The organism is Acidovorax sp. Root219 (assembly GCF_001428665.1).
Classification (GTDB): Bacteria; Pseudomonadota; Gammaproteobacteria; order Burkholderiales; family Burkholderiaceae_C; genus Acidovorax.
This window is the reverse complement of sequence record NZ_LMIJ01000044.1, coordinates 36,590-91,538: the sequence shown is the minus strand read 5'-3', so window position 1 is coordinate 91,538 and position 54,949 is coordinate 36,590. Positions and strand designations below refer to the sequence as shown.

54 protein-coding genes and 1 pseudogene are annotated in these 54,949 nt (G+C 67.4%); 23 read left to right on the top strand and 32 right to left on the bottom strand.

Annotated elements, in window-relative coordinates:
• Positions 1 to 113: 113 nt before the first annotated feature.
• The 3 genes from ASE28_RS28235 to ASE28_RS28225 all read left to right on the top strand — a co-directional run bounded on the left by ASE28_RS28235 (position 114) and on the right by ASE28_RS28225 (position 1,422).
• Positions 114 to 611: a hemerythrin domain-containing protein gene (locus ASE28_RS28235; protein WP_057269421.1), complete on the top strand. Its 498-nt coding sequence runs from the start codon at positions 114 to 116 to the stop codon at positions 609 to 611.
• Positions 612 to 714: 103 nt separating this feature from the next.
• Complete coding sequence (locus tag ASE28_RS28230) at positions 715 to 1,095, top strand: hypothetical protein (protein WP_057269420.1); 381 nt, start codon at positions 715 to 717, stop codon at positions 1,093 to 1,095.
• Positions 1,096 to 1,161: 66 nt separating this feature from the next.
• Positions 1,162 to 1,422 carry a hypothetical protein gene (locus ASE28_RS28225; protein ID WP_057269419.1) on the top strand — a complete coding sequence of 87 codons (261 nt, stop codon included), beginning with the start codon at positions 1,162 to 1,164 and terminating at the stop codon, positions 1,420 to 1,422.
• 31 nt (positions 1,423 to 1,453) lie between these two features.
• Here the strand turns inward: ASE28_RS28225 and ASE28_RS28220 are convergent, their stop codons facing one another.
• On the bottom strand, positions 1,454 to 2,548 hold the full coding sequence (locus ASE28_RS28220; protein WP_057269418.1) for a YihY/virulence factor BrkB family protein: 1,095 nt from the start codon (positions 2,546 to 2,548) through the stop codon (positions 1,454 to 1,456).
• 197 nt (positions 2,549 to 2,745) lie between these two features.
• On the opposite strand from ASE28_RS28220, the gene ASE28_RS28215 reads away from it, so the two are divergent.
• Complete coding sequence (locus ASE28_RS28215) at positions 2,746 to 3,216, top strand: CBS domain-containing protein (protein WP_057269417.1); 471 nt, start codon at positions 2,746 to 2,748, stop codon at positions 3,214 to 3,216.
• A gap of 50 nt (positions 3,217 to 3,266) precedes the next feature.
• Here ASE28_RS28215 and ASE28_RS28210 read toward each other — a convergent pair whose 3' ends face one another.
• On the bottom strand, positions 3,267 to 4,196 hold the full coding sequence (locus tag ASE28_RS28210) for a restriction endonuclease (RefSeq protein WP_057269416.1): 930 nt from the start codon (positions 4,194 to 4,196) through the stop codon (positions 3,267 to 3,269).
• A 208-nt stretch (positions 4,197 to 4,404) separates the two neighbouring features.
• On the opposite strand from ASE28_RS28210, the gene ASE28_RS28205 reads away from it, so the two are divergent.
• The 5 genes from ASE28_RS28205 to ASE28_RS28185 all read left to right on the top strand — a co-directional run bounded on the left by ASE28_RS28205 (position 4,405) and on the right by ASE28_RS28185 (position 10,354).
• Positions 4,405 to 6,036 carry a triacylglycerol lipase gene (locus tag ASE28_RS28205; protein ID WP_057269415.1) on the top strand — a complete coding sequence of 544 codons (1,632 nt, stop codon included), beginning with the start codon at positions 4,405 to 4,407 and terminating at the stop codon, positions 6,034 to 6,036.
• Positions 6,037 to 6,238: 202 nt separating this feature from the next.
• Entirely contained in the window at positions 6,239 to 8,461 is a 2,223-nt protein-coding gene (locus ASE28_RS28200; RefSeq protein WP_057269414.1) for a bifunctional diguanylate cyclase/phosphodiesterase, read from the top strand.
• Positions 8,462 to 8,629: 168 nt separating this feature from the next.
• Positions 8,630 to 8,872 carry a hemin uptake protein HemP gene (gene hemP, locus ASE28_RS28195; protein WP_082608296.1) on the top strand — a complete coding sequence of 81 codons (243 nt, stop codon included), beginning with the start codon at positions 8,630 to 8,632 and terminating at the stop codon, positions 8,870 to 8,872.
• Positions 8,873 to 9,509: 637 nt separating this feature from the next.
• A complete protein-coding gene (locus ASE28_RS28190; protein ID WP_057269412.1) occupies positions 9,510 to 9,692 on the top strand; it encodes a hypothetical protein in 183 nt (60 codons plus the stop codon).
• A gap of 290 nt (positions 9,693 to 9,982) precedes the next feature.
• Positions 9,983 to 10,354: a hypothetical protein gene (locus tag ASE28_RS28185; protein WP_082608295.1), complete on the top strand. Its 372-nt coding sequence runs from the start codon at positions 9,983 to 9,985 to the stop codon at positions 10,352 to 10,354.
• 121 nt (positions 10,355 to 10,475) lie between these two features.
• Here the strand turns inward: ASE28_RS28185 and ASE28_RS28180 are convergent, their stop codons facing one another.
• From ASE28_RS28180 to arsC, 6 genes are all read right to left on the bottom strand, one after another.
• Positions 10,476 to 11,690 (bottom strand): MFS transporter, encoded by a 1,215-nt coding sequence (locus tag ASE28_RS28180; protein ID WP_057269435.1) that lies wholly within the window; start codon positions 11,688 to 11,690, stop codon positions 10,476 to 10,478.
• Positions 11,687 to 12,484, bottom strand: coding sequence for an arsenical resistance protein ArsH (gene arsH, locus ASE28_RS28175; protein WP_157422167.1), 798 nt, complete (start codon positions 12,482 to 12,484; stop codon positions 11,687 to 11,689). Before arsH ends, ASE28_RS28180 begins: the two co-directional genes overlap by 4 nt.
• Positions 12,485 to 12,516: 32 nt before the next feature.
• On the bottom strand, positions 12,517 to 13,011 hold the full coding sequence (locus ASE28_RS28170; protein ID WP_057202935.1) for an arsenate reductase ArsC: 495 nt from the start codon (positions 13,009 to 13,011) through the stop codon (positions 12,517 to 12,519).
• A gap of 43 nt (positions 13,012 to 13,054) precedes the next feature.
• Positions 13,055 to 13,549 carry an arsenate reductase ArsC gene (locus ASE28_RS28165; protein WP_057269411.1) on the bottom strand — a complete coding sequence of 165 codons (495 nt, stop codon included), beginning with the start codon at positions 13,547 to 13,549 and terminating at the stop codon, positions 13,055 to 13,057.
• A 109-nt stretch (positions 13,550 to 13,658) separates the two neighbouring features.
• On the bottom strand, positions 13,659 to 14,036 hold the full coding sequence (locus ASE28_RS28160; RefSeq protein ID WP_057269434.1) for a helix-turn-helix transcriptional regulator: 378 nt from the start codon (positions 14,034 to 14,036) through the stop codon (positions 13,659 to 13,661).
• Between the two features lie 47 nt (positions 14,037 to 14,083).
• The gene (arsC, locus tag ASE28_RS28155; protein ID WP_057269410.1) at positions 14,084 to 14,515 is read right to left on the bottom strand and encodes an arsenate reductase (glutaredoxin); all 432 of its coding nucleotides are present in this window, start codon (positions 14,513 to 14,515) and stop codon (positions 14,084 to 14,086) included.
• 110 nt (positions 14,516 to 14,625) lie between these two features.
• Between arsC and ASE28_RS28150 the strand changes: the two genes are divergently transcribed.
• Positions 14,626 to 15,912 (top strand): arsenic transporter, encoded by a 1,287-nt coding sequence (locus tag ASE28_RS28150; protein ID WP_057269409.1) that lies wholly within the window; start codon positions 14,626 to 14,628, stop codon positions 15,910 to 15,912.
• Positions 15,913 to 15,978: 66 nt separating this feature from the next.
• Here ASE28_RS28150 and ASE28_RS33395 read toward each other — a convergent pair whose 3' ends face one another.
• The 5 genes from ASE28_RS33395 to ASE28_RS28130 form a co-directional block, all read right to left on the bottom strand.
• Entirely contained in the window at positions 15,979 to 16,110 is a 132-nt protein-coding gene (locus tag ASE28_RS33395; RefSeq protein ID WP_255361109.1) for a hypothetical protein, read from the bottom strand.
• A 416-nt stretch (positions 16,111 to 16,526) separates the two neighbouring features.
• Entirely contained in the window at positions 16,527 to 17,213 is a 687-nt protein-coding gene (locus ASE28_RS28145) for a hypothetical protein (RefSeq protein ID WP_235516239.1), read from the bottom strand.
• Positions 17,210 to 18,223, bottom strand: a complete 1,014-nt coding sequence (locus ASE28_RS28140) for an MlaD family protein (protein WP_057269408.1) — start codon at positions 18,221 to 18,223, stop codon at positions 17,210 to 17,212. Before ASE28_RS28140 ends, ASE28_RS28145 begins: the two co-directional genes overlap by 4 nt.
• 20 nt (positions 18,224 to 18,243) lie before the next feature.
• A complete protein-coding gene (locus tag ASE28_RS28135; protein WP_057269407.1) occupies positions 18,244 to 19,044 on the bottom strand; it encodes an ABC transporter permease in 801 nt (266 codons plus the stop codon).
• A 143-nt stretch (positions 19,045 to 19,187) separates the two neighbouring features.
• Entirely contained in the window at positions 19,188 to 20,351 is a 1,164-nt protein-coding gene (locus tag ASE28_RS28130) for a citrate synthase family protein (protein WP_057269406.1), read from the bottom strand.
• Between the two features lie 110 nt (positions 20,352 to 20,461).
• On the opposite strand from ASE28_RS28130, the gene ASE28_RS28125 reads away from it, so the two are divergent.
• The 5 genes from ASE28_RS28125 to ASE28_RS28105 all read left to right on the top strand — a co-directional run bounded on the left by ASE28_RS28125 (position 20,462) and on the right by ASE28_RS28105 (position 25,010).
• A complete protein-coding gene (locus ASE28_RS28125; RefSeq protein WP_057269432.1) occupies positions 20,462 to 21,418 on the top strand; it encodes a 2-hydroxyacid dehydrogenase in 957 nt (318 codons plus the stop codon).
• Positions 21,419 to 21,482: 64 nt separating this feature from the next.
• Positions 21,483 to 22,469, top strand: coding sequence for a tripartite tricarboxylate transporter substrate binding protein (locus tag ASE28_RS28120; protein ID WP_057269405.1), 987 nt, complete (start codon positions 21,483 to 21,485; stop codon positions 22,467 to 22,469).
• Positions 22,470 to 22,475: 6 nt separating this feature from the next.
• Complete coding sequence (locus tag ASE28_RS28115) at positions 22,476 to 23,186, top strand: fumarylacetoacetate hydrolase family protein (protein ID WP_057269404.1); 711 nt, start codon at positions 22,476 to 22,478, stop codon at positions 23,184 to 23,186.
• Positions 23,187 to 23,204: 18 nt separating this feature from the next.
• Positions 23,205 to 23,969 carry an SDR family oxidoreductase gene (locus ASE28_RS28110; RefSeq protein ID WP_057269403.1) on the top strand — a complete coding sequence of 255 codons (765 nt, stop codon included), beginning with the start codon at positions 23,205 to 23,207 and terminating at the stop codon, positions 23,967 to 23,969.
• 48 nt (positions 23,970 to 24,017) lie between these two features.
• Complete coding sequence (locus ASE28_RS28105) at positions 24,018 to 25,010, top strand: tripartite tricarboxylate transporter substrate binding protein (protein WP_057269402.1); 993 nt, start codon at positions 24,018 to 24,020, stop codon at positions 25,008 to 25,010.
• Between the two features lie 160 nt (positions 25,011 to 25,170).
• Here ASE28_RS28105 and ASE28_RS28100 read toward each other — a convergent pair whose 3' ends face one another.
• The 10 genes from ASE28_RS28100 to ASE28_RS28055 all read right to left on the bottom strand — a co-directional run bounded on the left by ASE28_RS28100 (position 25,171) and on the right by ASE28_RS28055 (position 36,369).
• Positions 25,171 to 26,175, bottom strand: coding sequence for a Gfo/Idh/MocA family protein (locus tag ASE28_RS28100; RefSeq protein ID WP_057269401.1), 1,005 nt, complete (start codon positions 26,173 to 26,175; stop codon positions 25,171 to 25,173).
• Between the two features lie 26 nt (positions 26,176 to 26,201).
• A complete protein-coding gene (gene xylA / locus ASE28_RS28095) occupies positions 26,202 to 27,518 on the bottom strand; it encodes a xylose isomerase (protein ID WP_057202949.1) in 1,317 nt (438 codons plus the stop codon).
• Positions 27,519 to 27,538: 20 nt separating this feature from the next.
• Complete coding sequence (gene xylB, locus ASE28_RS28090; RefSeq protein ID WP_057269400.1) at positions 27,539 to 28,987, bottom strand: xylulokinase; 1,449 nt, start codon at positions 28,985 to 28,987, stop codon at positions 27,539 to 27,541.
• Between the two features lie 16 nt (positions 28,988 to 29,003).
• Entirely contained in the window at positions 29,004 to 30,179 is a 1,176-nt protein-coding gene (locus ASE28_RS28085; protein ID WP_057269399.1) for an ROK family transcriptional regulator, read from the bottom strand.
• Positions 30,180 to 30,204: 25 nt separating this feature from the next.
• Positions 30,205 to 30,969 carry an ATP-binding cassette domain-containing protein gene (locus tag ASE28_RS28080; protein WP_057269398.1) on the bottom strand — a complete coding sequence of 255 codons (765 nt, stop codon included), beginning with the start codon at positions 30,967 to 30,969 and terminating at the stop codon, positions 30,205 to 30,207.
• Positions 30,966 to 32,099 carry a sugar ABC transporter permease gene (locus ASE28_RS28075; protein ID WP_057269431.1) on the bottom strand — a complete coding sequence of 378 codons (1,134 nt, stop codon included), beginning with the start codon at positions 32,097 to 32,099 and terminating at the stop codon, positions 30,966 to 30,968. Before ASE28_RS28075 ends, ASE28_RS28080 begins: the two co-directional genes overlap by 4 nt.
• Positions 32,100 to 32,381: 282 nt before the next feature.
• Positions 32,382 to 33,401, bottom strand: a complete 1,020-nt coding sequence (gene xylF, locus ASE28_RS28070; RefSeq protein WP_057269397.1) for a D-xylose ABC transporter substrate-binding protein — start codon at positions 33,399 to 33,401, stop codon at positions 32,382 to 32,384.
• 539 nt (positions 33,402 to 33,940) lie between these two features.
• On the bottom strand, positions 33,941 to 34,648 hold the full coding sequence (locus tag ASE28_RS28065; RefSeq protein WP_057269396.1) for an SDR family oxidoreductase: 708 nt from the start codon (positions 34,646 to 34,648) through the stop codon (positions 33,941 to 33,943).
• 29 nt (positions 34,649 to 34,677) lie between these two features.
• Complete coding sequence (locus ASE28_RS28060) at positions 34,678 to 35,679, bottom strand: NADP-dependent oxidoreductase (protein ID WP_057269395.1); 1,002 nt, start codon at positions 35,677 to 35,679, stop codon at positions 34,678 to 34,680.
• 84 nt (positions 35,680 to 35,763) lie between these two features.
• On the bottom strand, positions 35,764 to 36,369 hold the full coding sequence (locus tag ASE28_RS28055; protein WP_057269394.1) for a TetR/AcrR family transcriptional regulator: 606 nt from the start codon (positions 36,367 to 36,369) through the stop codon (positions 35,764 to 35,766).
• 175 nt (positions 36,370 to 36,544) lie between these two features.
• Here ASE28_RS28055 and ASE28_RS28050 point away from each other — a divergent pair, with 175 nt between their 5' ends.
• From ASE28_RS28050 to ASE28_RS28040, 3 genes are all read left to right on the top strand, one after another.
• Positions 36,545 to 38,104 carry a hypothetical protein gene (locus ASE28_RS28050; RefSeq protein ID WP_057269393.1) on the top strand — a complete coding sequence of 520 codons (1,560 nt, stop codon included), beginning with the start codon at positions 36,545 to 36,547 and terminating at the stop codon, positions 38,102 to 38,104.
• 385 nt (positions 38,105 to 38,489) lie between these two features.
• Positions 38,490 to 38,729: a hypothetical protein gene (locus tag ASE28_RS28045; protein ID WP_057269392.1), complete on the top strand. Its 240-nt coding sequence runs from the start codon at positions 38,490 to 38,492 to the stop codon at positions 38,727 to 38,729.
• Positions 38,730 to 38,818: 89 nt separating this feature from the next.
• Positions 38,819 to 39,964, top strand: coding sequence for a hypothetical protein (locus tag ASE28_RS28040; RefSeq protein WP_157422166.1), 1,146 nt, complete (start codon positions 38,819 to 38,821; stop codon positions 39,962 to 39,964).
• Positions 39,965 to 39,984: 20 nt separating this feature from the next.
• Here ASE28_RS28040 and ASE28_RS28035 read toward each other — a convergent pair whose 3' ends face one another.
• Positions 39,985 to 40,446, bottom strand: a complete 462-nt coding sequence (locus tag ASE28_RS28035; RefSeq protein ID WP_057269430.1) for a MerR family transcriptional regulator — start codon at positions 40,444 to 40,446, stop codon at positions 39,985 to 39,987.
• An 80-nt stretch (positions 40,447 to 40,526) separates the two neighbouring features.
• On the opposite strand from ASE28_RS28035, the gene ASE28_RS28030 reads away from it, so the two are divergent.
• The 3 genes from ASE28_RS28030 to ASE28_RS28020 are packed head-to-tail and all read left to right on the top strand — an operon-like array spanning position 40,527 to position 43,689.
• The gene (locus tag ASE28_RS28030; protein WP_057269390.1) at positions 40,527 to 42,695 is read left to right on the top strand and encodes a heavy metal translocating P-type ATPase; all 2,169 of its coding nucleotides are present in this window, start codon (positions 40,527 to 40,529) and stop codon (positions 42,693 to 42,695) included.
• Positions 42,692 to 43,303, top strand: coding sequence for a hypothetical protein (locus ASE28_RS28025; protein WP_057269389.1), 612 nt, complete (start codon positions 42,692 to 42,694; stop codon positions 43,301 to 43,303). Before ASE28_RS28030 ends, ASE28_RS28025 begins: the two co-directional genes overlap by 4 nt.
• Positions 43,300 to 43,689, top strand: coding sequence for a DUF3703 domain-containing protein (locus ASE28_RS28020; RefSeq protein WP_082608300.1), 390 nt, complete (start codon positions 43,300 to 43,302; stop codon positions 43,687 to 43,689). Before ASE28_RS28025 ends, ASE28_RS28020 begins: the two co-directional genes overlap by 4 nt.
• Positions 43,690 to 43,759: 70 nt before the next feature.
• Here ASE28_RS28020 and ASE28_RS28015 read toward each other — a convergent pair whose 3' ends face one another.
• Positions 43,760 to 46,231, bottom strand: coding sequence for a hypothetical protein (locus ASE28_RS28015; RefSeq protein ID WP_057269387.1), 2,472 nt, complete (start codon positions 46,229 to 46,231; stop codon positions 43,760 to 43,762).
• A 402-nt stretch (positions 46,232 to 46,633) separates the two neighbouring features.
• Between ASE28_RS28015 and ASE28_RS28010 the strand changes: the two genes are divergently transcribed.
• Complete coding sequence (locus tag ASE28_RS28010) at positions 46,634 to 46,819, top strand: CsbD family protein (RefSeq protein ID WP_057202964.1); 186 nt, start codon at positions 46,634 to 46,636, stop codon at positions 46,817 to 46,819.
• Positions 46,820 to 46,888: 69 nt separating this feature from the next.
• Here ASE28_RS28010 and ASE28_RS28005 read toward each other — a convergent pair whose 3' ends face one another.
• On the bottom strand, positions 46,889 to 47,797 hold the full coding sequence (locus ASE28_RS28005) for a YihY/virulence factor BrkB family protein (RefSeq protein ID WP_057269386.1): 909 nt from the start codon (positions 47,795 to 47,797) through the stop codon (positions 46,889 to 46,891).
• 31 nt (positions 47,798 to 47,828) lie between these two features.
• The gene (locus ASE28_RS28000) at positions 47,829 to 48,365 is read right to left on the bottom strand and encodes a pyridoxamine 5'-phosphate oxidase family protein (RefSeq protein ID WP_057269385.1); all 537 of its coding nucleotides are present in this window, start codon (positions 48,363 to 48,365) and stop codon (positions 47,829 to 47,831) included.
• Between the two features lie 357 nt (positions 48,366 to 48,722).
• Between ASE28_RS28000 and ASE28_RS27995 the strand changes: the two genes are divergently transcribed.
• On the top strand, positions 48,723 to 49,187 hold the full coding sequence (locus ASE28_RS27995; protein ID WP_057269384.1) for a hypothetical protein: 465 nt from the start codon (positions 48,723 to 48,725) through the stop codon (positions 49,185 to 49,187).
• Positions 49,188 to 49,227: 40 nt separating this feature from the next.
• On the opposite strand, the gene ASE28_RS27990 is transcribed toward ASE28_RS27995, so the two are convergent.
• The 5 genes and pseudogenes from ASE28_RS27990 to ASE28_RS27970 all read right to left on the bottom strand — a co-directional run bounded on the left by ASE28_RS27990 (position 49,228) and on the right by ASE28_RS27970 (position 54,878).
• Positions 49,228 to 50,223 carry a Bug family tripartite tricarboxylate transporter substrate binding protein gene (locus ASE28_RS27990; protein WP_057269383.1) on the bottom strand — a complete coding sequence of 332 codons (996 nt, stop codon included), beginning with the start codon at positions 50,221 to 50,223 and terminating at the stop codon, positions 49,228 to 49,230.
• Between the two features lie 114 nt (positions 50,224 to 50,337).
• Positions 50,338 to 51,138 carry a class II aldolase/adducin family protein gene (locus ASE28_RS27985; RefSeq protein ID WP_057269382.1) on the bottom strand — a complete coding sequence of 267 codons (801 nt, stop codon included), beginning with the start codon at positions 51,136 to 51,138 and terminating at the stop codon, positions 50,338 to 50,340.
• Positions 51,139 to 51,163: 25 nt separating this feature from the next.
• Positions 51,164 to 51,488, bottom strand: a pseudogene (locus ASE28_RS27980) (fumarate hydratase C-terminal domain-containing protein); the annotation flags it as partial.
• 134 nt (positions 51,489 to 51,622) lie between these two features.
• A complete protein-coding gene (locus ASE28_RS27975; RefSeq protein WP_057269380.1) occupies positions 51,623 to 52,258 on the bottom strand; it encodes an exopolysaccharide biosynthesis protein in 636 nt (211 codons plus the stop codon).
• Positions 52,259 to 52,355: 97 nt separating this feature from the next.
• Positions 52,356 to 54,878 carry a cbb3-type cytochrome c oxidase subunit I gene (locus ASE28_RS27970; protein WP_057269379.1) on the bottom strand — a complete coding sequence of 841 codons (2,523 nt, stop codon included), beginning with the start codon at positions 54,876 to 54,878 and terminating at the stop codon, positions 52,356 to 52,358.
• Positions 54,879 to 54,949: the final 71 nt, after the last annotated feature.

The following is a 54,949-nucleotide window of genomic DNA, read 5'->3' as shown; positions in this document are numbered from 1 at the left end:
CAGCCTACGCGCGCCCGATTGCTGCTGCTCCTACGCCCGCTGCGAGGCTGCGCCTACAGTGCCCGCACGCGCGCCGCCCAATGATCAAGGCCCCACTACCTACGGAGCCCACGATGCCCACCACCACCCCAGCCCGCCGCGAAAAAGATGCCTGCGACCTGCTCGATGCAGACCACAAGGCCGTCAAGAAGATGTTCAAGGAGTTCGAGGAGCTCATGGAATCGAAGGCCCGCGCTGCCAAACAAAAGCGCCTGGACCTGGCCATGCAGATCTGCAAGGAATTGACCGTGCACGCCCAGATCGAGGAAGAGATTTTCTACCCCGCAGTGCGCGCCGCCATCAAGGAAACCGACCTGCTGGCCGAAGCCGAGGTGGAACACCAGACCGCCAAGGACCTGATCGCGCAGATCGAGGCAGCCACCGAGGTCGACGAACAGTTCGATGCCAAGGTCATCGTACTGGGCGAGTACATCGACCACCACGTGAAGGAAGAGCGCAACGAGATGTTCCCCAAGGCCCGTGCCGCCAAGAAGCTCGACCTGGTGGCCATGCGCGATGCGCTGGAAGCGCGCAAGGCCGAGCTGATGGAGGCCGAGCTCGCGCCCGCGTGAGCGCTGCCTGAGGGGCCTTCGGGCCCCTTGATCGGGGCAGGCGGCGCCCCGCCTCGCGCCGCCTGCCTCGGCTGCTCAGCCACCCCTTCACCGGAGTCCGTGGATGCGCCTGATACTGACCTATCCGGAAGATGCCAAAAACCAGGAAATGGCCGATGCCTCCCTCGCAGCGGCGCGCAGGGTGTGCGACGAGGCGCAAGAGCATCCCTACATGGCGTGGCGCGACCACTCCATGGTGAACTCCGGGCTGCTTATCCCAGGATGGGCATTCTCGGACACGGAGATCCGCGCGGCGCAGGTCTGGGCCGATGCGCTGGATGCCGCGCAGGAGTACCTGACCGTACCCGAGTACTGCAGCGTGGAAATCGAAGTCGAATTCGAGCCCGGGGATGCGGTGCCCGGTGACCTGCCCGGTCCCGACCGCCGGTTGCTGCGCGAGTGCTGGTACTGGCGCATGCGCACTACTGCAACAAAACGGGCGTAAGCGCTGTTGTCTGCAGCCGGGCCACTGAGGGCCGAAGCCCCCTTACCCCATCCATTTGCGCACACCATGATCACCGCTTTGTACGTTGGAGGCCCTCTCGACGGGCAGACCCGGCAGTTGCCCGACGGCTCGGCAGCCACACCCCACGGCATTGCGCCAGCCGGCGCTGGCGCCTACCAGTTGATGGGCCGGTATGTCGAGGGGCGGATCGTGAGCGTCTTCGTGCATGCGCAGTGGCCGCTCTCGCGGGAAGACACCTTGCGGGAATTGCCACGGCGCTTTCGGCAGCATTTCGTTCCGTTGGAATTCCCGAAACTCACCGAGTGATCGCCGGGCTCAGGCGCCCGCGGCTGCAGCGTCAGCGTTGGCGCACGCGCCGCTTTCTGCCACCGATCCATCGCACAACCGCAGCGCGCACCGCAAACAGCCCTCCAACCACGGCCACCAGGGCGATGCGTGTGGCCAGCGGCAGGTCTTCACCATCGCTGCCCCGCCGCGCAGCGCCCCCGGCCGGGTCGCCAGGCCATCCAACAGGCTGGGGTGGCACTTCAGGCACGGGGTCCTCGCTCTTCACCGGGGTTTCGGGTGCCTGGGTCTTGGGCGCACCGCGGTGCGAACCGTATTCGGTGGCATACACCTTGGTGAACTCGGCGCCCAGCAGAAAGATCTGCGCCGCGTAGTACACCCAGATCAGGATGATGGCGATGGAGCCGGCCGCAGCATAGGTGGAGCTGATGCCGGCCTTGCCCACATACAGCCCGATCAGCACCTTGCCCAGCTCGAACAGTGCCGCCGTCACGCCGGCACCCACCCACACATCGCTCCAGGCAATGCGGGTGGAGGGCATGAGCTTGAAGATCATGGCAAACAGCAGGGTCTCCACCACCACCGAGAGCGCCATGTTGAGCACCTGGAGCACGATCTCCCAGCCCGGCAGCAGCGCCGAGAACCAGGTGCCCAGCGCCGCCACCGCCGCGCTCACGGCCAGCGATGCCATGAGCAGGAAGGCCAGCCCCAGGATCAGCCCAAACGACAGGAAGCGCGCCCGCAGCAAGCCCCACAGGCCGCTGGGCTTGGCCTTCTCGGGCACATGCCAGATGCGGTCGAGCGCACTCTGGATCTCGGCGAACACGGTGGTCGCGCCAATGACCAGAAAGACGATGCTGATGCCGCTGGCGACCAGGCCCTCGGCCGGCTCCCGGGCGCTGCTGACCAGGCCCTGGATGGCGGCCGCGCCATCGCTGCCCACCAGCCCCGATATCTGGCCCTGCAGCGCGCCGCGCACGGCCTCTTCGCCGAACACATAGCCCGCAATCGCGATCACGATGACCAGCAGCGGCGCGATGGAGAAGGCCGTGTAGTACGAGATGGCGGCCCCCATGCTGGGGGCGTAGTCGTCCACCCAGGCCATGGCGGTCTTTTTGCTGATGTCGAACAGGGTGGAGATTTTCATGGCGTGGCCAGGGCAGTGTGTGTGCCATTTGTACCTGCGGACAAAGCAGCGACGTGTAGGCAATGAGCGCGCCCGTCGCCCATCTCGCAGGAGGTCGGGCAGCAGCCTTGTGCGGCGCGGGCGAAAAGCTTGTGCTCCTACAGACGCCGCCGGAGCGCCGGCATAGATTGGACCCTTTGCCCTCAAGGAAAACCTCCATGACAACCGTATCCGAAGTGATGACCCGTGGCGTGCGCAGCCTGGCGCCGACCGACAACGTGCTGCTGGCAGCCCAGGCCATGCAAGAGCTCAACGTGGGGGCCATCCCCGTGTGCGACGGTGATCGGCTGGTGGGCATGGTGACCGACCGCGACATCGTGCTGCGCTCGGTGGCGCAGGAGCGCAATGCCGGGACCACGCAGCTCAAGGACGTGATGAGCACCGACGTGCAATCGACCCGCGAGGGCGAATCGATCGATGACGTGTTGCAGCAGATGTCGCGCGCACAGATCCGCCGCCTGCCGGTGCTGGACGGCGACCAGCGCCTGGTGGGCATTCTGTCGCTGGGCGACGTGGCGGTGAAAGAAGGCGGTGAGGCGCTGGACGTGGCCGCGTCCCTGTCCGGTATCTCCGCACCGGCCCAGCCGGACCGCTCGGGCCAGTCCCAGGCCAGTGGACCTGCGGGCTGAGGCGCGACCGTTCGCTGAACGCGCTGCCCAAGCCGCATCGAAGGCGCCGTTCAATCCACCTGCCGCACCCCACGGCAGGCCGGGAAGGTAGAGCAGCCCCAGAACGAGCCCCCGGCGTTGTTGCCCGTGCGCGCGATGCGGCGAACCATGCCGCAGCCGCACTTGGGGCAGCCTGGCTGGGCACTCGCAGGGGCACCGGTCGGGGCGACTGCGGCGGCCTGCGCCGATGGCACGGCCGGGTGTGCCGGCGGTTCGTGGTGCACCCCGCCATGGGCGGCGATGACCGCCGCCACCGCCGACCGGGAGTGCTGCGCCTGCTGGAGCATGGCCAGCAGGCGCGGCCCGTCCACCAGTTGCAGGTTGCGCCCCTGAGTGAAGAGCCTCGCGTCGTTGGTGAAGCGCCCCGAGGTCACCACGAAGCCGCCCGTGGCCCCCCGCGCGGCCATCACGCCGTAGAGCTCGCGCACCGTCTCCACGCCCACCTTGAAGGCCTTCCAGTGCTTGCACTGCACGAAGAACTTCTCGCCGCCCCGGGTCAGCACCAGGTCCACCCCGCCGTCGGGCCCACCACCGCCCGTCTCGGTCACCTGAAAACCCTGCAGCCGGTAGGCCTCGCCCACCAGCATCTCGAACTCGGGCCAGGACATGTCGTCGATGGTGCTGGCTGCGGGGGCCTGCGCCACCTCGTCCACTAGCGCCCGGCGCTGACGGCGCCGCCAGCCAGACAGGGCCGCGCCGGCCAGGCAGACCATGGGCGCCACGTACTGGCCCACCATGGCCAGGCCGCCTAGCAGCGCGCCCTGCACCATCGCTCCGATCTGGCCGGGCTTGACCGGCGCCGGCTGGCTGAACGACGCGGCCAGTGGGCTGAGCACCAGGTAGAACACCACCGCCAGCCCCACGCCAGCCCACCAGGGCAACAGGGCGACGAGGTCCATCATGTCCTCCAGGGGGCTGGTTTTCTTGCGCCGTGCTGCCATGGTGGTTCCCTCCCGGTTGTTGGGTGTTGCTCGCATTATTCGAAACAGGGGGTGCTTGGCTAGTTTTGAATTGCACGGCGCTGGCGGCAGGGTTCTGCGCCACTATTTCTCTTGACGCCCCGAGCGCGCCCCCAGACCATCGCGCACTTGCAGCCCCCCGCCCCGAGGCACCGCCCGCAGCGGCTGCACCACCGGGAGCGCAACCAACATGCCTGCAGCCACCTTCAAAGCCCCCTACTTTCCCATCATCTATGTGCGTGGCTACGCCATGACGCAGGGCGAGATCGACCAGACCACCGCCGACCCGTTCTGCGGGTTCAACGTGGGGTCGACCGTGCACCGGGCGGTGCCCGAGCGGCGCAGCAAGCCGCGCAAGCATGTGTTCGAGTCACCGCTGGTGCGGCTGGCGTCGGACCACGGCTACACCGACGTGTACGAGGACGGCTACGACATCGTGGACCCCGAGTGGGAAACCACGGCCGACGGCAAGCCCACGGGCAATGTGCTGACGGGGCAGAGCATCATCATCTTTCGCTACTACGACAGCGCATCGACCCTGCTGGGCGATGGCAACACGCCAGGCATCGAGGACTTTGCGAAGGAGCTGAGCCGGCTGCTGGCCCGCGTGCGCGACCTGGTCTGCGCCAATGTCGCGAATGCGGTGACGCCTGCGGACTTTCGCTGCTACCTGGTGGCGCATTCGATGGGCGGGCTGGTGTGCCGCGCCATGCTGCAGAACTCTGCGCTGGACCCTGAAGGCATGCGGCCCCGGGTGGACAAGTTCTTCACCTACGCCACGCCGCACAACGGCATCGACGTGGCGGGCATCAACGCACCGGCCTGGCTCTCCGCCATGGACATCAGCAACTTCAACCGCGGCAAGCGCATGGTGCAGTACCTGGACCTGGCGCCCGCGTATGCCACGCACCAGCGCGTGGACCTGCTGCCCGAAGCGCTGTTTCCGTCGCGCCGCGTCTTCTGCATGGTGGGCACCAACCGGCTGGACTACGAGACGGCGGCGGGCCTGTCGCGCACCTTCGTGGGCAACGGCAGCGACGGGCTGGTGCGCATCGAGAACGCCACGCTGCACGGCCTGAACGCCGACGGCAGCGTCGGCGAGCCCTGCGCCAAGGCGTTTGCCTACCGCGCGCACTCGGGCTTCTACGGCATCGTGAACAGCGAGGAAGCGTTCCAGAACCTGGCGCGCTTTCTGTTTGGCGACGTGCGGGTGGACCTGTGGGCGGACATCGACGAGATCCGCCTGCCCACGCCCGTGCAGGCCCAGGTGGACGCAGGCCACAAGGTCAACGCGCTCTACCAGATGGAGCTGCGCGCCTCGCCGCGCGGCAAGCTGTGGTATCTGACCCGGCGCACGGCCGAGGAGGACTCGGTGGCCTGCATGGCCCACGCAAATTGGCAGAGCGACAACCAACACTACCTGTCCAGCGTGTTCCTGGCCAACAGCGCACGCGTGAACCCGCGCCGGCGCTCGCTGGCCTACGGGCTGGAGTTCGGCGTGCGCGCGCCCGACTACGAGATCGAGCGGCGCCTGTGGATCAACGAGCACTACGAGGGCGGCTACCTGTTTCGCAACGCGTTGATCCTGGAAATGGAGCCCCCACCCAACGACGCCACGCCCTGGAAGGTGAAATATTCCTGGCAGGGCACGGGCATGGTGCAGGCGCAGACGGTGCTCGACGTGCAGCCGCTCGGCGACGGCCGGGTGGAGGTGGTGATCCCGTTCGACAGCTACACGGAGGACGCCCGGGGCACGCAAAAGCCGGCCTACCCCGGCGTGCGCGGGCAACTGCGCTTCGTGATATCGGCATGGAACTCGTAAGCCACCGCAACCCTGCGTGGCAATAAACATGGCGGCGTTTTGAACGGCCCGTGGTAGAAGTTCAGGCAGATCACTACCTTTCCCGGAACCGGCCGGTTCTGTCAGCGCCGTCTTACAGCGCGGCCCACGACAAGCGGTTATTTTGGGGACGTGGCATGCGTCTTCGGGGGCGGAGACTTGGCCACCCTACCTGGAGGCTCACATGAAGTGCCCCCCTACCCTGCAGAGCGAGGAGGCGCGGCTGCAGGCCTTGGCAGACCATGGCCTGGAAGGCGAGCAAGCGCTGCCCAGCCTGGACCCGGTGGTGCGCATTGCAGCGCGCATGTTCGGCATGCCCGTGTCGGCCGTGAACATGGTCGGCAGCGACCACGTGTTTTTTGCTGCCAGTGTTGGCGTCGGCGAACTCGACATGGGCCGCGACGTCTCCTTCTGCGCCCATGCCATTGCGCAAGGCGGGGTGATGGTGGTGCCCGACACGCTGCAGGACGAGCGCTTTCACGACAACCCCCTGGTCACCGGGCCATCCAACGTGCGCTTTTACGCCGGCGTGCCGCTGCTCTCGCCCGAGGGCCATGCCATGGGCGCGCTGTGCGTGCTCGATGACCGCCCGCACGACGACTTCAGCGCAGAAGACCAGGAGCGCCTGCGCGAGCTGGCGCGCATGGCCTCTGACCGGCTGGAGCTGCACCGCATCGAGACCTCGTCCGAGCGCACGCGGCCCTCGTTCGACGAGTACGCGGGCAACTCCACCACGCCGGTGGTCTGGTTCGACGAGCAGCGGCGCGTGGTGGCGATCAACACCGCCGCCGCCGCGCTGCACGGCTACCACCCGGCCGAATGCGTGGGCCAGCCGCTGGATCTGCTGCTGGCCGAGCAGGAGTATGCCACCCTGCGCGAAGGGATTGCGCGCGCGGTAGCGGCGGCCTCGATGCAGGACCTGCAGATCCCCACCGAAGTGTGCGGGCGGCGCAAGGACGGTACGCATTTCATGCTGGGGATTGCGCTGTTCATCTGGCGCCACAACGGGCGCCTGCGCTTCGAGGCGGTGCTCAAGGACCTCACGGCCCAGCGGCGCGAAGAGGACGACCTGCGCCGTCAGGCCAGCAGCGACCCGCTGACCGGGCTGGCCAACCGCGCCTGCTTCTACCGCCGCGTGCAGGATGCCCTGCTCAGCCCTTCGCCGGATGCCACTGCCGCCGTGCTTATGCTGGACCTTGACGGTTTCAGGGACGTGAACGACACGCTGGGTCACGCCGTGGGCGACGGCATCCTGCGGGAGGTGGCGCAGCGGCTGGCCCGGCTGGCAGGCCACGCGCTGTTCGAGGCCCACCAGAGCCGGGGGCCCATCGCTGCGCGGCTGGGGGGCGACGAATTCGCCCTGCTGTTGCCCGGCATCGGTGACCCCGATGCCGCCAACCAGTTGGCCCAGCGCGCCATCAGCGGCATCCACCAGCCCATCACCATCGCCGGGCATGAGGTGCGCGTGGGTGCCAGTTGCGGGGTTTCCGTCGCGCCCCTGCAGGCCCACGAGGCGCTGGAGCTGGTGGGCAATGCCGACCTGGCCCTGTCGCAGGCCAAGACCGAGGGGCGCGGGCGCAGCTCCGTCTTTGTGCCCGCCCTGCGCATGGCGGCGGTGGCCCGGCGCCTGTATGGCATGGAGCTCGACCGCGCGGTGGACAAGGGCGAGCTGGTGCTGTTCTACCAGCCCCAGGTGCACCTGGAGGATGGCTCGCTCTCGGGCGCCGAAGCGCTGATACGCTGGCAGCACCCACAGCGCGGCCTGTTGGCGCCCGCCGCCTTTCTGCCCGCGCTGGAGGGCGGCCCCCTGGCTGCCAGCGTGGGCTCATGGATTCTGGACGAGGCCTGCGCGCAGGCGGCCTACTGGCGGCGCAACGGCGCGCCCAGCCTGCGCATGGGCGTAAACCTGTTTGGCGTGCAGTTCCGCGTGGGCGACCTGGCCACCGAGGTCTTGGCCACCCTGGCGCGCCATGGCCTGCCGCCCGATGCGCTGGAGCTGGAGATCACCGAGAACATCGTGCTCGACCACGACGACGTGGTGCCCGACGTGCTGCGCCGCCTGCGCGACCAGGGCGTGGGCATCGCGTTCGACGACTTCGGCACCGGGTACGCCTCGCTGAGCCTGCTCACCACCTACCCGCTCACGCGCATCAAGATCGACCGCAGCTTCGTGCAAGGCATGCTGGGCTCGCGGCGCGAAGCCTCGGTGGTGCGCGCCATCCTGGACATGGCGCGCAGCTTCGACCTCAAGACCATTGCCGAAGGCGTGGAGACCGAGGCCCAGCGCGAGCGCCTGTGCAGCGAGCGCTGCGGCGAGGCCCAGGGGTATCTCTTCGCGCGGCCCATGTCCGCGCAGCAGTTCAGCGAAGCCTATGGTCTGGAGGCGTTGCGCAAGGCATCCGCGTAAGCCACTCAATGCATCCGCGCGCTCTACCGCCCCCCCGCGCCGCATTCGCAGATTACCTATTGTTTCAAAGACTAATGAGACACATTCTCATTTGTTGCTCTATACTTCACCCATACCGCAGAGACAGCACCAGCACCCAGTCCACCAACCAACCGATTCCTGCACACCATGTCGACACTTGCCATGCCTCGCCCCGTCCTTCGACTGCAGCGCCCCGCGGCGCCACGCGCGTCGGCAGTTGCCGATGATGCTCTGGCGCAGGCGCAGGCCGAGTCCACTGCCGCAGGTTTTCTGCGCAGCATCAACAGCGCCACGATGCTGGGCACGGCCAAGGTCGTGAACATCCTGCACAACGGCTCGGTCTACCAACTCAAGACCACCAAGCTCGGCAAGCTGATTCTGACGAAATAGGTTTCATCGTGGGGAGACTCCCGGGATCTCGGTCTCGAAGGGTCTTTTTTTTGCTAGCCACCCGTAACCCGGCAGCCATGCTTTTTTTCCCCGCGATCATCATCACTCCCCGCATCCACTGCTGACCTCGCAGGCCGCAGCGGTGCCAGCTGTCCGCTGGCCAGAGAAGGTGCCGTCGCCACCCCCTTTCTGGCGAACACCGGCGCCACGCTGCGCGTCTGCACGCGCTGCGCGTGGCGCGCTTTCATTTCACCCTTTTGCCGCTTTGCTGCGCACGTCCAGGCACGCGTGAAGCATTGCGTTACATGGCGGCGCATCGGCGGCCATTCACGGCTGCCTTGCACCGCTCTAGAGGCATGGCCGTGCACCATTTGCAAGCATCTGCAACACACGCTGCGCGTGGCCTGTTGCAGGCTTTTACGGTGGGTGACGACACGCCTCGTCGTCGCGCCCCGCTGATGGTCTGCGCTCTCACACGCAACCACCCGTAACAACGGTCACCAAGCCCATTTATCGCTGTTGTCTTACACGCGGAACTGGGACACTTTGCTGAAATCTACCCATCGGCCATTGAGGCTGATTCGGGGGTCATTGAGGCCCCTGCCCCGGATTGTTTTTACCCACCAGGAGTAGTGCCATGAAGTTCCATCACCTGCCTCCCCGCGCGCGTGCCGTTGCCGCGTTTGTGGCGACCGTTGTGCTGGCCTTCCTGGCGGCGGCAACCGTCCTGATGCCCGACATCACGGTGCAGTCGGTGGACTCCATGGTCCGCCTGCCCGGTGGGGTGGAGCAGATCCTCACGCAAGGGTTTCCCGAGTAAGTTTGCGCGCACCGTGCGGGCACGGGGCCCTGCCGGTGCCCCGGTCATCCCGGCGATTCGCAGATCCTCTGCCTGCGCATTCGCCGCAGGCATGCCACACCCCTTTGACTCCCGCAACTCCATTGATGCGCCGCACCGGCCCTGCAGCCCACTGGGCACATGCAAATCCCCCAAAATAGGGCGCAAACGCAACGCCCGCGCGGAACCTGCTGGCAAAAAGAGGAGCACGGGAGTACCATCTGGCGTGCACACCGGAATTTCCGGCGCTGCACCCCCGAAGGAGGAATACCGTGAACCCACGTTTCCTGACCCCTGGCCACCAAAGCCCGGCCGTTCTGGCCACCACCCTGGTGCTCTCCCTGTCGGCCCTGCTGGCCGGCTGCTCCAGCCCCCGCGAAGGCTCTCTCGACGAATTTGCCCGCTGGCACGACAAGGCCAAGGCGCAAGCCCAGGCCGGCGCGCTGATGTGGAGCGAGTTCTACAAGCAGAGCTTTGACCGGCTGACCGCCCTGCCCCCCTCCATGCAGCAGGACACGCGGCTGGAGAACACCGTGCTGCTGCTCTCCACCGCGCGCAAGTACGAGTCCAGCGAAATCACGGCCCTGCAGTTCAACACCGAACGCGAGCATATCGAGACCCAGCTCGAAGCGCGCCTGCGCTGAGCTTGCCCTGTCAGGCCCCGGCCCCGCGAGGATGAAGCGCGGCGGCCAATGGCATCTCATCAGAACACGGTGCGAAGAGCCACACCATCATGCCGTGCCGCCTCGATCCTGCGGGCTTCCTTCATCCCTTGCGAGCTTTGTGCATGCTCATTGTCGGCGCACCGGCCGGTGATGCCACCGCCAGCAGCGCCAGAAAGGCCGCGACGCCCAGCCCGGCAGACACCCACAGCGCGCCTGCCCCCAGCCGGTCCAGGCACAGGCCGAACAGCCACGGCGCTGCCGCCTGCGCGATGCGCGCCGGCACCATGAGCACCCCCTGCCGGTGCCCGTAGCCCGCCGGGCCGAACAGCACCAGCGGCAGCGTGCCCTTGGCAATCGTCAGGATGCCGTTGCCTGCGCCATGGAACAGCGCGAACACCACAGCCACCGGTGCGCCGGCCACGGCCAGCAGCCCGGCGCCCAGCGGATGCATGAGCGCTGCCAGGCGCGCGGACAGCAGCGGGTGCACATGGCGCAGCAGGCCGAACTCCAGCAGGCGCCCCGCCACCTGCGCCGGCCCCACCAGTGCACCCACGGCCACGGCGGTGGCCAGCGTGGCGCCGCCCTCCTGCAGCAGGCGCGGCAGGTGCGCCGCCATGGCGGTGCTGGTGAACCAGGTGGCGGCAAAGACGAAGGCCAGCAACACCGTGGCGCGCCGGGCATGGGCAGGCGCCGCATCGGCCACAGGCGCTGCGGCGCCAACTGCGGAGCCCACGGGGGCTGCCTCGGCCACCGCCCTGCGCGGCGTCCATGCATTGAGGGGTAGCCCAACCACCAGGTGCAGCGCAGCCCAGGCCCAGCAGGCGCCACGCCAGCCCCACTGCGACTCCATCCACATCGACAGCGGCCAGCCCACCGTGCTGGCAAAGCCGGCGATGAGGGTGATGCCGGTGATCGAATTGCGCGCGTTCTTGCCGTGCAGATGCACGAGCGCGGCAAACGCGGCCTCGTACAACCCGCTGCCCATGCCGACGCCGAGCAGCACCCAGGCGGCAAACAGGCTCCACGGCCCCTGGGCCATGGCCAGAGCGGCCAGCCCGAGCGCAAACACGCCACTCGTGGCCACCAGCACCGGCCGGCCGCCCCAGCGGTCGATGCTGCGGCCCGCATACGGCCCCAGGAGCGCAGAGACGACGAGTGCGCAGGAGAAGGCCGCGAACACCATGGCCACCGAGAGGCCCATGTCCCGTGCCATGGGCACGGCCAGGATGGCCGGCAGGTAATAGGTCGAGGCCCAGGCCAGGGTCTGGGCCGTGCCCAGGCGGGCGACGGTGGCCGCGGGCTGTTGCTTGTTCACCGGGCGCAGCACGCCGGCGCGGCGGTCGCGGTCAGAGCCTGGGCTACGGGGGGAGTACACCCACAGTCCCGTGCGGCCGGCACCGCCTGCGGCAATTGAACCCGGCGCTCCAGTTGCGCCTCCGACTCCTTGCGCTCGCTGTAGCGGTCCACCAGGTACGGCGACACATCGCGCGTGAGCAGGGTGAACTTCATGAGTTCTTCCATCACATCCACGATGCGGTCGTAGTAGGCCGAGGGCTTCATGCGGTTGTCGTCGCCGAACTCCTGGAAGGCCTTGGCCACCGAGGACTGGTTGGGGATGGTGAGCATGCGCATCCAGCGGCCGAGCACTCGCATCTGGTTGACCGCGTTGAAGGACTGCGAGCCGCCGCACACCTGCATCACCGCCAGGGTCTTGCCCTGCGTGGGGCGCACGGCCCCCTGGGCCAGCGGGATCCAGTCGATCTGCGTCTTGAGGATGCCGGTCATGGCGCCATGGCGCTCGGGCGAGCACCAGACCATGCCCTCGGACCAGGCGGCCAGCGCGCGCAACTCGGCGACCTTGGGGTGCGAGTCCGGCGCGCCGTCGGCCAGTGGCAGGCCCTCGGGGTTGAAGATCTTCACCTCGGCCCCCAGCGCCGTGAGGATGCGCGCGCCCTCCTCGGTGGCCAGGCGGCTGAACGAGCGCTCGCGCAGGGAGCCGTAGAGCATCAGGATGCGCGCGGGATGGGTGGACGCCAGCGCAGCGGACAAACGCGCGGTGTCGGGCATATGCAGCAGTTGGGCGTCGATGTGGGGCAGGTCAGAAAGCATGGGGCAGGCTGTGGTGCGGTAATGGTGGTTGCTCAGCTGTGTGCGATTCTGTTCAGCTGGGTCTGCAGGTCGGCGTCGCTCAGGTCGGCCAGGGGCAGCTCCAGCAATTGCAGCATGCGGTAGCCGATGGCCTGGCGGGTGATCTCGAAGGCCTGGCGTTTGGCCTCGTCGCCGCCCTGGGCGTTGGAGGGGTCGGGGTAGCCCCAGTGCATCTGGATGGGGGTGCCCGGCCAGTACGGGCAGACCTCGCTGGCCGCACTGTCGCAGACGGTGATGACGATGCGCATCACCGGTGCATCGGCAGCGGTGAACTCGTCCCAGCTCTTGCTGCGAAAGGCGTCCGTCCTGACGCCCGCACTGGCCAACGCTTCGAGCGCCAGGGGGTTGATGCGGCCGCTCGGGGCGCTGCCGGCGCTGTGGGCCTGCACGTCCAGGCCGCGGACCTTGGCCAGGTGGTTGAGCATGCCTTCGGCCAGCACGCTGCGCGCGGAGTTGTGCGTGCACAGGATGAGGATGTGGGTGGTCATGGTCGTGGAAGGGAATGAAAAAGTGAGGGGGCCTGGGTGGGGTTCACGCCCGCCCGATGTCCTGCACCTGGCGCTTGATCGCCAGGGAGTCGAGCTTCTCCAAAGGCAGCGCCAGCAGCAGCTCGATGCGCCGCTTGAGGATCAGCGCCGTGTCGCGGAACACCTTGTCCACCGCTTCGGGCGTGCCCTCGGCGGCCGAGGGGTCGGGCACGCCCCAGTGCGCGCTCATGGGCTGGCCCGCCCAGACGGGGCAGACCTCGCCGGCGGCGTTGTCACAGACGGTGAACACGAAGTCCATCTCGGGCGCGCCGGCCTGGGCAAACTCGTCCCAGTTCTTGCTGCGCGCGCCGGTGGCGGGCACATGCAGCCGCTCCAGCGTGGCCAGTGCCAGCGGGTTGACGGTGCCACTGGGAAAGCTGCCGGCCGAGTGCCCCCGAAAGCGCCCTCCTCCGAAATGGTTGAGCAAGGCCTCGGCCAGGATGGAACGGGCAGAGTTCTGCGTGCAGATGAAGAGCACGTTGTAGGTTTTTTCAGTCATGGGGAAAGACTCCAGAAAGTGATGACGGCGGCTGGTTGAAGGGTTAATTTCAATATTTCATTAAATATTGAACTAATGACCATGGAAAGACAGGCAATGGATCGGTCTGTCAAGCTGCTGCAGTGGGCTTGGGGCGCTTCTTGCCCACCGCCGAAGCTGGCGCGCAGCCGGCCTTGACGGGCAGCTCGGCGCACAGTTCAGGGTTGCCCGCGCAGCACTCTTCGGTCAGGTAGCCGATCAGCTCCGCCATCAGCGCCAGGTTGGCCCGGTAGCGCTGGTAGCGGCCCTCCTGCTCCACGGTGAGCAGCGAGGCGTGCGTCATGCCCTTGAGATGAAAGGACAGGTTGGTGGGCGGCACGTCCAGCGCCGCCGATATCTCGCCGGCCACCATGCCGCCAGGCCCCTGCCGCACGAGCAGGCGGAACACGTCGAGCCGCACCGGGGAGGACAGCGATTCGAAGACGGCGGTGGCGGCGGTTTTTTGCACGGACTGACTATACAAGAGCGGTTGGATGGCGGCATAGGCCCAGGGAATCAAGCGACCCGGCGGCCCTGCGCGTCGATGACCAGCTCGCCATCTTCCTTGGCGAACGGGCCGGGCAGCGCGGGCAGCAGGTCCAGCACGGCCTCGGAGGGGCGGCACAGCCGGGTGCCGGCGGGCGTCACGACGATGGGCCGGTTGATGAGGATCGGGTGGGCGAGCATGGCGTCGAGCAGCTGCCCATCGGACAGCGCAGGGTCTTGCAGGCCCAACTCGTCGTACGGCGTGCCCTTTTGCCGCAGCAGCGCGCGCACGGGGATGCCCATGGCGGCGATCAGCTCGGTGAGCTTTTCGCGGCTGGGCGGCGTCTTGAGGTATTCGACGACGGTGGGCTCGATGCCGGCGTGGCGGATCATCGCGAGCACGTTGCGCGACGTTCCACAGGCCGGGTTGTGGAAGATGGTGGTGTCGGTGGAGGCTTGCATGGCATCAATAATACAACTATTATTGAAATATTCAAGCAACCGCAAACTCCCTGCACCCGCAGATGCTTGCGGCCCCCTCCCCCACTTCCCCTTTTGAAAAGAGAAAACAGATGCTTGTGGCTCTGTCGATTTTTGTTGCCACCATCGCGCTGGTCATCTGGCAGCCGCGCGGGCTGGGCATTGGCTGGAGCGCCAGCGCGGGTGCCGCCGTGGCGCTGCTCACCGGGGTCGTGCAGGTGTCCGACATCGCCGTGGTCTGGCAGATCGTGTGGAACGCCACGGCCGCCTTCATCGCCATCATCATCGTCAGCCTGCTGCTCGACGAGGCGGGCTTCTTCGAGTGGGCGGCCCTGCACGTGGCGCGCTGGGGGCGCGGCAGTGGCCGCATGCTGTTTGCGCTCATCGTGCTGCTGGGCGCGGCCGTGGCAGCGGTGTTCGCCAATGACGGGGCGGCACTCATCCTCACCCCCATCGTGATCGCCATGCTGGTGGCCCTGGGGTTCAGCCCCGGCGCCACCCTGGCCTTCGTGATGGCGGCGGGCTTCATTGCCGATGCGGCCAGCCTGCCGCTGGTGGTGTCCAACCTGGTGAACATCGTCTCGGCCGACTTCTTTCGCATCGGGTTCAACGAATACGCCTCGGTCATGGTGCCGGTGAACCTCGCCTCGGTGGCGGCATCGCTGGCCATCTTGCTGCTGTACTTTCGCAAGGAGATTCCCACCGCCTACAACCAGGACCAGCTCAAGCTGCCGGCCGCTGCCATCCGCGACCCGGCCACCTTCAAGACGGGGTGGGTTGTCCTGGTGCTGCTGCTGGTCGGCTTTTTCGGGCTGGAACCGCTGGGTGTGCCGGTCAGCGCCACCGCCGCCGCAGGCGCCGCACTGCTGCTGGCCGTGGCGGGCCGGGGCCACGTGATCAGCACAAGGAAGGTGCTGCGCGAGGCGCCGTGGCAGATCGTCGTCTTCTCGCTGGGCATGTACCTGGTGGTCTACGGGCTGCGCAACCAGGGGCTGACGGCGTACCTCAGCCAGTGGCTCAACGCCTTTGCCGGCTACGGCATCTGGGGTGCGGCACTGGGCACGGGGGTGCTGACGGCGTTGCTCTCGTCACTCATGAACAACATGCCCACAGTGCTGGTGGGCGCGCTGTCCATCGACGCATCCGCCGCCACCGGCGTGGTCAAGGAAGCGATGATTTACGCCAACGTCATCGGCAGCGACCTGGGGCCCAAGATCACCCCCATCGGATCACTGGCCACCCTGCTGTGGCTGCATGTGCTGCAGCGCAAGGGCATCAGTATCGGCTGGGGCTATTACTTTCGCGTGGGGGCGGTCATCACCCTGCCCGTGCTGCTGGTCACCCTGGCGGCGCTGGCGCTGCGGCTTTCGCTCAGGTAGGCCCCAAAAGAGGCGGGCCCGCACCCAGGGGTACCGGCCCGCCATCATTCAGCCGGGTTCAGCCGATCAATCGCAGCAGCCCAGCATTTCCAGGCAGCATTCGGCCAGTTCCGAGCAGCAGCCCGACTGGGCCATGGCCATGCCGGCCATCGACAGCAAGACAGCGGCCACGCCGAATTTGAAGAATTGTTTTTTCATTGGGAAATTCCTGATTGAGAAATGAATGGATTGGATAGAAAACGGGAAACCAGAAATCATCCAGACCTCAATCGGGCGGCCTCCAAACCGGGGCATCCCAGGACACCCACTGCCGACCAGCCCCGATGGTGTGCATCGAGGCCCGTGATACCCCGAGCCATGGAGCATCCGGGGCGACCATCAACGGCATGCCGCAAGGCTGGCAGCCGGCCATGCCACAGGCATCGGCAGTGCCGCAGTCGGCAATGCAGCAATGGTCGTAGCCCGACATGCTGGCCGACACCGTCTGGGTGAGGAAAGCACTGCCCAGCAACAGCAAGCAGATGACAAGGAATCTTCGCACGGCTGCAATGTACCCCAGCGGTGCGTCCCGGCCAAACCGAAGGGTTTGGCCCTGTCGCCCTGCCGGCAGCCTGCTACTTGCTGCCGCCCGCCTGCTCCACCACCGCCACGCGCCTGCGCAGGCGCTCCGCCGCGTCCTTGTCCCCCGCCGCCTCGGCGCGCTGCACTTGCAGCAGCAGCCAGGCCATGAGCGGGCGGCGCCAGCCCTGGGCGGAGGCGGTGTCGGTCGCGGTGGCGATGGCCGCCGGGTCCGCCCGGCCGGCCTGCAGCAGCACGCCGGCGGCCACCAGGCGCGAGAGCGGGTCTTCGATGGCGGCCAGCGCAGCCCCGCCCGATCCTGGCGCGGCCACGGCGCGCTGGGCGGCGGGCAGCAGCGCCACGTCGGGCGCGGCCAGCGGCTTGCCGGCCAGGTAATCGGCATAAGCGCGCTCGGGTGCGGCAGCATCCTGGCGCAGCGCCTCGAAGGCGCTGCAGGGCTCCACCGCCAGGCTGGCCACCTGGGCGGCGCAGCGCAGCAGTTCCAGCCGGGCCAGCAGGTCCGGGCGGGCGGTGCGGGCCACCTCGGCGCGGGCGCGCTCCCATTCGAGCTTGTCGACGCGGGCGTTGCCCGAGAGGTAGGCGTCGAGCGCCTTCTGCGACGAGCCCTGGGCGTTCATCTCCCACTCGGGTTCGGGCGGCTTGTTCGCGCAGCCGGCAAGCAAGCTGCCGATCAGGGTAGCGGCAAACAAACTTCGCACAATGGGCATGGTCTTGTGGGTCATGGCAGCTTGATCTCCCGGTCGCGTGCAAACGGCCATTTGCGGTTGATCTCGGTGACCAGGCTGTCGATCTTGCGCAGGTTGCTTTCCACCTCGGCGCGCAGGGCACCCAGGTCGTTGGTGGCCTCGCGGGCATTGGCGCCCACGGCCTGGGCCTCGACCAGCACGGCGTCCACCTTCTTGAGGCTGGTGCGGGTGTCGGCCAGCAGGTCGTTGACCTGGCCGACGGCGGCGCGCAGCTCGGGCACCAGCGCATCCTTGTTGCCATCGGCGCCGAAGACCTGGCGGTCGGCGCGCGTGGCCAGGGTATCCAGGCGCGCCAGCAGGGTGTTGGTACGGTCCAGTGTGGTCACGAGCTTCTTGGCATCGCTCTCGCTGCCCATGAGGGCACCGAGCACGCCGCCTGGGCCATTCAGCCGCTCGGTCAGTTGCTGCACGTTGGAGAGGGTGGTGCCCAGGGCCGCGTCCTGCGCGGTCAGGTTGTTCAGGTTGCCCAGCAGCTCGCGCGCCGAGGCCATGAGCTGCGGGATCTCGGCCGTGGCATCGCCGCGCAGCACCGGGCGCACCGCGCCATTCTCCAGCGGCGGGTCGGTGAGGATGCCGCTGTAGGCGCGGATGTTGGTGCCGCCCACGATGCCGCGCACCAGGGTGAACACGCTGGAGCTGCGCAGCCAGTGCGCGTCCTTGCTGGGCACCTCGATGGTGATGCGCGCATTGCCCTCGTTGGCCAGCTCGATGCGGCGCACCCGCCCGATGGGAAAGCCCGAGAACGTCATGTCCATGCCCACCACCACGCCCTCGGAATCGTCGGCCGTGAGCACCAGGGTCTGCGTGGGTTCGAACACGCCGCGCGCATACATGAGGAACAGGCCCGAGCCGACGATGAGCGCCAGCGTGAACATCAGCAGCGCCGCAGCCTTGATCTCCAGGTAGGCCACGGGGCGCAGCGTCTCCTGCGTGGAGCCTTCGGTCGGCGGCGGCGGCGGCGCGGGAGGTGGTGAGCGGTCGGTCATGGGTGTGTTTTTGTTATGGGTCAGTAGTAGTTGCCCATCAGCGAGGCGACTTCGATCAGCAGCAGCACGGCGAACATGCGCGCCAGGCCGCCCAGTTCCGAATCGGGCTGGCCCCGGCCCTCGGCGTCGTACAAACCGGCGGCCATGGGGATCAGCGCCACGGTGAGGCTGAAGAACAGCGTCTTGAGCGCGAACAGAGTGGTCACGCTGGGGGTGAACACGCGCCCGAACATGCGTGTGTAGCCCCCCGCCTCGGCCAGGTTGAAGCCGTACACGCCCAGGTAGCCCATGACCAGCGCCACCACGCAGCTGAGCGCGGCCAGCGTGATGCTGGCGAACACCCCGGCCACCACGCGCGGCAGCAGCTCCACACGCACCGGGTCCGAGCCGCGCGCGCGCAGTTCGTCGAAGCGGCCCGATTGGCGCAGCAAGGCCAGTTGCGTGCCGTTGGGGATGGTGGCGCGCATGGCCACGAAGAGTGCGGCCGTGAGCGGGATCAGCTCCAGCACCAGCACGCGGATCACCATCTCCATGGCATAACGCGACAGGCCATAGCTGAGCGCCGTGACCACCACGATGCGCGTGAGCACCAGGCTGATCAGCGCCGCCAGCACCGTGAAGCCCAGCAGCACCGGCGCCGTGTCCAGGTACAGGTGGCGCGCCAGCGAGCGGCGCGTGGCGCGCCCGTAGCTCGACGGCGACAGCACCAGCACCAGCACCACCGCCCCCAGGTACAGGATGCGCCACCACGCCACGGCCCAGCGGCGTACCGTGCTCCAGGCACGCTCGGGCAGGGACAGGCCGGGCAGGCGATTGATCATGAATTGATCATAGCCGCCGGGGCACGCGTTCCCAAGCAGAAGGCCCGCTGAAGGCATCGGGCATTTGCAGCGGCCACGGCTTATGCTGCATGGATATGCAGCTACACATTGCATAGCAGACGATACATGCGCTCACACCCTGCCTATTTGCGGGCGTTCTGCGGCACCACCGGCATGCGCCCCACATAACGCCCGCGTGGGCGGATCACCTGCGCCACGCCGCGCTGCTCCAGGCTGTGGGCCAGCAACCCCACGCTGCGCGCGGTGGCGAACAGGGCAAACGCCGCGTCGGCCGGCAGGCGGTGGTGCGCGACCAGGGCGGCCAGGGCCACGTCGATGTTGGGCTGCAGGCCGGTCAACTCGGTCGCCTTGTGGATGAAGCGCGCAATCACCTCGGGCGGCTCGAACATCGCGAGCAGGGCCGCCGCGCGCGGGTCGCCATCGGGGTAGATGGGGTGGCCGAAGCCCGCCAGCGGCAGGCCGGTAGACAGGTAATGGGCCAGCACCTTGTCTTCGCCCAGCCGCTCCACCTCGCTGAACAGCGCCTGCACCCGGCCCGAGGCATCACCGTGCAGCGGCCCCGACAGCGTGCTCAGCCCCGCCAGCACGCAGGCCGGCAGCGAGGCGCCGGTGGACGCCGCGATGCGCGTGGCAAAGGCCGAGCTCGTGAGCTCATGGTCGGCCAGCAGCACCAGCGCCGTGCGCAGCAGCTCGGCCACCGGGGCGCGCTGCTTCCAGCCCTTGGCAAAGCGCAGGTGCAGCGGGCCCTTGCCGGGCTGGGCGCCGAAGGCATTGGCCAGTTGGCCCACCAGGGCCTGGCCTTCGGCATGCAGCACGCGCGTGAGCCGCCCGCTGGTGGAGTGCCCCGTGGCGGCCAGCCCGGCGAGCACCGTGAACGCGGCGCCGCGCCCCGGTGCCGCGGTGCCGGCCGGCGCATCGCAGGCGAAATCCACCGCCTGCTCGGCCGCCCACAGCAGCTGCGCCGCATCTTCGAGCGTGGCGGTGCGCGCCAGCACGATGGCGTCTTCACCCCGGTAGTGCGGGCGCTCGCGGAAGAAGGCCGACAGCGCCGTCGGGATGCTGGGCTCGGCCCCGAACAGCGTGTTGGTGGCCAGCGTCTCGCGCTTGCTACCGGCCTTCTTGCGCCGGGCCAGGCCGCTCAGGTCCTCGGCGCGGTACAGGCTCTTGCGCGTGTCGGCCGGGTCGGGCATGACCTCGAGCTTGCCCCGGCTCACATAGGCATAGATGGTCTGCGGTTGCACACCGAGGAGCTGGCAGGCCTCGGTCATCGAAATCCAGGAAGCCATGGTGGTGGTCGTCGTTGAGGTCTATACATTGATTTTACACGTCAAGATTGACCACAGCATCAACACAAAACTACGATGCCTTCCATTCCAACGTGTTTCCGCATACCGACATGACAAAGCCCCAGGTTCTGCAACTCAACCCCATCCTGATCCCGTCGGTGAACGACGCGCTCGCCTCGCTGTACACGGTGCACAAATACTTCGAGATGGCCGATGGCGCGGCATGGCTGCAAGCGCACGGCGCAGGCATCGGCGCGGTGATCACCGGCGGGCACACGGGCATCTCGCGCGCCATGCTGGAGCAGTTGCCCGCCCTCAAGGTGGTGGCCGTCAACGGCGTGGGCACCGACGCGGTGGACCTGGCCTACTGCCGTGGCCGCGCCCTGCCCGTCACCGCCACGCTGGGCGCGCTGACCGAGGATGTGGCCGACCTGGCCATCGGCCTCCTGATCGCCGCCAGCCGCAACATCTGCACCGGCGACCGCTTCGTGCGCGACGGCCAGTGGGAGCAGTTCCCGCAGCCCGGCGCCATCCCGCTGGCGCGGCGCTTTTCCGGCATGCGCGTGGGCATCGTCGGCATGGGGCGGGTGGGCCGCGCCGTGGCCACCCGGGCCGCCGCCTTCGGCTGCCCCATCGCCTACACCGATCTGCGCGCCATGAGCGATGTGGCGCACCGTTTCGTGCCCACCCTGCTGGACCTGGCGCGCGAGTCCGACGCACTGGTGCTGTGCGCTGCGGCCGACAGCGCCGAGGGCATCGTCGATGCGGCCGTGCTCGATGCGCTGGGCGCGCAGGGCTACCTGGTCAACGTAGCGCGTGGCCGCCTGGTCAACGAGGCCGACCTCGCGGCAGCCATCAGTGCGGGCCAGATCGCCGGCGCAGGGCTGGATGTGTTCGTGGACGAGCCGCGCGTGCCCCTGGCGCTGCGCCAAAGCGAGCGCACCGTGCTGCAGGCCCACCGCGCCAGCGCCACCTGGGAGACGCGCGCGGCCATGGGCCAGATGGTGCTGGACAGCGTGGCCCAGGCGCTGGCCGGCGAGCGGCCGGCGATGAGCCTGACCACATGAACTGAGCCTGGCGGCTCCCCCGCTTCCCCATCCCCCAAAAAACACAACGGAGACAGACACCACCATGACGTCCACACTACGACGCTTCGCCTTCACCCTGGCCATGGCCCTCGGCGCCACGGCCCTGGCGGCACCCGCCGCCTTTGCACAGGCCTATCCCAACCGCCCGGTGACCCTGGTCGTGCCCTTCCCGCCCGGGGGCGGCACCGACACCGGAGGCCGTGTCATCGCCGAGCAGTTGGCCCGGCGCTGGGGCCAGCCCGTGGTGGTGGAGAACAGGGGCGGCGCGGCCGGGCAGATCGGTGCCGACTACGTGGCCAAATCCAGGGCCGACGGCTACACCCTTATCTTGGGCAACATCGGCACGCAGGCCATCAACCCCTCGCTGTACGCCAAACTGCCGTACGACGCGGACAAGGCCTTCGCCCCCATCTCGCTGGTGGCCGAGTTGCCGCTGGCGATGATGGTCAACCCCTCGGTGGCAGCGAAGACGCCGGCCGAGTTCATCGCCCTGGCCAAGGCGCAGCCGGGCAAGCTCAGCTACAGCAGCTCGGGGGCCGGCGGCGCGCCGCACCTGACGGCCGAGATGTTCAAGGACCAGACGGGCAGCTTCATCCTGCACGTGCCCTACCGTGGCGGCGGTCCTGCGATTGCCGACCTGCTGGCAGGGCATGTGCAACTCTCCTTCATGACCGCGCTGGAGGCCTCGGGCCACATCAAGGCCGGCAAGCTGCGCGCCCTGGCCGTCACCGGCGACAAGCGCCTGCCCGCGTTGCCCGAGGTGCCCACACTGGGCGAAGGCGCGCTGCCGGGCTTCAACGCCATCTCGTGGATCGGCCTGCTGGCCCCTGCGGGCACGCCGCCCGAGGTGGTGGACAGGATCTCGGCCGATGTGCGTGCCGTGCTCGCGGACGAAGCCGTGAGAGCCCGCTTTGCCGGCCTGGGCGGCGTGCCGCGCGCCACCTCGCCGCAGGAGTTCGGCAAGCTGATCGCGGCCGACAGGGCGCGCTACGCGCAGATCATCCGCAGCCGCAAGATCACCATCGAGTGAGTCACCATGCCGGACTTCGCGTTCCCTCCACCCGCCGCCACCGCCCTGCCGGTGGCGGGCAGCAGTGCCCTGTTCCCCGTGGGCCGGGTGTTCTGCATCGGCCGCAACTACCGCTGGGCGCCCGATGAACACTGGCCCGCGCACATGCCCGCCTGGTTCATGAAGCCCGCCAGCGCCGTGGTACCCGCACAGGGCGTGCTGCCCTACCCCGCGCAAACCCGCGACTTCTGCCACGAAGTCGAATTGGTGGTGGCCATTGGCCGGGGCGGCCGCGACATTGCCCCGGAGCGCGTGGAGGCAGAGCACATCTGGGGCTATGCCGCCGGGCTGGACATGACACGGCGCGACCTGCAGCAACAAGCCAAGCAGGCGGGCGGCCCCTGGGAGCCCGCCAAGGCCTTCGACCAATCCGCCCCCTGCACGCCCATCGTGCCCGTTGCGGTGTGTGGCCACCCCCGCCAAGGCACCATCTGGCTCACGGTGAATGGCCAGGAGCGCCAGAGCGCGGACCTGTCCGGCCTGCTGTGGACGGTGCCGGAGCTGGTGGCCATGCTGTCGCGCTCGGTCAATCTCGCGCCGGGGGACCTGGTCTACACCGGCACCCCTGCCGGGGTGGGCCCGCTGCAGCCGGGCGATGCGGTGCGCGCGGGCGTGCAAGGCATCGGAGAACTTTCCATGGCGGTGGGCGCAGGCTCATCGGCGATTTCCCCCATTTGACGGAGACAGACCTTGAGCATGAACACCCTTTCACCCCCTCGCATCGCCCTGGTCACCGGGGCGGGCAGCGGTATCGGCCGCACCACCGCGCTTGGCCTGCTGGGCGACGGCTGGACCGTGGTGCTGGCGAGCCGACGCCCCGAGCCGCTGCAGGCCCTGGCGGATGAGGCCGCCGCGCGCGGCCAGACGGCCCTGGCCGTGCCCACCGACGTGACCGACCCGGCCAGCGTGCAGGCCTTGTTCGACGCCATCGAGCAGCGCTTTGGCCGGCTGGACCTGCTGTTCAACAACGCCGGGGTGAACGCCCCGGCCGTGCCCATGGACGAGCTGCCTCTGGAGAAGTGGCTGAGCGTGCTCAACACCAACGTGGGCGGGGTGTTCCTGTGCGCCCGCGCGGCCTTCGGGCTCATGCGCCGCCAAGCGCCGCAAGGCGGGCGCATCATCAACAACGGCTCGATCTCGGCGCACACGCCGCGCCCCTTCACGGCCCCCTACACGCTGAGCAAGCACGCCGTCACGGGCCTGACCAAGGCGCTGGCGCTCGATGGCCGTGCCTTCGGCATCGTGGCCAGCCAGATCGACATCGGCAATGCGCTGACCGAACTGTCCGAGCGCATGACCCGGGGCGTGCTGCAGGCCAACGGCACGGTGGCGCCCGAACCCATGATGGACGCCACCCACGTGGCCGATGCGGTGCGCCACATCGCCGCGCTGCCGCTGTCGGCCAACGTGCTGAACATGACCCTCATGGCCAGCGCCATGCCCTTCGTCGGGCGCGGCTGACGACTGGCAACGACCCGATTCCACAAGACCACAACGGAGACAAACACCATGCAAACCACATCCACACGCTTCAAGGCGCTGGCCCACACGGCGGTGCTGGCCCTGCTGGCAGCCGCACCACAGCTGGCATCGGCCCAGGCGGCCGCCTACCCCACGCGCGCCATCAAGATCATCGTGCCCGCGCCGCCCGGCGGCGCCATCGACACGATTGCCCGCGTGGTCGGCGACAAGCTGGCCACGTCCCTGGGCCAGGCGGTCATCGTCGACAACCGGCCCGGCGCCTCGAACAACCTGGGCACCGACGTGCTGGCCAAGGCCGCGCCCGACGGCTACACCATCGGCATCGTGGGCGGCAGCCACAACATCAACAAATACCTGTTCAAGAACCTGGGCTGGGACCCGGAAAAGAGCTTCGAGCCCATCGTCTACACGCACGAGGTGCCGCTGGTCTTCGCCATCTACCCGCAGATCCCGGCGAAGACGCTGCCCGAGTTCATCGCCTGGATGAAGGCCAACCCCGACCAGGCCAAGGTTGCCACCTCGGGCCGGGGAAGCGCCCAGGAAATGGCCGCCGAGATGTTCCGCATGGCCAGCAGCGCGCAGATGCTGCTGGTGCCCTACAAGGGCTCGTCGGCCGCGCACCCCGACCTGCTGGCCGGCCGCACGGCCCTGTACATCGACACCATCAGCGCCATCCAGGCCCAGGTCAAGGGCGGCAACGTGCGCGCCATCGCGGTTTCCACGCGCAAGCGCACCGCCGCCCTGCCCGATGTGCCCACGGCCGACGAACAGGGCCTCAAGGGCTACGACGCCAACACCAACGGCGGCTTTCTCGCGCCTGCAGGCACACCCAAGGCCATCGTCGCCAAACTCAACGCCGAGATCAACGCCGCCCTCAAACTGCCCGACGTGCGCAGCAAGCTGGAGGCCGCCGGCATCGAGATCCAGGGCGGCACGCCGCAGGAGTATGCGGCGCTGATCAAGTCGGACCTGCTCAAATGGGGCAAGGTGGTCAAGGAGGCGGGGATTCAGCCGGAGTAACCGGAGTGCCGGTGGCCCGCGCGGTCCATCGGGCATTTGCGCAGGGGACGGGACACTCCGCAGTACCGATAAACGCAGGGTAGTCCCCCGCAGGTCGGAGGTAAAACCTGACAACACCGGCTATCGGGCGTTGCAGCCGATGCGCCCTCTGTCGCGCATGCTAGTCCACCGGCTCCCAGCGCCCCGTGCGCTCGGACAGCCACAGGGCATCCATCACCCGCGCCTGGGCCACCGCGTCATCAACACCATCGGCCTGCGGCCCCGCTGCGCCGCGTACCCGGCGGGAAAAAGCCTCTACCTGCAGCCGGTACTGGTCGCAGGCCGGCAGGGTTTCGACGGTGATGCCGCTGCCATCGGGCTGACCGCCGTCGTCCACCGCCAAGCGCATCTCGCCGCCCCGCACCGCATTGAAGGGGATGAACAGTTCGATGCGCCCGCGCGTGCCCACTACCTGAACCCTTTGAAACCGGGCGCTCTGCGTCGAGACCGTGAATGCCGCCTGCCTGCCGGAGCCAAAATCCAGCAGTGCGCTGGTGAGCCGGTCGGTCCCCAGTTGCGGGTCGCGGTCTACCAGCGAAACGGCGCGCAAAGGCTCGCACTCGAACAGATAGCGTCCCGCCAGAACCGCATAGCAACCAATGTCGAACAGCGCCCCACCGCCGATGCCGGGCTGGTTGCGGATGTTGCCCGGATCGTCGTTGAAGTACGAGAAGAACACCTGTACCGCCTGGGGCGTGCCAATGCGCCCCGCGCGCACCAGTTCGCGGGCGCGCAGCCACTGCGGGTGGTGGCGCACCATGAAGGCCTCCTCGATGTGCACGCGGCGACTGGCGGCCCTGAGCAACTCGGCCTCTGCTGCGCTGAGCGCCACCGGCTTCTCGCACAGCACATGCTTGCCAGCGGCCGCCGCCTGCAGGGTCAGCGGCACATGCAGGTGGTTGGGCAGGGGGTTGTAGATCGCCTCGATGGCCGGGTCGGCCAGCAGTTCTTCGTAGCTACCGTAGGCCTGGGCAATGTCCAGCGACCGCGCAGCCCCCTCGGCAGCAGACAGGGAGCGCGAAGCGATCGCGCGCAGCTCTACCAGCGGGCTGGCCCGCATGGCGGGAATCACCTGCTGGATGCCGATCCTGGCCGTACTCAGAACACCCCACACCACGGGTTTCATGGGCACTCCCCGTTCACAACGGCGGGTCAAAGATAGCTGTTGAGCAGATTCTCGAGCAGCTCCTGCCGCCCGGAAACCGGCCGCGTGTCCTGGTTGCGCTGCAGCGCACGGGCCGCCACCTCGTCCAGCCCCAGCCGGCCGGCCAGCAGGTCCTGGCCAAACGCATCACCCCAGCCGGCGTAGCGGGCATCGACATGGCGGGCCAGGCGCCCGTCGGTGATCATTTTCTCGGCAATCAGCAGCGCCCGGGCCGAGACATCCATGCCGCCGATGTGGCCGTGGAACATGTCCTCGGCGTCCAGCGACTGTCGCCGCACCTTGGCGTCGAAGTTCAGGCCCCCGGTGGTGAAACCGCCGGCCTGAAGGATCAGGTACAGGGCCAGGGCCGTCTCGGGGATGTTGTTGGGGAATTGGTCGGTGTCCCAGCCGCACTGCATGTCACCGCGGTTCATGTCGATCGAGCCGAAAATGCCCAGGTCAATGGCGGTGGCGATCTCGTGCTCGAAGCTGTGGCCCGACAGCGTGGCGTGGTTGGCCTCGATGTTGACCTTGATCTCCTTGTCCAGCCCATAGCGGGCCAGGAAGCCATAGACCGTGGCGGTGTCAAAGTCGTACTGGTGCTTGGAGGGTTCGCGCGGCTTGGGCTCGATCAGGATCGGGCCCTTGAAGCCGATCTTGTGCTTGTACTCCACCACCATGTTCAAGAAGCGGCCCATCTGGTCCAGCTCGTGGCCCACGCGGGTGTTGAGCAGGGTCTCATAGCCCTCGCGGCCACCCCACAGTACATAGTTCTCGCCGCCCAGCTTGAGCGTCGCGTCCATCGCCTCTTTCACCTGCAGGGCAGCCAGGGCAAAGATTTCGGGGTCGGGGTTGGTCGAGGCGCCGGACATGAAGCGGCGGTGGCTGAACAGGTTGGCCGTGCCCCACAGCAGCTTCATGCCGGTCTCGGCCTGCTTGGCCTGCAGCACATCGACCATCTCGTGCAGGTGGTTCACGCTCTCGCGGGGTGTGCTGCCCTCGGGCGCCACGTCGCGGTCGTGAAAACAGTAGTACGGCGCGCCCAGGCGCACAAAGAAGTCAAACGCCGCATCGGCCTTCATGCGCGCAGCGGCCATGGGGTCGGCCGTGCGCTGCCAAGGACGCTCGAAGGTGCCGTCGTAGCCGAAAGGGTCGAACCCGTTCCAGCAGAAGCTGTGCCAGTAGCAGACGGCAAAACGCAGGTGCTCCTCCATGCGCTTGCCCAGCACCAGGCGGTCTTTGTCGTACCACTTGAAGGCCAGCGGGTTGGAAGACTCAGGGCCCTCGTAGGCGATGGGGGCAATGTCGGAAAAGTAGGTGCTCATGGGTTTCTCGGCTAAGGACGTCAGGGCCTGCGGTACAGGCTGCGGAACAGGGCATGGCGAGGCGCCAGCAGCGCGCTCTCGCCCGGGTCGGGCTGGTAGACGGTGTCCACGGGGGGAGGCAGGCAGGTGGAGGCCATCGGGACCCCCGCGCTCAAGGCGCCCAGGCGGGCGGCGCCCAGGGCGCCGCCGACGGCCGAACCACCGTGGGTGACGATCTCCACATCGAGCGCGCTGGCCAGCATCTGGGCCCAGAAGGCGCTGCGGGCGCCGCCGCCCACCAGCGACAGGCGCGTGACCTCGCTGCCGGCGGCGTTCAATGCGGCCAAGCCATCGCGCAAGCCAAAGCCCACGCCTTCCATCACCGCGTAGCCCAGGCGCGCGGCATCGGTATCGAAGTCCAGGCCGTGGAAGCTGCCCCGCACACCGGCGTCGTTGTGGGGCGTGCGCTCGCCGCTGAGGTACGGCAGGAACAGTGGTGCGGCCTCTCGGCACGCAGCATCCAGCGCCGCCGCGCGTGCCGCCACGTCTTCGACATGGGGCGTACCCAGCAGCTTCGCGACCCACTGCAGCGCGCTGGCCGCCGCGAGCATCACACTCATCTGGTGCCAGCGGCCGGGCACGGCATGGCAGAACGCATGCGTGGCGCTGGCGGCGTTGGGCTGGTAAGTGGGCGTGACCACGAACAGCACGCCGCTGGTGCCCAGCGACAGGAACCCCTGGCCTGGCTGCACCGCGCCCATGCCCACGGCGCTGGCCGCGTTGTCGCCCGCACCACCCGCCACCACGGTGCCAGGCCGCAGGCCCAGCGACTGCGCGACCTCGGCCCGCAGCCGCCCGCTGACCTCGCTGCCTTCAACGAGCCGGGGCATGTGCCGGCGCGAAAGGCCAGTCAACGCCAGAAGGGGGTCGGACCAGTCACGGCGCCGCACATCAAGCCAGAGCGTGCCGCTGGCGTCCGACATGTCGCTGGCGTGTTCCCCTGTCAGCATCAGGCGCACATAGTCCTTGGGCAGCAACACCCTGGCCACGCGCCGGAACACCTCGGGCTCGTGGCGCGCGACCCAGCGCAGCTTGGGCGCGGTGAAGCCCGGCATCGCGAGGCTGCCGCCCAGATCGCTCAGGGCCGCAAGCTCGTGCATCATCTCGCTGCACTCTGCGGCGCTGCGCGTGTCGTTCCAGAGGATCGCGGGCCGCAATACGCGGTCTTGCGCATCCAGCAGCACGGCGCCATGCATCTGGCCCGAGAGGCCGATGGCTTGCGTCGCCGCATACTCGCCCGGGTGCGCCGCCTGCAGGCTGGCCAGGGCCGCCTGCGTGGCGCCCCACCAGTCAGCGGGGTCCTGCTCGCTGTGGCCCGGGTGGGGCCGCGACACCGTGAGGGCCACGCCCGCCGAGCCCACCACGCACTGGTCAGGCCCCAGCAGCAGGGCCTTGACTTCGGAGGTGCCAATGTCGATGCCGATGTACATGGGTTGTTGCAATCAATCAGTGAAGGAACTGGGGCGCTGCTTCGCCCTGTCGGTGTTCGGGCTCGTCCGGTGGCGCGGTGACCGCAGGCGCATGCATGGGCCGAAGCTCGTGGTGCAGCACCAGTGCGGCCGCGCCGACGGCCGAGGCCAGCAGCCCGTAGCGGGCCGAACGCACCTTGGGCGCGGCCATGCCTGCGCTGGCCGCATAGCCCTGCAGCGTTTCTCGGGCCACGCGCAGGATGTCGGGATAGCGCTCGCAGGAGGGTCCACCGACGACCAGTGCGCCCGGGTTGAAGGTGGTCCACAGGTTTTGCAGCACCACGCCCAGGTAGACGCCGCCGCGCGCTGGCTCGGCCTGCCGCTCCAGAGCGCGGGCGCCAAGAAAGGTTTCGGCACACCCCTTGCGTCCGCAGGAGCACGCCGGTCCGTCGATCTGCACAATGCTGTGGCCGATTTCGCCAGCCATGCCCTGCAGCCCGGTGAACAGGCGGTCGTTGAGCACGATGCCAGCGCCCACGCCCACGCCGCAGGTCACGAAGATCAGCGAATCCGTCGCCTCACCGCCTGCAAACTCGTATTCGCTGAGCGCGGCGGTGTCGGCTTCGTTTTGCACATGCATAGCCACCGACGGGCAGCCAGCCTCGGCCAGGGCGCGTGCCATCATCGGCTGGAAGGCTACATCGCGCCAGCCCAGGTTGGGCGCGAAACGGATGGTGCCGGTGGCCTCGTCGAACGCGCCGGGCACACCGATGCCCATGCCAGAGACCAGCACCGGCCTGGCCGCCAGTTCGCCATGCGCGCGCACCACCAGGGCCGCAACCTGGCCGCACACCGCTCCAGGCGCGCGGTCGGCCAGGGGCTCCTCGGCAGACCACAGCACCTCGCCCGTGAGCGACACACCCACCACGCGCAGCGACTCGACCCCGATCTCCACGCCCAGCATGGCGCGGCGGCTGCCGTCCAGCTGCAAGGGTGTGGAAGGGCGGCCAAGGCCCTGTGCGGCTGCCAGGCTGGTTTCGGTGATCCAGCCCTCTTCGATCAACTCGCGCACCAGCAGGCTCACGGTCGACTTGGTCAGGCCGCTCTCGCTGGCCAGTTGCGCGCGCGACAGGCCGCCCCGCTGGCGCAGCAACCGCAGGAGCACGCTGCGGTTGATCCGTTTGACAAGTTGCTGGTCGCCGGTGGTTTTCATGGTGTGGTCTTCGGAGCGCCGGTTTTCAAAGGCTGTGGGCCTGCGCTTTTCCCTCGGGTTGCTTGCCGGCGATGATCATGCCCAGAACCTCGTCCTCGGTAACCTCGGCCGTGCGGTAGGTGCCTACCAGGCGCCCGTTCTTCATCACCGCCAGGCGGTCGCTGAGCCCGAACACGTCGGGCATGTCGTGGGTGATCAGGAAGATACCCACGCCCTCGGCCTTGAGCTGGCGCACGAGGTTGCCCACCATCGCGGTTTCCTCAGGACCGAGTGCGGCAGTGGGCTCGTCCATGATCAGGATGCGCGCGTTGAAGTAGATGGCGCGCGATATCGCCACCACCTGGCGCTGGCCGCCCGACAGGCGCCGCACCGGCGTGCGCACGTTGCGAAAGTTCTTGTTCAGGCGCTCGAACACCTTGCGCGCTTCGGCGTCCATGCGGTGGTCGTCCAGCGTGCGCCAGGGTGTGAGCAGCTCACGCCCCAGGAACAGGTTGGCCACTGCGTCCAGGTTGTCGGCCAGCGCCAGCGTCTGGTAGATCGATTCGATGCCGAGGCGCTGGGCATCGACGGGCGTACGGATGTGGGATTTTTGCCCCTGCACCAGCACCTCTCCGCTGTCGATCGGGTAGGCGCCCGCCAGCATCTTCATCAGCGTGGACTTGCCTGCACCGTTGTGCCCCAGCAAGGCGACCACCTCGCCCGGGTGCAGGTTCAGACTGACATCGTTTACCGCCTTCACGCCGCCAAACGACTTGCCGATGTGGCGCATTTCCACCAGGGGCGCGTTCATGCAGCGTCTCCCGTCATGCGGCGATAGACCACATCGAACACCACGGCGGCAATCAGGACCTGGCCGATGATCACGTAGCGCAGGCCAATCGAGATGTCCAGCAACAACAGGCCGCTGTCGATGCTTTGCATGATGAGCGCGCCCAGCACCGATCCCAGAATGGAACCACTGCCGCCGGAGAGCGCCGTGCCGCCGATCACGGCCGCGGCGATCACAAACAGCTCCATGCCCGTGCCCAGTGAATTGGTGCCCGCGTTCAGCCGTGCAATGGACACCATGGCCGCGATGGTGATGAGAACCCCCATCAGCGCAAACAGCATCAGGGTGACGCGACGCACCGGAATACCGACCAGCGCGGCGGCCTCGGGGTTGCCACCCATGGCAAACACATAGCGGCCAAAACGTGTGCGGCGCACGATGAACGACAGCACCACGGCCACGCCGCCCCAGATCAGCACGGGGATCGGCACGCCCTGGGGCGCGTCCTTGGTGGGGATCTGGTAGGCGTTCATCGTGGCGACAAAAGCCACGGCAATCAACGCTGGCACGGCGGCCACCAGGGCATCCAGCCACAGCGGCGGGCTGGGCACACCATACGCAGCCTTGGCCCGGCGCCGCAGCCAGGTCTTGACCCCCATGGCCACGACCAGAGCCAGCGCCAGCCACCAGCTGGCCTGCACGCCGATGGCGCCATCAAAACCGCCGCCCAGCCTTTGAAAGAAGGCGTCGCTGACCGGTTGGGTCTTGCCATCGGCCACCAGAAAGGCCGCGCCGCGAAACGACATCAGCCCACCCAGCGTGACCACGAAAGACGGCACCCCCAGCATTGCCGTGAGCGCACCCTGGTAAAGCGATACGCCGATGGCGACGGCCAGCCCGGCGAGGGAGGCCTCGACCCAGTGCCAGCCGGCGGTGTACATCAGCGTGGCGATCAGCACACCCACAAAGCCCATGACCGAGCCGACCGACAGATCGATGTGGCGAGCGACGATGACCAGCACCACCACCGTGGCCACGATGCCGACCACCGCGGTCTGCTGGGCAATGTTGTAGAGATTCTCGGGCGACAGGAACAGGCCGCCGGAGAGGATGTTGAACACGATGGCCGTGGCCACCAGGACCACCCCCATCAGCACCAGCCGCCAATCGATGGCCAACTGCCTGAGGGCATTGGGAACAGGACTCACAAGCGCACTCCACCAGAAACAAAAAGGGACCGCAGGCTAGTGTTCTGTCCCGCAAATAANGCGCCAGGGCAAGGCGCAAACCGCAGCGATAGCCGTAGCTATCGCGAGGATTTGCAACGCGGCTCTGGCGTGAAAGACGCGGTTTTATTGGCATTTATTTGCGGGACAGGACACGAGGGGCGGCTCACGGTCCGGGAGCCTTCAGCCGTCAGGCAGGCAACGCCATCATTTGCACGCCTCGGGCCCCTTGGCGGCGTCCACGCCCTTGCACAGGTCGCTCTTCTTGATCCAGCCCGCCTTGACCACGAGGTCCAGGTTTTTCGCCGTGATCGGCACGGGCTTGAGGAACTGCGCCTGCAAGGACACCTTCTTCTCGCCCCCGTTCCAGGCCTGCGCGCCAGCAATCTTCTGGCCCTTGGCCAGGGAGACAGCGGCCGATGCGGCATCGCGGCCCAGGTCGCGTGCATCCTTCCAGACCGACACCGTCTGCGAGCCCTGGGCCACGCGGTTGAGCGCGGCGTGGTCGCCGTCCTGGCCCGACACCGGAATGCCCTTGATGCCCTTGGCCGTCAGCGCCGCCACCACGCCACCGGCGGTGCCGTCGTTGGAGGCCACCACGGCGTCGATCTTGCCGCCGGTCTTGGTGATGATCTGCTCCATGTTCTTTTGCGCCACCTCGGGCTTCCAGCCCTCGGTGTATTCCTCGCCAACGATCTTGATGTCGCCCTTGGTGATGGCCGCCTCGATCACTTCCTGCTGCCCGGCGCGCAGAAAGTTGGCGTTCGGGTCGGTGGGCGAGCCCTTGACCATCACGTAGTTGCCCTTGGGCCTGGCTTCGAACACCGCGCGCGCCTGCATGCGGCCCACCTCGACGTTGTCGAAGGTGATGTAGAACACCCCGGCCGCCTCGATCAGGCGGTCATACGCCACCACCGGGATCTTCTGCTGCGCGGCCTTGTTGACGGCCGGCAGGATCGCGTCCTTGTCCATCGCCAGCACGATCAGTACCTTGGCGCCTTTGGCGATCAGCGAATCCACGTCGGAAAGCTGCTTTTCCGGCGATCCGCCCGCATCCGCGCTGATGTAGCTTGCACCCAACTTGGCCAGTTGGTCCTTGATGGCCTTCTCGTCGGTCTTCCAGCGCTCTTCCTGGAAGTTGGACCAGCTCACGCCCACGACCTGGGCAAAAGCGCCAGCGCTGGCCAAGCCAAGCGCCAGGGCCGTCAATGTTGTCTTCAGTTTCATCTTTGTCTCCGTGATTGGCCTCGTGCGGGCCTTGGTTGCTGAATCTGGCGTTCATGCTTGTCGTGCCGCCTGCCCTCCCGCAGGACCTGTGCGCCCAGCCTGCCCAGGCAGCCTCTTCAGGACATGAAGTCATTTAGTGCGGACGACGAACAAATTATGGAAGCCCCAGTTTGTGCAATACATCGGGACAAACCCGACATAGTTTGATCAACGAACTTATAACGAGTTGACGGGTGGCCCAGGGCAAGGCCTGTTCAGGGTTGCCCTACCCGGGCGCAGGTAGCTCATCCAGGGAGATCAAAGATCGGTGGTCGCACCCGCCGAGAACGTGGGGCTGGCACTTCGACCCGTTCAGGGGACCACAGGTGCTGGGAAACCGGTGCGGCCCGGTTCTTCATCGAAGGCAGCCGGAGCGGCCGATTGGCCGGGATGGCACCCGGCGAAACGCCGGTCCGGCATCCCGAACCGGTCGCGCATGCGCCTCGCGCCGCAGGAGACCCGCGCCACGGCACAGAGCCGCAACTGGATTGGGGGGCAGCTCAGGCCGCCTGCGGCAGATAGCTCGGCCGGGGCGCCGTCAGCCCGATCTTGATGTGCTGGGTGAGTTCATCGGCCAGCACTTCGTCCAGACACGATTCCAGGCCGTTCAACGCGCGCTTGACGATCTGCTCGGGGCTGGTCTTGGGCACGTCGAAGTCGCGCGTGAGGTCGGTATCGACATAGGCCATGTGCAGGCCCAGCACCTGCGTCTTCTGCCCCGCCAGCTCGCTGCGCAGGGCATTGGTCAGCGACCAGGCCGCCGATTTGCTGGCCGAGTAGGCGGCCAGCTCGCCGCCATTCACCCAGGAGGCGACCGACAAAACATTGAGCAAGGCACCACCGCCGTTGGCCGCAAGAATGGGCGCGAAGGCCTGGCTCACGCGCAGCACGCCGAAGAAGTTGGTTTCGAAGATGCGCCGCGAGACCTCTTCGCTGTCGGGCGACAGAAAGCCGCCGGGCTGGGCGATGCCGGCATTGTTGATGACCAGGGTGACGTCCTGCGCCTGCGCTGCGGCTGCCGCCACCTCGCCCGGGTGGTTGACGTCCAGCCGCAGGGCCTGCACCCCGGCCTGGGGGGTGATGCTGGCAGGATCGCGCGCACCGGCATACACCTTGCGCGCACCGCGGGCAAGCAGCTCACGGGCAAAGGCCAGGCCGATGCCGCGATTGGCACCGGTGATGAGGACGACGGCATTTTCGATTTTCATGGGAACTCCGGGGATGGATGTGAAACGACTCACTTGAGCTGGATGACGACCTTGCCTTTGGCACGGCCGGATTCGACATACGCCAGCGCCTCGTTGGTAGCGTCGAACGGGAACACCTTGTCGATCACCGGGCGGATGGTTCCGGTGTCGATAAGGCGGGTGATCTCCCGCAGTTGCCCGCCATCGGCCCGCATGAAGAGGAAGGAATAGTCGACGCCCAGGCCTTTCGCCCGCCGCCGCACGCCTGCGCTGATCAGGCGCAGCAGCAGCCGCACGATGCCGGGCGCCTTGCTACCCCTGGCGAATGCCGGGTCCGGCGGGCCGGAGATGGAAATGATCTTGCCGCCCGGCCTGAGCACGCGCAGGGATTTTTCGAGCGCCTTGCCGTCCTGGCTGTGCAGGACCAGGTCGTAGCCGCTCAGCAAGGCTTCAAAGTCCTGCGTGCGGTAGTCGATGGCGAGGTCGGCGCCCAGGTTGTGCATGGCCTCTGCACTGGCTGCGCCGGCGGTGGTCGCAACGCTGGCGCCCAGGTGTTTGGCCAACTGGATGGCAAAGGTGCCCACACCCCCGGAGCCCGCCTGGATGAAGACCTTCTGCCCGCGCTGGAGCCCGCCCCGCTCCACCAGGGCCTGCCATGCCGTGAGCCCTACCAGGGGGATGGAAGCAGCTTCCACCATGGAAAGGCCTGCCGGCTTGGGTGCCACTGAAGATTCCTTGACCGGCACGAATTCGGCGAAGGTGCCGATGCGGAAATCATCGGCCCGGGCATAGACCTCGTCGCCGATCTTGAACTGGCGCACCTGCGGGCCGACCTCCACCACCACCCCGGCCACGTCGTGGCCCAGCACCAGCGGCAGGCGGTAGGGCAGGATGGGCTTGAACTCTCCGTTGCGGATCTTGGCGTCGAGCAGGTTCACCCCCGCCGCATGCACCTCCACCAGCACCTCGTCATCGCGCAGTTGCGGCCGGGGCAGGTCGGCCAGGCGCAAGGCGCGCTGTTTGCCGTAGCGCTCAAGAACGAAGGCTTTCATGGTGTCTCCTTGCGGGTTGGCAAATTTCGAATGACGATCATCATATTAAATTACAAAAAAATGCGCACGGCCTGCACGTGCGGTTCAGGGCGCGGAAGGCGCCAGGTGCTTGAGCGCAGCTTCGCGCAGCCCATCTGACAGGGCGGGCTCATCCACCGCGCGCGCCAGCAGCAAGGCCCCCACCATGGTGGCCACGGTGACCAGCGCGCGCTCGTGGGCGGCGGGCTGCCCCCAGTCCGGTGACTGGCGGGCGATCAGATCGACCACCTCCTTGATGTGCCGGGTAGCGACCCGCCGCACCTCGGGCGCCTGGCGCACGGTTTCGGAGCCCAGCGCGGCCAGGGGGCACCCGAGCTCCACCTGCTCCACATGCTCTCGGGAAAGATAGCTGCCGAGCATGGAAGCCAAGGCAATGCCGGGCGGCACGCTGGCCACCACGTCGGCGGCAGCGGCAGCGGACTCCGCGCATGCCTTCGCCGCCGCTTCGGCCAGCATGGCCTCGCGGGAATCGAAGTGCGCGTAGAAGGCGCCATGCGTGAGGCCCGCCTCCTTCATGATGTCCGCGACCCCCGTGCCGTCATAACCGCTGCGGCGAATGGCGCGCGCCGCCACGGACACGATGCGCTCGTGCGTGGCCTCCTTGGCAGCGCTTCTGGCAGTGGTCTTGGTTTTTCGCATGATGTTTATCATACAACTTTAACGCGTAGCGTGCACGGCTGGCCCATCCGGTCCCTGGGCGAACTGGCGCGGTGACAAGCCCTCCCTGTAGCAAACAGTTGCTACGCGAGGAACAACCCGCACACACCAAAGCCAGGCGGATGCGATAGCCTTTGCGCATCACAAAAATCACCCCGGGAGGTTGAAGATGCCTGTGCAGATTACCGGCGCACACGCCACCGTCAGCATGCTGAGCCGTTTGCTCTTGGATCGGCCGCTGCGGTACGGGCCGAATTCGTATGGCTACCAGGTGGCTGCGGTCGAAGCGAAGGGGGCCAATGCGGTGGCTCTGGAGTTCGGCAGCGTCTACGCCCCCAGGTCCGAAGCGTATCTGTCGTCCATGCTGCTGGAGCGGCTGGGCCTGCTGCCCAGCCCCACCTTGCAGGCGGAGCTGGCGAACTACCTGGCCGCGGTGGGCAAGGCCAATCTGGGCGTCGTCGCCTTGCAACTGGGCCAGATTCTGTCGGGCCTGGAGGGCGCCACGGGCGACCTGGCCATCTACGCGGCCGCCGCCGTGCGCTGGAACGACAAAGTCGCGGCGGCGCACGCGTACTCCACCAATCCGGCCAACGTCGGCTTTGTGACATTTGACAGCTTCCCCACGGGCACGGGTGCCACATTCGAGCTGACCAGCGATGCCGACACACTGAAGGGCACGCCGTATGAGGACGTTTTCCTGGCCATGACCCCCGGCCAGCTGGGTTCGGCAGACGCCATCAATGGCAACGGCAGTAGCCCCAACGGCGACACGCTCAAGGCCACGCTGGCAGCCGGCGAAAAGGTAACGCCCACCTTGCGCGGTATCTCGTCCGTGTTCGTCACAGCGAGCGCGGGGGCGCAGTTCGGTGCCGAGAAGTCGCCCGAGATCAGGGGGCTGCGGCTCGACGCGGCCCCGGGCGGCAGCGTCACGTTCACAGGGGTGCCCAGCCAAGCGTGGGTAGGCATCCAGAACTCGCTGGCCGGCACGGCGCTCACGGTGCATTTCAAGGCCCCTGCGGACAGGATGGAGCCGTTCCAGCTTTCGCTGGCCGATGCGACGGGGGCGGACGAAATCATCGTGCCCGATGTGATCGCCCTGCGCATCGCCAGCATGCCCGGCAGCGTGGCCGCCACCACGGTCAACAACGCCAGGATCACCGCGGCCGCAGCCGAAGAAATCGTGCTCTCAGGCAACCAGGCCCTCACCACCACCATCACGGGCGCCCATGTGGAGGTGATCAATGCCCGCACCATGCAAGCGGCCCTGGACCTCACGTTCGCCACCACGGGCGCCACGCCCATCGGCATCCTCGGCGGCACGGCAGCAGACCGGATCACAGTGAACGACGCCTCCGGCGGGCGCGCCGCCATTGATGCGGGCGGGGGTGGGGACACGTTCACCATCGGCGCCCACAACGCGCACAGCATCACCCTGGGCAGCGGAGCCGACGTGCTCATCATCACCTGCCTGGCCGGTCCCGGCGCGTGGGCCCTGGGCCTGGCTGACACGGCCGCACTGCGCCGCTCGGCCATCGAAGTGACCGACTTTGTGAGCGGCACCGAACAGCTGCGCCTGGCAGCCGCCACGCCCACCGCCAAGGCCGCGCCCAGCGGCGCGCAACTGGCTAGCATCGCCGCGTCTGCCTCGCTGCTGGACGCCGCCGCCCTGGCCTCCAACACAGCCGGCGCGAACAAGGCCATCGCCTTTGGCTACGGCGGCGACACCTAGTGTCCTGAGTTGGAAGTTCGTTGAAAAAAAATCTGCCGAAATCGCTGCCAAGCTAGGCGCAAAGCGCAGACATGCCGGGCGCATGGCGAGCATTTGCAACGACGCATGGCGGGGATTGTCGGTAGATTGATTCAACGAATTTCTAACTCGGGACACTAGATCCTGGTGAACGACGCCACGGCGGCGCTGGGCAGCCAGGATGGCCTGGTCCGGTTGAATGGGGTGCCGGTGGTGCGGGATGGGGATTGGTCGGTGGTGTAGAGAGCACTGCAACATGCGGACTGCATCCGTGCAGTACGTCACGCTCATCCGGGCTGGCGATCGCCCAGATGGTGCTTCTGGGCATAGCATGGCCGCAGTTGAAACATTTGCAACAGGTGCCGGCATGAACAACCCTTGGCCTCCCAACATCGAACTGCATGGTTCGGTCTACATGGTGAGGCCCGTCACTTTGCGGCAGCGCGCGCCGGTGCCCCACAGCATCTTCATCTTCGACGAAGAAGGCTCCCCGGTCCTCACCGTGCGGGGGCCCTGGGCCAGCTACCCGGAGGCACTCGAAGTCGCCGACGGCCAGCTGCGGCGGCATGTGTCCCCGCCCCCTGCGGACGTGTTCGGCGGACATTAATCAGGCACTGAAAAAAGAGTGCAAACTCGCCGCATGTCCAGCAGCAGTGCCAGGGGGTGGCGATGGGTTACAGGGTTTCTTGGATCAGCGTGGCAGCGAAGGCCGGTACAGACGTTCTTGCCGAGCTGGGTTTGACCGACAGTGCACAGCCTGTGCAGCCAGGTACCGTGCCCCTGGCGGGCGCACATTTGGCCAACGGCACGTACGTCATCGTGTTCAGCGAGTTCTTTCATCCGATGATCGACCCGCAGTTGATGAAAGTCCTGTCGCTGAACTGCATCGTCGTCGGGTGCGCCGAGGACGAGAGCACCAACGCCTCGATGGCGTTTCTCTGCCGCGATGGGGCGCGGGTGTGGACGGTCTCCCATGTCTTGTCGGAGGGCGGCGACCACCTCGGCATCGAAGGCGTTGCGCCCAGGGCGCTGGCGCCCTTGCTGCAGGCAGCGCTCCAATCGCGTGCGGAGCACGGCCACGATGCTGTCTTCGGCGTCCCTGCAGCGCTTGCTGAAGAGGTGTGCGGTTTTCGGCACGGTGGGCGGCAAAACGGGCCTGCGCCCGTGTTCACACGGCTCGACCGGAAATTCGCGGACATCGATGCCACACTGGGCGAACTGGTGCGCGCTGCGGCGGCTGTGCTGCAGGCCGCAGGCTACGTGCAAGAGGACGCCAGCCGCCCCGGTCTTTTCACCAAGACCACCGAGCATGAACGGATCCAGGTGTACCTGCGCCACTCGACGACGCCGGAAATAGGAGTCATGTACTTCGACGTGCGCGCCGAAGTGTGCAACCGGTATGTAGACGGACTGATGCACCAGGCGGTGCCGCAGCTGCACGCCACGCAGACGGCGGTGCTGCGCTGGTCAGGCGCATTGGATGGGGACAGTGCACTGACAACCCCCGCCGACGTGGCCGCATGCCGATCACAACTCCAGAGCGCGTTCTCGCCGTGGCTGGCCCGGCTGCACGACCTGGTGGCGCTGGAGGCGCTGGTCAACGGCCACCCACCCTCTGGCAGCGCGATGGGAGAGGCCACGCAATGCCATTTCGATGGCGACACCGGCTACTCCCGGCTGATCCTGGCGTACCTTGCATCCAACCCGCGCTTCGAGGACATGGTGGTGCAAACCGAGCGCGCCCTGTCGCGTGGCAAGCCTGACCCGAAAAGTGACCTGAACAAGGTCTGCAACCACTTGCGAGCGCACGCCAAGCCAGTTTCACGGGCGACCGTGCGCTGAGTCAGTCCCTGGCCGTCTCATCACACATGCCGCTTGGCCGGCGCAGGCCCAGGCGGCGCCACCGGCTCGGCATCGGCCCGCTCGTGCAGCGCGTCAATCACATGGCAGTGCCCGTCGGTGCCATCGCAGCGGCGGCGCAGGGCGATCAGGTCGCGCTCCAGCGTCTTCAGCTCCTGCAGGCGAATGCGCACGTGCGTGAGGTGCTCGTCCAGCGTGTCGCAGGCCGTGTGGTCGGCACCGGCGGCCGAGCGGTCCAGTGCCAGCAGGGTGCGTACCTCGCCCAGCGACATGTCCATGGCCCGGCACAGGCGGATGAAGCGCAGCTGGTGGATGTCGGCATCGCTGTAGAGGCGGTAGCTGCTCTCGCTGCGCGGGCCGGGCGCAAGCAAGGCCTCTTTCTCGTAGTAGCGGATGTTGGCGGTGGAGACGCCCGAGCGCTGGGCGGCCTCGCCGATGCGTAACCTTGCTGTGTCTGCTGGCATGCGCTTGACCTTCAAGTGACTTCAAGGATTCCAATCATGGCATGGCGGATCGCAATCCGCCCCCGCAAAGGAAAAAAGCCATGACAGAAACCAGCCGATCCACCATATCCCAAGGCCCGCCGGAGCCAGGGTCCCCAACGCCCGTGGCCCTGCCCATGCCCAAGGTGGGCACTGCGCGCCGCGCGCCCCAGATCAATGTCTCTTGCTGCACCCCTGGCAGCAGTTGCGCTGACGATGCGGCACCGGCCAAGGCCCCTGCCGCGCCGCACGGCCACGAAGGCCATGACCACAAGGCGCATGCCGACCACGAAGAGCATGGTGGTGACCATGAAGGCCACGACCACGGCGCCCTGCCCGGCTGGGGCCGCATTGGCGCGGCGCTGGTGGCGGCCACCGGGGCCGAGCTGGCCCACCTGCTCGGCCCCGATACGCCCATCTGGCACGGCGCGGGCATGGCGCTGGCGGCTGCGGCCATCCTGCTGGCGGGCCTGGGGGTGTACAAGAGCGGCATGCGCTCGCTGCTGCGCGGACAACTGGGCATCAGTGCGCTGATGGCGGTGGCGGTCACGGGCGCCTTCGCCATCGGCCAGTGGCCCGAAGCGGCGATGGTGATGGCCCTGTATGCTCTGGCCGAGCGCATCGAGGAAGGGGCCGCGGGCCGCGCGCGCAATGCCATCGGCTCGCTGCTGGCGCTGAGCCCGGAGCAGGCCGACGTGCGGCAGCCCGATGGCCAATGGCGCAGTGTGCCCGCAGCCGAGGTGGCGCTGGGCGACACGGTGCGCGTGCGCCCCGGCGGCCGGGTGCCGCTGGACGGCACGGTGACCACCGGGCGCGGCGCGGTGGACGAGTCCAGCGTCACTGGCGAGAGCCTGGCCGTGGACAAGGCCCCCGGCGACCGCCTGTACGCGGGCACGCTGAACGCCCAGGCCGAGCTGCTGATGCAGGTGACCTCGGCCGCAGGCAACACCACACTGGACCGCATCATCCGCTCGGTGGAAGAAGCCCAGGCCAGCCGCGCTCCTACCCAGCGCTTCGTGGACCGCTTTGCTGCCATCTACACCCCTGCCGTCTTCGTGCTGGCCGTGGTGGTGGCCGTGGGCGCGCCACTGCTGTTGGGCTGGGGCTGGCTCGACGCCATCTACCGCGCGCTGGTGTTGCTGGTCATTGCCTGCCCTTGCGCGCTGGTGATCTCCACGCCGGTCACCGTGGTCAGCGGGCTGGCGGCTGCCGCGCGGCGCGGCATCCTGGTCAAGGGCGGGGCCTGGCTGGAGCAGGCGCGCGGCATCCGCGCCGTAGCCTTCGACAAGACCGGCACCATCACCGCCGGCCGCCCGGTGCTGGTGGGGCAGGCGCAGTTTGGCGGCGATGCGGCCACCGACGTGGCGCGCGCGCTGGCGGGCCGCTCGGACCACCCGGTATCCAAGGCCATCGTGGCCGGACTGGGAGAAGCGCAGACATCACTGCCTGAGGTGGAGGACTTCACGGCCCTTGCCGGGCGCGGTGTGCAGGGGCGCATTGCCGGCAGCACTTGGCACCTGGGCAACCGCCGCTCCATGCAGGAGCGCAACCTGTGGACCGACGCGGTCGAGGCCGCTGCCGCCGCGCACGAGGCGCAGGGCCGCAGCCTGACCCTGCTGGCCGACAACGGTGCCGTGCGCGCCCTGTTCGCCGTGGCCGACACGCTGCGCCCCCAGGCCGTGCAGGCCGTGGCCGACCTCAAGGCCCTGGGCATCGTGCCGGTGATGCTCACCGGCGACCACGCCGCCGCCGCCCAGGCCGCCGCGCAGGAGGCCGGCATTGCCGAGGTGCAGGCCAGCCTGCTGCCCGAGCACAAGCTGGCCGCCATCGCCGCGCTGCAGCAAAAGCACGGCATGACGGCCATGGCCGGCGACGGCATCAACGACGCCCCGGCCCTGGCCAAGGCCGATATCGGCTTTGCCATGGGTGCCGCCGGCACCGACGTGGCCATGGAGACGGCCGATGTGGTGATCATGAACGACGACCTGCGCCGCGTGGCCGAGACGGTGCGCCTGTCGCGCCGCACGCACACCGTGCTGGTGCAGAACATCACGCTCGCGCTGGGCATCAAGGCGGTGTTCTTCGGCCTGGCGCTCACGGGCCAAGCCACCATGTGGATGGCCGTGTTCGCCGACATGGGCGCCAGCCTGCTGGTGGTGGCCAACGGCCTGCGCATGCTGCGGCCCGAGCTGGGCAGCAAGGCCGCGATTGCACAGGGCAACCAGGCATGAGCAGCGACGCAATCACCGCCACCCACCATGCCGCCGTGGCCGCAGCCATGGGCATCGCCGAGATGGGGCCACCCGCCAGCACGCTGACGCGCCCACCCGGCAGCGTGCGCATCCGCCTGACCACCACCCTGCCCGCCCCTGCCGATTGGGTGGCCGCACAGCTGCAGACCACGGCCCTGTTCCGCTACATCACCGCCCCGCTGCTGCAATTCGCCACCGAGCAGGGCCCCTGGCCCACGCACTGGCCCCTGGGCGACACCGAGCTGCGCTTCGCACTCTTTGGCCTGCTGCCCATGGGCCGCCAGACCGCACGCATCAGCGTGCACCCCTGCGACGGCATCCCCGGCGCCTGGCCCCTGCTGCGCGACAACGGTACCGGCCAGCTCATGCGCGTGTGGGACCACCGCATCACGGTGCACAGCTTGCCGGGGACCCCTGGGCGCACCTGCTACACCGACGAGGTCTTCGTGCGGGCACGCTACCTGCCGTGGGTGATGACGCCAATCAGCGCCGCCTGTGCCTGGGTGTTCTATCGCCATCGGCAGCGCAGGTGGCTGAAACTGGCGCTGCGCCAGCCCAGCGCGCAAGGCCCCGGTGCATGCGCATGAGCGACCACCCACCCCAGGCGCCCGCGCTGCAGCGCCAGGCGTTCGACCATCTCCTGGCCCGCTTCGACGCCAGCGCAGGCGAGCCGCCGGCCACGCGCTGGCCCTGGCTGGAGGCGGCCCACGTGCTGGGCCAGACCCGGCTGGGCCTGCACTGGCGCTCGCACACCGCGATGCTGCGCTACGCCCTGCAGTTGCGTGATGGGAGTGAGGTGCTCGGCCAGCTGCTGCGCCTGGCGCTGGTGTCGCTGGGGCACCTGCTGCAGCGCCTGCCCCTGGGCAACATCGGGCGCGCGCATGTGTCGGCGCTCAGTCCGATGGCGACCTCTGCGGACACCGCCGATCGAATCAATGCAGCCTTGCGGGCCATGCGATCACCCGATCTTTAGCCCAATTTTCTTGAACCCTGGCGTCTTGATGCGTTAAAGCGGATTTCGGGCGGCCTCGGGAATGAGCGCCTTATGCAATGAGGTTGCCGACAGTGATGGTACCGACAGTTCCTGTCAGCTGAACGAAGAAATCGGTGCTGTCGAACTGGCTGGTGTCCGAGCCCGTATTCTGCACCAGGTAGGTGCCAGCGGCCGTACCGGTCTGGATGGTGATGAGGTAGGCCTGGCCGGTGTTGTTGAAGACGGCAGCCAGGCCGGCTGAGATGGTGGCCTGGTAGTTGCCGGTGTCGGCGTTGCCGATGATGAAGGAGCCCATGATCGAGGCATTCACGCCGGTCTTGAAATAGTCCGTCCCAGTGGCATTGAAGTTGCCCACGACGTCGACCTGCGTCCGGTTCGACATGTTGGCGCCTGTGGCTATCAACGTCTCCGAACCGGAGCCCGAAGATTGCAGATTGATCACATCGACCGCAGCTCCACCCGTGACCGTTGTGGCGGCAGAGCTGGAGCCCAGGAGGTTCAAGGTCTGCCCACCAGTCCCGAGGGTGATCGTGTTGTCACCGGTGCTCTTGGTGTAGTTGAGGGTGACACCCGCACCGTTGAGGTTGATGACACTCGCCGTACCGATGCTGCCTGCGATGTTGATGATCTCGATACTGGCGACCTTGGTGCTCAGGTCGATGTTCTGGGTGGTGGTGGCGCCGATGTTCAGGGTGTCGGTGCCGTTGCCGCCATCCACCGTCGTCAGGAAGTTGATGATCTGGTTGGTCGTGAAATTGAAGGTATCCGAACCGGTGCCACCAATCACGCTCACGGCGACATTGGCCGACGTGAAGTTGTTGGTGCCGTTGGCCAGGTTGTACTTTTCAATCGTGCTGAAGGCGTTGAAGGTGCCGGCGGTGGTCAGGTTCAAGGTTTCGGTGCCTGCCGCATTGACGGTGCCGGTAAACTGCGACAGCTGCGCAATCGTGGCGGTGATGTTGGCATTGTTGGTCACCGTCAGGTTCTCGAAGCCGGTGATGGTGGCATTGCTCAGGTCCGGCACGGAGGAAAAGAACGCCAGGCTGTCGGTGCCCGTGCCCGCAGTGTAGGTGCCCAGGATGGTAACGCCGTTCAAGGCCATGGCGTTGTTGCCATTGCCCAGTGCTGCCGTGCTGGAGACGGTGGCATTGATGGTGACGTTGTCGTTGCCGGAGCCGCCGGTGTAGTTGACGCCCGCCGTCGCGGAGTTCATGTTGACCGTGTTGGTGCCCGTGGCGCTGCCCTTGACGGTGGCCGTGCCGGTCAGGGCGCTGCCGGTCCAGGTGAAGCCGCCCAGGGTGATGCCGCTGGCATCCACCGTGGTCAGTGAGGTGCTGGCCGACGACAGGGTCAATCCGGCGTTGCCGCTGACGTTGAAGGTTTTGACCGAGTTGCCCAGCCAGGTCATGTTGTTGTTGAAAACACCAGTGGGTGTGGCCTGGGTGTCTCTGACGCTGATATTCACGGTCTCGACACCGCTGGCCGTGATCCCCGTGGTGGCGAACGCTACGCCGGAGGTGCTGCCGTCGGTGAGCGTGAGGTTGATGACGTCATTGACCCCGCCGACAAACGCCGCATTGGAAATGGTGAACGCGGTGCCGGCGCCCGTCAGCGTGATCTTGCCGTTGCTTGGCAGATTGCTCAGTGTGAGACCGTTCGCGCCTGAGAATGTCACATCGCTGTAATTGCCCAAGGTCTGCAGATCGATGGTCTGGTTGGTCGCACCGGTCAGGCTCAGTTTCTCAAAATCCGTGACCCTGCTGGCAAAGGCGCCGCTCCCGGAGGCGGTGGCGGCATAGGCTGCCGTCAGAACGATGGTATCGGTGCCGCTGCCGCCCTTGACCGTGATGGGGAACAAGGCCGTGTTGGGTATGAAGGTGTCGTCGCCCGACCCGCCATTGATGGTGGTGAAGCCCGCTGAGGTGTTGTAGGTGATGGTGTTGGTGCCATCGGCCAGATTCAGTACCTTGATGCCACTGATGGTGCCGCCGGTGCTGCCGTTGTTGATGGTGACCGTGCCGGCGGTGGTCAGGGTCAGGACATCGTTGTCCGAGGCATCGCCGGTGATGGTCGTCCCGTTGAGGGCTGGAATGGTGGACTTGAACACGTCCGTGGCCCCGACCAGCCCGCTGAATGTACCGCCCGCGGTGGTCGTGATGGTGCGATCGAGGATGGGTTCGAGAATCCCCGCCAGTTCTGCCGTGGACTTCAGCCGCAGGTACTCGTACGGCGTACCGACGGACCAGTTGGCGTCGTACGTGAAGCCCATGCGCTCGGCCAGCTGCCGGTAGGTGTACTCCGCCTGCTCGGGCCGGGCCCCGCGCGCGCTGTACAGCTGCAGGTTGCGCAGCAGGTAGTCCTTGTCCAGGTACTGGCGCACAAGCGCCCTCTCCGCAGCCTCCAGGGGATTGCTGCTCTGCATGATGACCGTCCAGTCCCTCGTATCCAGGTTGCTCCCTACATTGCCATACAGCGTCAGGATGGCGCGCGTGATCAGTTGCGGCCCGGCTGGACCTGTCATGGAAGATCCAAGAAGTTCAGCAATGGAAGGAGTGGTCATGACTTATAAAAATGGGAAGCGAGTAAAACGCAACTTCCCGACAGCCTCGTTGGCCGACGGCTGTTTGGCAAAGGTGCGCATGCAGTGACACGTTCAGAAAACTGTTCTTCGGGTAAAAATGCCGTTGCGAAAGCAAAAAATTGCAGCAGTCAAATATCTTAGGGCAGTACGTACCAAGCACCAATTTCTGTTTTGCACGCGAACACTGACACTGGTGCCCAGTCCTTCGAAATGCCCTTTGCCCCCCGCACCGGCTTCGCCGACACCTGGATGGGTTGCATTCTTACAGCGGCGCATGGCCGCAAGGTTCATCCTTGCCTTACCGCACTTTTCGCGGTGCCAACCAACGACAGAAAGCGAACCATGAACAAAGACCAAGTTGCCGGCCACGCCACCGATCTGAAGGGCCAAGTCAAGGAAGCCGCAGGCAAGCTCGTGGGCAGCGAAAAGCTGCAGGGCGAAGGCTTGGCCGACCAGGCCGTGGGCAAGACCCAGGCCAAGGTGGGTGACGCCAAGGAAGCAGTGAAGAAGGCCATCGACAAGGCTTGAATGTGCGCTGCACAGAACAAGCGGCTTCGGCCGCTTTTTTTGCGCCTGGGCTACTGGATCCGCGGATCCTCAGCTTGCCGGGCCTTGGGCAGCTTCAGAGGCTGCTGCAGTGGGCAATGGCGCCTGGTGCTTCTCGCGCAGCACTGCATTGACTTCGGCTCCAAAGATCAGCGTGGTGGCGCTGATGTACAGGAACACCAGGGTCGCCACCACGCCCGCGAAGCTGCCATAGACCAGGGCGAGCTTGCCGGCGCTGCGCAGCGAGTACGACAGCGTGGCGGCGGCCAGCGCCCACAGCACGGCGCCCACCAGGGCGCCCGGCAGCACTGTGCCGATGCGTTGGGGAATGTCGGGCAACCAGCCGTACAGCAGCGCGTAGAGCATCGTGAGGGTGATGCAGGCCGCACCATAGCGCACGCTGTCGTACAGCCAGACCACCTCGTTCGCCCCCTCCACACTGGATACCACGAACTGCCAGATGCGCGGCATGATGATGACGGAGCTGAAGGTCACCAGCACGCCAAAGCCCACGATCACCGTGAACAGCGTGACCTTGATGCGCGCCTTCCAGAACGGCAGGCCGCGCGTGATGCCGTACGAGCGGTTCAGCGCCGAGCGCACGGCCTGCATGCCGGACGAGCCCGTCCACAGCGTGACGATCAGGCCGACGGTCAGCAGCGCCTGGTTGCGCTGTGCCAGCACCTGCTGGATCACCGGCTGCATGGCCTCGCGCACCACCTGGGGTGCGTAACCCATCACCCGCTCGGCCAGCGCCGCCGCGTCTCCCGGCTGGCCGAAATACCCGGCAGCGGCAGACAGCAGGATCAACAGCGGGAACATGGCCAGCACGGAAGAGAACGCCAGGCTGCCGGCCTGGTTGGCGCTCTGGTGCAGCACATAGTTGCGTACCGCCAGGATCAGAACCCCCAACACCGGCATGCGGATGAACGCCTCGCCCAGACGCCGCAAATCCTGCATGGCCGTCGTCACCAAGAAGCAGCCAGGCGCATCATGGGCGAAGCTGCCCCTCGATGGAGTCGTCCAGCGTCTTGCCGATGGCAGCGCCGATCACCATCTTGGTGGCCGCCACCAGGCCCCCGTGCTTGTTGTCCCAGTAGTAGCCGGATGCGGGCACGACCTGGATCACCGTGATGCGTGGGTCGTCCTTGCCCTCGGTGAACCAGGTCTTCATGACCGGGTTCCACAGTTCGCCGATCAAGGCCTTGTCGCGGTGGATGGTGGCGGTGCCTTCCAGCACCAGAAAGCCTGAGTGCCTGGCGCCTTGCAGAAAGATGCGCACCTGCGGGTCGGCTTCGATCTCGCGGTTCTTGTGGCTGTCGGACGCGCTGAGGAACCACAGGTGCCCGGCCTCGTCCGCCTTCTCGATGCTCATGGGCCGCGTGCCCTGGGTTTCGCCATCGGGGGCATTGGTGCAAAAGAAGCAGGAGCCAGCGTCCTGCGCCATGTCCTGGATGCGCCTGGCAGCATCGCCGCCTGCGAGGTGCTTGTGCGTCTCTTCTGCCTGGTTGTTGTTGATCGAGTCCACGGGTCTCTCCGGTTGATGGATGGCACCAGAGATTGGACCTGCGGCCCGCGCGAGCCCCTGTAGGAGGCGACCAACGCCCTGCGCCATCCATTGCGACGAGCGGGGCTTCAACAGGGACTTGTGTAGGAGGACAGCGCGTCCGCCCGGCCCCTCGCTCCCGTGTGTGTCCAATCTGGTTAGAGTGAAACGAACCGCACGCCGCGTGCCCAAGGTGAGCGGCGCACCGTTTGAACGAAAGGCAAAAAAATGAAGATGCTTCACATCGCAACCGTCTGCGTTCTCCTCGCCGGATGCCAAGCAGTACCCCCGGTACAGCGCAGCGCCGCAGACGACCCCAGCGCCATTTGCTTTGCCGGGATGGACAAGCACAGCGCGCTGGCAGCGCTCAGGCCCCGGATTGGAAGCGCTGCCAATGCACAAACAGCGACACCAGACCTGCTGACCAGCACGGCTGTCCCCAGCGCCGAGGAGAAGAAGGCCATCCAGTCCTGGGCGGGCCTGCGGCGGGAGTGCGTGAACGCCGGGGCGGAGTTCCGGCTGAAGAATGCCCCGCCCGCCTACGCCGACCTCGTGGAGGAAGAGAACGCGCGCTTCACCGTCCTGCTCTCGCAACTGTATGCGGGCCAGGCGGGCTATGGGCGCTTTCTCACCGAGCGCATCGCGCTCGACACCGAGATGAAGAGCCGGCGCAACAACGCGCGCGGAGAACACGAGCGCGCCAACGCGCCCATCCGCCAGGAAGAGGCAGCCCGCAGGCGGGCTGAGCTGACCAGCGCGCTGGCCGTGCTGCAACTGGCCCCTGCACCGCCAGGGAAAAACTGACCGATTGGGGCACAGGCAGGCCCCGATCGCGGGGGGCCTCTCAGGATTCCGCAGTGAAGCCGATGGCCTTGACGATAGGCCCCCAGCGCTCGCCGTCGGCCTTGAGCAGCGCGGCCAGCTCGGCGGGAGTGGACGAACGCGCCTCCAGCCCCATCGCAGCCAGGCCGGCCACCACGTCCTTGTCGGCCAGCGCGGTGCGGATGGCGGCGTTGGCCTTTTGCACCACGTCGGCCGGCGCCTTGCCCGGCAGGAAAAAGCCGAACCATTCGTTGTAGGCCATGTCCTTGAAGCCCTGCTCGATCAGCGTGCTGACGCCTGGCATGAACTTGTTGCGCGTGGCGCCCGAGGTGGCCAGCACGCGGATCTTGCCGCCTGAGAGGTGCGGCAAGAACTCACCCACCGGGGCCGAGACCGCCGCGATCTGCCCACCCAGCAGGTCCAGGATGGCCGGCTGCGATCCGCGAAAGCCCACGTGGCGCATGTCGACCTTGCCGGCGCGGCTGATCAGCTCGCCCACGAAGTGCGGCACCGAGCCCGGTGCGGGCGAGCCGAAGTTGGCGCCCGTGGGGTTGGCCTTGCACCACTCCAGAAACTCGGGCACGGTCTTCACCGAGGCGGGCACCTGCGGGCCCACGGCAAAACCCATGTCGAACACCACGCCCAGGGAGACGGGGGTCACATCAGCCACCGGGTCGTAGGGCAGCTTCTTGTAGGTGTGGGGGTAGATGCCCAGCATGGACATGGGCGTGGCCAGCAGCGTGGCGCCGTCCGCCGGGGCCGCCTTGAGCGTGGTGATGGCGATCTGCCCGCCAGCACCCGTCTTGTTTTCCACCACGGCCGACTTGGCATAGCCGCCGGTGATCTGGGTCGCCACGCGCCGCGCCAGGGTGTCCACCGTGCCGCCGGCGGCAAAGCCGGCGAGGATCTTCACGGTGTCGAGCGCCTGGGCCTGGGCCATGAAGGGCAGCGTGCCTGCGGCGCCGGCCAGGGCCAGTTGCAGGATGTCGCGGCGGGAGGTTGCGGGGGAAAGGCTCATGGTTTGTCTCCTGTGCTTGTTGTGCAATCAATGCGTGCGAAACGGTGGCGGCAATCCCCTGCCCGGTGGATGCCACGGCCCGGCGATGGTAAGTGAAAACCGGGGTCACCCAGCCTAGAAAATACCCATCCGTGGCTTCACCAGGTCATGAAGACCCAGCCCTGCCCGGCGCACAGCCGCCCAGAACAGCTTGGCATACAGATCGTTGTCCGGGTCGGTCAGCCCCACGTCACGCGCCGATACCTCCAGCGCCTGGGCTGGAATGGGGGTGTTGGCACCGGCCATGGAGTCGGCCAGCACCTGCACCTCGCAGGCGCGCTGCAGCACGTAGTTGAAGTAGAAGGCCTCGGGCAGGCTCCGGCCCGTCACCAGCAGACCATGGTTGCGCAGAATGAGGCAGCTGCTGGCGCCCAGGCTCTGCACCAGGCGGTCCTGCTCGCCCGGGTGTACGGTGATGCCCTCGAAGGCGTGGTAGGACACGTTGCCGCTCAGGAACGCCGCATAGAAGTTGTTGAACTTCAGGCCTTCCTCCTTGCACGACACCGCCACGCCCGCCGTATGGTGGGTGTGCATGATGCAATGCGCGTCCTCGCGCGCCGCGTGGATCGCGCTGTGGATCACGAAGCCGGCACGGTTCACCGGGTAGTCCGCAGCCCCCACCGGGTTGCCTTGCAGGTCGATCTTGAGCAGGTTGTTCGCCGTCACCTCGCCGTAGTGCAGCCCGAACGGGTTGATGAGGTAGTGGCCTGCATGCGAAGGCACACTCAGCGTGATGTGGTTGAAGATCTCCTCGCTCCACCCCCGGGCGTGGAAAACGCGGTAACACGCCGCCAGTTGCACGCGCAGGCGCCACTCCTCGGGCTCCATGCCTGCGGGGCGGGCAGCAGCCAGCTCTCCTTCATCGAACATCGTCATCTCCTTTTTTGGGCCTGGAACGTTCTCAGACGCTCTCCAGCGTGATTGTCTTTCGTTCACCCGCCGCAATGCACTTTTGCCACTCCGCCGGCCCGGTGATGTGCGCACTGGTGCCCCCCGCCTCCACCGCCACCGTCACCGGCATGTCCACCACGTCGAATTCGTAGATGGCTTCCATCCCCAGGTCGGCAAAGCCCAGCAGCATCAACTCGGTGAAGCCGTCCATGCCCCGTGGCGGTGGTCGGGCCGGCCGGGCCCACGTAGTAGATCACGCGCTTGGCACCCTGTCCCCGCGCGAGCGGTCCACTGCAGAGTTGCTGATGGACGGATGCACCGCCAAGGAAATGGCCGCACGATGGACCTGTCGCCAGCAACCATCGTCACCTACAAGGAGCGCATTTTCGCCAAGCTGGGCGTGGGCAGTCGGCGGGAGTTTCTGGCACTGGGCAGGCCGCCTGAGCAAAGGGGCGCTCAGCGGCAGCTTTCATAGCAGGTGCGTGATCAGCAGCCCTGCCGCGCCGCAGGCCAGCAATGAGGCCACCACCATCAGCGCGCCATCACGCACCAACAGGGCCAGGCCAATGAGTGCGATAGCCCCCATGGGCGCCGAGGCGGCGAACGGAATCATCTCCAGCGGCGGCACCATGCAAGCCAGCGCGATGCAGGCCAATGCCGCCAGGCGAATCCCCAGGCCCGAGGTCAGCCAGCGCAGCCGGCCATGGAACCAGCGGTCCATGCGTGTGGCCATGGGGCGCGCGCCCGCCACCAGCCGCTTCATCCTGGCCGCGGCCACCCCGCGCCGCGCCACCCACCCGGGCATCCACAGGCGCTTGCGGCCGCTGAGCATCTGCGCGGCGAACAGCACCACGACGGCAGCCAGGGCCGTGGCCATACCCGGCACACCGCCCAGGGGCGATATCTCGATCAGCGCCGGCACGAGCAGAAACGGTCCGTAGCTGCGCGGGCCCATGGCGTCGACCATGTCGGCCACCGTCACACGCCCGTGGGTCTGCGCCAGGCCGTCGAATTCGTCGAGGATCTCGCCGAGGGTGTCGGGGCTGGCGGACGCAGTGGACACGGTGGCCGCAGTATCGGCAGTGACAGTTCGGGATGCAGTCATGCAACCAGCATGGACACCTGCCCCCAGGGAGACTGCCAGACAGCACCCCGTGCGTGCGTGGGATTCCGGCGGGGCGGCCATCCGACTGTGGCACCGGTCACATCAGCGATGGAAGCACCTGCACTACCAGGGCCCCCACGATGCCCTGCACCGTGACGTAGTGCCAGAACAGCACCGTGTTGTCGAGCGTGGCGCGGGCGCCTTGCTGCAGGTGCCCGGCCAGCGAGCGGGCCAGCAGGTAGGCGCCCATGATGAGCAGGATGCCCACGTGCATCGCCTGCCAGCCCAGCAATGCGGCGACGGTGGCGCTCCAGGCATCGGCACGCGGGTTCAGGCCGGCCTGCAGGTGGCCCATGAAATCCAGCGCCATGGCCCCACAGGCACAGGCCGTGGCCAGCACCGTGGCCACCCGCAGCCAGCCCTGCCCGGACGAAGCCTGGGCGAAGGACCGCTGGGCCGCCCACAGCAGCCCCGAGCCCAGCAGCCACAGCGCCGCCGACGACGCCGGCCACGCCACCTGCGGCAAGGCCGCGCCCGGTGGCGGGCAGACATCGGCCGACATGGAGACATGCAGGTGTGCAAAGGTGGCCGATGCGAACACGCTGGCATCGACGCACAGCAGCACCACCACCGCCCACCACGAGTGCGAGTGCCGGCCCACCAGGCGCGTGGGCAGGAAGATGCCGGCCACCACCTCGGCCGTGGTCGCAGGCACGGGCCGGTCGGACTGCCAGAGCCAGACCACCATGGCCACCAGCGCGATCACCCCGCTGAGCACGGCCGGCACCACCATGGCGACGGTGAGCAGCAGGAAGAACCCCGCCGTGCCCGCCGCCGCGATGAAGGGCGACCAGCCGTCTCCCGGTAGCAGCAACAGCTGGCGCGGCGTGGCATCCACAGCGCTGGTGACCAGCGACTCACGCCCGCCGAAGACGGTGCGCGGCAGCCAGTAGGCGCCCTGTTCCGCCGCATCGCGCAGGCCCGGGTGCTGCCACAGCGGCTCGCGCGAGCTGACGGGCGGGATGCTGCGCAGCCCGTACTCACCGCCCGAGGCCCATTCCAGCGTGGGCGCGTTCCAGGGGTTGGCGGGCGGCCCTTTGCCGCGCAGGAAGGCGCGTACCAGGTCGCCAAAGCACAGCACCACCCCGAGCGCGAAGACGAAGGCCCCGATGCTGGACAGCAGGTTGGGCCACTCCCAGCCCAAACCCGCGTCGTAGGTGTACACCCGGCGCGGCATGCCCATGAGCCCGGCGATGTGCATGGGAAAGAACGCCAGGTTGAAGCCCCCGAACATGAGCCCGAACACCCAGCGCCCCAGCCGCTCGGACATGCGGTGTCCCTGGACGACCAGCGGCAGCCAGTAGTACAGCCCCGCGAACACCGGGAACACCATGCCCCCGATCAGCACATAGTGCAGGTGCGCCACGATGAAGTACGTGTCGTGCACCTGCCAGTCGAACGGCAGCACCGCCACCATGATGCCCGTGAGCCCGCCCAGCACGAAGATGGCATGAAAACCCACCAGGAACAGCGTGGGTGCGTTCGCCTCGACACGCCCGCGCCAGAAGGTGGCGATCCACGAGAACACCTGCACCGCGCTGGGCACGGCCACCGCGAAGCTCGCGGCCGACACCAGGTGCATGGTGAACGAGCCCAGCCCGGCCGTGAACATGTGGTGTACCCACAGCGCAAAGCTGAGCAGCCCCACGCCCAGCAGCGCGGCCACCACCCAGCGGTAGCCCACGATGGGCGTGCGCGCCAGCGCGGGCACCATCATCGACACCATGCCTGCGGCGGGCAAAAAGATGATGTACACCTCGGGGTGACCGAAGAACCAGAACAGGTGCTGCCACAGCACCGGATCGCCCCCGCGCGCGGGGATGAAGAAGGGCCAGTCGAACGCGCGCTCCATCTCCAGCAGCAGCGTGCCGGCGATGATGGCCGGAAACGCGAACACGATCATCAGCGCCGTGACCAGCATGGCCCAGGCATAGATGGGCATGCGCGCGAGCGTCATGCCCGGCGCGCGCGTGAAGAGGATGCCGATGATGATCTCGATGGCCCCGGCAATCGCCGAGATCTCGATGAAGCCGATGCCCAGCAGCCACCAGTCGGCCCCCACCCCGGGCGAATGCTCCTTGCCCGTGAGCGGCGGGTACATGAACCAGCCGCCGTCGGGCGAAGCCCCGAAGAAGATGGTGCCAAAGAACACGATGCCGCCGATGGCATAGGCCCAGAAGCCATAGGCCGACAGGCGCGGGAACGGCATGTCGCGCGTGCCCAGCATGCCGGGCAGCAGGTACACGGCCATGGCTTCGACCACGGGCACGGCGAAGAGGAACATCATCACCGTGCCGTGCATGGTGAAGATCTGGTTGTAGGTGGCGGCCGATACCAGGTCGGCCTGGGGCACGGCCAGTTGGGCGCGCATGATCAGTCCCAGCAAGCCGGCCAGGACGAAGAAGAGCAGTGCTGTGCCGATGTAGAAGAGGCCGACCTGGGTGTTGTTGACGGCGGAGAGGAGGCGCCAGCCGGACGGGGGTTGCCAGGCGCGTTCGAGGGCTTCTCGCTCGCCGGCTGGGCGGGGCAAGGGGTTGAGGGGTGGGGGTGCTTGTGTCATGTTGCGCCCCGTTGTTGTCTGGTGCTATGGCCGTTTGTCCGTGGTTGCGTTGTGCCTTGGTTGAGGGCGGG

Excerpts from the sequence above, each read along its gene's own strand:
- hemP (WP_082608296.1), top strand. The coding sequence starts at position 8,630 with ATGTCGACACTTGCCATGCCTCGCCCCGTCCTTCGACTGCAGCGCCCC.
- ASE28_RS28205 (WP_057269415.1), top strand. The coding sequence starts at position 4,405 with ATGCCTGCAGCCACCTTCAAAGCCCCCTACTTTCCCATCATCTATGTG.
- xylF (WP_057269397.1), bottom strand. The coding sequence starts at position 33,401 with ATGAAACTGAAGACAACATTGACGGCCCTGGCGCTTGGCTTGGCCAGC.
- ASE28_RS28170 (WP_057202935.1), bottom strand. The coding sequence starts at position 13,011 with ATGACCACCCACATCCTCATCCTGTGCACGCACAACTCCGCGCGCAGC.
- ASE28_RS28145 (WP_235516239.1), bottom strand. The coding sequence starts at position 17,213 with ATGACCCACAAGACCATGCCCATTGTGCGAAGTTTGTTTGCCGCTACC.
- ASE28_RS28010 (WP_057202964.1), top strand. The coding sequence starts at position 46,634 with ATGAACAAAGACCAAGTTGCCGGCCACGCCACCGATCTGAAGGGCCAA.
- ASE28_RS28110 (WP_057269403.1), top strand. The coding sequence starts at position 23,205 with ATGAACACCCTTTCACCCCCTCGCATCGCCCTGGTCACCGGGGCGGGC.
- ASE28_RS28020 (WP_082608300.1), top strand. The coding sequence starts at position 43,300 with ATGAGCGACCACCCACCCCAGGCGCCCGCGCTGCAGCGCCAGGCGTTC.
- ASE28_RS28085 (WP_057269399.1), bottom strand. The coding sequence starts at position 30,179 with ATGAAAACCACCGGCGACCAGCAACTTGTCAAACGGATCAACCGCAGC.
- ASE28_RS28140 (WP_057269408.1), bottom strand. The coding sequence starts at position 18,223 with ATGACCGACCGCTCACCACCTCCCGCGCCGCCGCCGCCGCCGACCGAA.
- xylA (WP_057202949.1), bottom strand. The coding sequence starts at position 27,518 with ATGAGCACCTACTTTTCCGACATTGCCCCCATCGCCTACGAGGGCCCT.
- ASE28_RS28105 (WP_057269402.1), top strand. The coding sequence starts at position 24,018 with ATGCAAACCACATCCACACGCTTCAAGGCGCTGGCCCACACGGCGGTG.
- arsH (WP_157422167.1), bottom strand. The coding sequence starts at position 12,484 with ATGCTTTCTGACCTGCCCCACATCGACGCCCAACTGCTGCATATGCCC.
- ASE28_RS28220 (WP_057269418.1), bottom strand. The coding sequence starts at position 2,548 with ATGAAAATCTCCACCCTGTTCGACATCAGCAAAAAGACCGCCATGGCC.
- ASE28_RS28125 (WP_057269432.1), top strand. The coding sequence starts at position 20,462 with ATGACAAAGCCCCAGGTTCTGCAACTCAACCCCATCCTGATCCCGTCG.
- ASE28_RS28035 (WP_057269430.1), bottom strand. The coding sequence starts at position 40,446 with ATGCCAGCAGACACAGCAAGGTTACGCATCGGCGAGGCCGCCCAGCGC.
- ASE28_RS28100 (WP_057269401.1), bottom strand. The coding sequence starts at position 26,175 with ATGAAACCCGTGGTGTGGGGTGTTCTGAGTACGGCCAGGATCGGCATC.
- ASE28_RS28135 (WP_057269407.1), bottom strand. The coding sequence starts at position 19,044 with ATGATCAATCGCCTGCCCGGCCTGTCCCTGCCCGAGCGTGCCTGGAGC.
- ASE28_RS28080 (WP_057269398.1), bottom strand. The coding sequence starts at position 30,969 with ATGAACGCGCCCCTGGTGGAAATGCGCCACATCGGCAAGTCGTTTGGC.
- ASE28_RS28015 (WP_057269387.1), bottom strand. The coding sequence starts at position 46,231 with ATGACAGGTCCAGCCGGGCCGCAACTGATCACGCGCGCCATCCTGACG.
- ASE28_RS28055 (WP_057269394.1), bottom strand. The coding sequence starts at position 36,369 with ATGATAAACATCATGCGAAAAACCAAGACCACTGCCAGAAGCGCTGCC.
- ASE28_RS27975 (WP_057269380.1), bottom strand. The coding sequence starts at position 52,258 with ATGACTGCATCCCGAACTGTCACTGCCGATACTGCGGCCACCGTGTCC.
- ASE28_RS27970 (WP_057269379.1), bottom strand. The coding sequence starts at position 54,878 with ATGACACAAGCACCCCCACCCCTCAACCCCTTGCCCCGCCCAGCCGGC.
- ASE28_RS28235 (WP_057269421.1), top strand. The coding sequence starts at position 114 with ATGCCCACCACCACCCCAGCCCGCCGCGAAAAAGATGCCTGCGACCTG.
- xylB (WP_057269400.1), bottom strand. The coding sequence starts at position 28,987 with ATGTACATCGGCATCGACATTGGCACCTCCGAAGTCAAGGCCCTGCTG.
- ASE28_RS28190 (WP_057269412.1), top strand. The coding sequence starts at position 9,510 with ATGAAGTTCCATCACCTGCCTCCCCGCGCGCGTGCCGTTGCCGCGTTT.
- ASE28_RS28065 (WP_057269396.1), bottom strand. The coding sequence starts at position 34,648 with ATGAAAATCGAAAATGCCGTCGTCCTCATCACCGGTGCCAATCGCGGC.
- ASE28_RS28215 (WP_057269417.1), top strand. The coding sequence starts at position 2,746 with ATGACAACCGTATCCGAAGTGATGACCCGTGGCGTGCGCAGCCTGGCG.
- ASE28_RS28030 (WP_057269390.1), top strand. The coding sequence starts at position 40,527 with ATGACAGAAACCAGCCGATCCACCATATCCCAAGGCCCGCCGGAGCCA.
- ASE28_RS28025 (WP_057269389.1), top strand. The coding sequence starts at position 42,692 with ATGAGCAGCGACGCAATCACCGCCACCCACCATGCCGCCGTGGCCGCA.
- arsC (WP_057269410.1), bottom strand. The coding sequence starts at position 14,515 with ATGCAAGCCTCCACCGACACCACCATCTTCCACAACCCGGCCTGTGGA.
- ASE28_RS28115 (WP_057269404.1), top strand. The coding sequence starts at position 22,476 with ATGCCGGACTTCGCGTTCCCTCCACCCGCCGCCACCGCCCTGCCGGTG.
- ASE28_RS27985 (WP_057269382.1), bottom strand. The coding sequence starts at position 51,138 with ATGACGATGTTCGATGAAGGAGAGCTGGCTGCTGCCCGCCCCGCAGGC.
- ASE28_RS28225 (WP_057269419.1), top strand. The coding sequence starts at position 1,162 with ATGATCACCGCTTTGTACGTTGGAGGCCCTCTCGACGGGCAGACCCGG.
- ASE28_RS28150 (WP_057269409.1), top strand. The coding sequence starts at position 14,626 with ATGCTTGTGGCTCTGTCGATTTTTGTTGCCACCATCGCGCTGGTCATC.
- ASE28_RS28120 (WP_057269405.1), top strand. The coding sequence starts at position 21,483 with ATGACGTCCACACTACGACGCTTCGCCTTCACCCTGGCCATGGCCCTC.
- ASE28_RS28200 (WP_057269414.1), top strand. The coding sequence starts at position 6,239 with ATGAAGTGCCCCCCTACCCTGCAGAGCGAGGAGGCGCGGCTGCAGGCC.
- ASE28_RS28130 (WP_057269406.1), bottom strand. The coding sequence starts at position 20,351 with ATGGCTTCCTGGATTTCGATGACCGAGGCCTGCCAGCTCCTCGGTGTG.
- ASE28_RS28075 (WP_057269431.1), bottom strand. The coding sequence starts at position 32,099 with ATGGGGGTGGTCCTGGTGGCCACGGCCATCGTGTTCAACATCCTCTCC.
- ASE28_RS28230 (WP_057269420.1), top strand. The coding sequence starts at position 715 with ATGCGCCTGATACTGACCTATCCGGAAGATGCCAAAAACCAGGAAATG.
- ASE28_RS33395 (WP_255361109.1), bottom strand. The coding sequence starts at position 16,110 with ATGAAAAAACAATTCTTCAAATTCGGCGTGGCCGCTGTCTTGCTGTCG.
- ASE28_RS27995 (WP_057269384.1), top strand. The coding sequence starts at position 48,723 with ATGGACAAGCACAGCGCGCTGGCAGCGCTCAGGCCCCGGATTGGAAGC.
- ASE28_RS28005 (WP_057269386.1), bottom strand. The coding sequence starts at position 47,797 with ATGCAGGATTTGCGGCGTCTGGGCGAGGCGTTCATCCGCATGCCGGTG.
- ASE28_RS28050 (WP_057269393.1), top strand. The coding sequence starts at position 36,545 with ATGCCTGTGCAGATTACCGGCGCACACGCCACCGTCAGCATGCTGAGC.
- ASE28_RS28060 (WP_057269395.1), bottom strand. The coding sequence starts at position 35,679 with ATGAAAGCCTTCGTTCTTGAGCGCTACGGCAAACAGCGCGCCTTGCGC.
- ASE28_RS28045 (WP_057269392.1), top strand. The coding sequence starts at position 38,490 with ATGAACAACCCTTGGCCTCCCAACATCGAACTGCATGGTTCGGTCTAC.
- ASE28_RS28210 (WP_057269416.1), bottom strand. The coding sequence starts at position 4,196 with ATGGCAGCACGGCGCAAGAAAACCAGCCCCCTGGAGGACATGATGGAC.
- ASE28_RS27990 (WP_057269383.1), bottom strand. The coding sequence starts at position 50,223 with ATGAGCCTTTCCCCCGCAACCTCCCGCCGCGACATCCTGCAACTGGCC.
- ASE28_RS28165 (WP_057269411.1), bottom strand. The coding sequence starts at position 13,549 with ATGACTGAAAAAACCTACAACGTGCTCTTCATCTGCACGCAGAACTCT.